The organism is Undibacterium sp. TC9W (assembly GCF_049339865.1).
Taxonomy (GTDB): domain Bacteria; phylum Pseudomonadota; class Gammaproteobacteria; order Burkholderiales; family Burkholderiaceae_D; genus Undibacterium.
The window spans coordinates 54,119-105,264 of sequence record NZ_JBMPPJ010000020.1 but is presented as its reverse complement, the minus strand read 5'-3'; the positions used below and the strand labels follow the sequence as shown (position 1 = coordinate 105,264).

60 protein-coding genes, 1 pseudogene and 1 riboswitch (1 of these 62 cut by a window edge) are annotated in these 51,146 nt (G+C 51.1%); of the genes and pseudogenes, 21 read left to right on the top strand and 40 right to left on the bottom strand.

What is annotated here, in order from left to right; translation table 11 throughout:
* On the top strand, positions 1 to 225 hold a 225-nt coding region (locus ACO0LN_RS23520; protein WP_422978031.1), incomplete at its 5' end, for a hypothetical protein.
* 249 nt (positions 226 to 474) lie between these two features.
* On the opposite strand, the gene ACO0LN_RS23515 is transcribed toward ACO0LN_RS23520, so the two are convergent.
* From ACO0LN_RS23515 to ACO0LN_RS23485, 7 genes and pseudogenes are all read right to left on the bottom strand, one after another.
* On the bottom strand, positions 475 to 852 hold the full coding sequence (locus tag ACO0LN_RS23515; RefSeq protein WP_162059927.1) for a hypothetical protein: 378 nt from the start codon (positions 850 to 852) through the stop codon (positions 475 to 477).
* Positions 853 to 990: 138 nt separating this feature from the next.
* A complete protein-coding gene (locus ACO0LN_RS23510; RefSeq protein ID WP_422978029.1) occupies positions 991 to 2,298 on the bottom strand; it encodes an amidohydrolase family protein in 1,308 nt (435 codons plus the stop codon).
* Positions 2,299 to 2,554: 256 nt separating this feature from the next.
* Positions 2,555 to 4,306 (bottom strand): annotated as a pseudogene (locus ACO0LN_RS23505) (methyl-accepting chemotaxis protein).
* Between the two features lie 57 nt (positions 4,307 to 4,363).
* On the bottom strand, positions 4,364 to 4,873 hold the full coding sequence (locus tag ACO0LN_RS23500; protein ID WP_422978027.1) for a chemotaxis protein CheW: 510 nt from the start codon (positions 4,871 to 4,873) through the stop codon (positions 4,364 to 4,366).
* Between the two features lie 377 nt (positions 4,874 to 5,250).
* Entirely contained in the window at positions 5,251 to 5,580 is a 330-nt protein-coding gene (locus ACO0LN_RS23495) for a DHCW motif cupin fold protein (RefSeq protein ID WP_422978025.1), read from the bottom strand.
* A gap of 33 nt (positions 5,581 to 5,613) precedes the next feature.
* Positions 5,614 to 6,255: a Vat family streptogramin A O-acetyltransferase gene (locus tag ACO0LN_RS23490; protein ID WP_422978023.1), complete on the bottom strand. Its 642-nt coding sequence runs from the start codon at positions 6,253 to 6,255 to the stop codon at positions 5,614 to 5,616.
* Between the two features lie 27 nt (positions 6,256 to 6,282).
* Entirely contained in the window at positions 6,283 to 6,876 is a 594-nt protein-coding gene (locus ACO0LN_RS23485; RefSeq protein ID WP_422978021.1) for a hypothetical protein, read from the bottom strand.
* Between the two features lie 343 nt (positions 6,877 to 7,219).
* Here ACO0LN_RS23485 and ACO0LN_RS23480 point away from each other — a divergent pair, with 343 nt between their 5' ends.
* A complete protein-coding gene (locus ACO0LN_RS23480; protein ID WP_422978019.1) occupies positions 7,220 to 8,968 on the top strand; it encodes a DUF4214 domain-containing protein in 1,749 nt (582 codons plus the stop codon).
* 70 nt (positions 8,969 to 9,038) lie between these two features.
* Here ACO0LN_RS23480 and ACO0LN_RS23475 read toward each other — a convergent pair whose 3' ends face one another.
* Complete coding sequence (locus ACO0LN_RS23475; RefSeq protein ID WP_422978017.1) at positions 9,039 to 9,620, bottom strand: RDD family protein; 582 nt, start codon at positions 9,618 to 9,620, stop codon at positions 9,039 to 9,041.
* 570 nt (positions 9,621 to 10,190) lie between these two features.
* Between ACO0LN_RS23475 and ACO0LN_RS23470 the strand changes: the two genes are divergently transcribed.
* Positions 10,191 to 12,152, top strand: a complete 1,962-nt coding sequence (locus tag ACO0LN_RS23470; protein ID WP_422978015.1) for a methyl-accepting chemotaxis protein — start codon at positions 10,191 to 10,193, stop codon at positions 12,150 to 12,152.
* Between the two features lie 105 nt (positions 12,153 to 12,257).
* Here the strand turns inward: ACO0LN_RS23470 and ACO0LN_RS23465 are convergent, their stop codons facing one another.
* The 4 genes from ACO0LN_RS23465 to ACO0LN_RS23450 all read right to left on the bottom strand — a co-directional run bounded on the left by ACO0LN_RS23465 (position 12,258) and on the right by ACO0LN_RS23450 (position 15,068).
* Positions 12,258 to 13,064, bottom strand: a complete 807-nt coding sequence (locus ACO0LN_RS23465; protein ID WP_422978013.1) for an alpha/beta fold hydrolase — start codon at positions 13,062 to 13,064, stop codon at positions 12,258 to 12,260.
* 509 nt (positions 13,065 to 13,573) lie between these two features.
* Entirely contained in the window at positions 13,574 to 13,966 is a 393-nt protein-coding gene (locus tag ACO0LN_RS23460; protein ID WP_422978011.1) for a hypothetical protein, read from the bottom strand.
* A gap of 140 nt (positions 13,967 to 14,106) precedes the next feature.
* Positions 14,107 to 14,529 carry a lysozyme inhibitor LprI family protein gene (locus ACO0LN_RS23455; protein ID WP_422978009.1) on the bottom strand — a complete coding sequence of 141 codons (423 nt, stop codon included), beginning with the start codon at positions 14,527 to 14,529 and terminating at the stop codon, positions 14,107 to 14,109.
* The gene (locus tag ACO0LN_RS23450) at positions 14,526 to 15,068 is read right to left on the bottom strand and encodes an O-acetyl-ADP-ribose deacetylase (protein WP_422978037.1); all 543 of its coding nucleotides are present in this window, start codon (positions 15,066 to 15,068) and stop codon (positions 14,526 to 14,528) included. The genes ACO0LN_RS23455 and ACO0LN_RS23450 overlap by 4 nt, the downstream gene beginning before the upstream one ends.
* 294 nt (positions 15,069 to 15,362) lie before the next feature.
* Here ACO0LN_RS23450 and ACO0LN_RS23445 point away from each other — a divergent pair, with 294 nt between their 5' ends.
* A complete protein-coding gene (locus tag ACO0LN_RS23445; RefSeq protein ID WP_422978007.1) occupies positions 15,363 to 16,991 on the top strand; it encodes a methyl-accepting chemotaxis protein in 1,629 nt (542 codons plus the stop codon).
* Positions 16,988 to 17,788 carry a substrate-binding periplasmic protein gene (locus tag ACO0LN_RS23440; protein ID WP_422978005.1) on the top strand — a complete coding sequence of 267 codons (801 nt, stop codon included), beginning with the start codon at positions 16,988 to 16,990 and terminating at the stop codon, positions 17,786 to 17,788. The genes ACO0LN_RS23445 and ACO0LN_RS23440 overlap by 4 nt, the downstream gene beginning before the upstream one ends.
* Before the next feature lie 35 nt (positions 17,789 to 17,823).
* Here ACO0LN_RS23440 and ACO0LN_RS23435 read toward each other — a convergent pair whose 3' ends face one another.
* The 3 genes from ACO0LN_RS23435 to ACO0LN_RS23425 form a co-directional block, all read right to left on the bottom strand.
* Positions 17,824 to 18,333, bottom strand: a complete 510-nt coding sequence (locus ACO0LN_RS23435) for an HAD family hydrolase (RefSeq protein WP_422978003.1) — start codon at positions 18,331 to 18,333, stop codon at positions 17,824 to 17,826.
* Positions 18,334 to 18,561: 228 nt separating this feature from the next.
* Positions 18,562 to 19,704 (bottom strand): NADH:flavin oxidoreductase, encoded by a 1,143-nt coding sequence (locus ACO0LN_RS23430; RefSeq protein ID WP_422978001.1) that lies wholly within the window; start codon positions 19,702 to 19,704, stop codon positions 18,562 to 18,564.
* 1 nt (position 19,705) lies between these two features.
* Positions 19,706 to 20,101, bottom strand: coding sequence for a RidA family protein (locus ACO0LN_RS23425; RefSeq protein WP_422977999.1), 396 nt, complete (start codon positions 20,099 to 20,101; stop codon positions 19,706 to 19,708).
* A 149-nt stretch (positions 20,102 to 20,250) separates the two neighbouring features.
* Between ACO0LN_RS23425 and ACO0LN_RS23420 the strand changes: the two genes are divergently transcribed.
* The 6 genes from ACO0LN_RS23420 to ACO0LN_RS23395 all read left to right on the top strand — a co-directional run bounded on the left by ACO0LN_RS23420 (position 20,251) and on the right by ACO0LN_RS23395 (position 24,931).
* A complete protein-coding gene (locus ACO0LN_RS23420) occupies positions 20,251 to 21,183 on the top strand; it encodes a LysR substrate-binding domain-containing protein (RefSeq protein ID WP_422977997.1) in 933 nt (310 codons plus the stop codon).
* Positions 21,184 to 21,352: 169 nt separating this feature from the next.
* A complete protein-coding gene (locus ACO0LN_RS23415; RefSeq protein ID WP_422977995.1) occupies positions 21,353 to 22,339 on the top strand; it encodes a chromate resistance protein ChrB domain-containing protein in 987 nt (328 codons plus the stop codon).
* Between the two features lie 12 nt (positions 22,340 to 22,351).
* Entirely contained in the window at positions 22,352 to 23,560 is a 1,209-nt protein-coding gene (locus tag ACO0LN_RS23410; RefSeq protein ID WP_422977993.1) for a chromate transporter, read from the top strand.
* Between the two features lie 11 nt (positions 23,561 to 23,571).
* A complete protein-coding gene (locus ACO0LN_RS23405) occupies positions 23,572 to 23,928 on the top strand; it encodes a rhodanese-like domain-containing protein (RefSeq protein ID WP_422977991.1) in 357 nt (118 codons plus the stop codon).
* Between the two features lie 28 nt (positions 23,929 to 23,956).
* The gene (locus tag ACO0LN_RS23400) at positions 23,957 to 24,412 is read left to right on the top strand and encodes a chromate resistance protein ChrB domain-containing protein (RefSeq protein WP_422977989.1); all 456 of its coding nucleotides are present in this window, start codon (positions 23,957 to 23,959) and stop codon (positions 24,410 to 24,412) included.
* A 183-nt stretch (positions 24,413 to 24,595) separates the two neighbouring features.
* Complete coding sequence (locus tag ACO0LN_RS23395; protein WP_422977987.1) at positions 24,596 to 24,931, top strand: hypothetical protein; 336 nt, start codon at positions 24,596 to 24,598, stop codon at positions 24,929 to 24,931.
* Between the two features lie 230 nt (positions 24,932 to 25,161).
* Here ACO0LN_RS23395 and ACO0LN_RS23390 read toward each other — a convergent pair whose 3' ends face one another.
* On the bottom strand, positions 25,162 to 25,470 hold the full coding sequence (locus ACO0LN_RS23390) for a hypothetical protein (protein ID WP_422977985.1): 309 nt from the start codon (positions 25,468 to 25,470) through the stop codon (positions 25,162 to 25,164).
* Between the two features lie 368 nt (positions 25,471 to 25,838).
* Here ACO0LN_RS23390 and ACO0LN_RS23385 point away from each other — a divergent pair, with 368 nt between their 5' ends.
* On the top strand, positions 25,839 to 27,338 hold the full coding sequence (locus ACO0LN_RS23385) for a DUF4214 domain-containing protein (RefSeq protein WP_422977984.1): 1,500 nt from the start codon (positions 25,839 to 25,841) through the stop codon (positions 27,336 to 27,338).
* An 86-nt stretch (positions 27,339 to 27,424) separates the two neighbouring features.
* Here the strand turns inward: ACO0LN_RS23385 and ACO0LN_RS23380 are convergent, their stop codons facing one another.
* The 3 genes from ACO0LN_RS23380 to ACO0LN_RS23370 are packed head-to-tail and all read right to left on the bottom strand — an operon-like array spanning position 27,425 to position 28,763.
* Positions 27,425 to 27,649, bottom strand: coding sequence for a DUF6434 domain-containing protein (locus ACO0LN_RS23380; protein ID WP_422977982.1), 225 nt, complete (start codon positions 27,647 to 27,649; stop codon positions 27,425 to 27,427).
* Positions 27,650 to 27,682: 33 nt separating this feature from the next.
* Positions 27,683 to 27,970, bottom strand: a complete 288-nt coding sequence (locus ACO0LN_RS23375; protein WP_422977980.1) for a hypothetical protein — start codon at positions 27,968 to 27,970, stop codon at positions 27,683 to 27,685.
* 13 nt (positions 27,971 to 27,983) lie between these two features.
* Positions 27,984 to 28,763 carry a metallophosphoesterase gene (locus ACO0LN_RS23370; RefSeq protein WP_422977978.1) on the bottom strand — a complete coding sequence of 260 codons (780 nt, stop codon included), beginning with the start codon at positions 28,761 to 28,763 and terminating at the stop codon, positions 27,984 to 27,986.
* 82 nt (positions 28,764 to 28,845) lie between these two features.
* On the opposite strand from ACO0LN_RS23370, the gene ACO0LN_RS23365 reads away from it, so the two are divergent.
* The 3 genes from ACO0LN_RS23365 (at position 28,846) to ACO0LN_RS23355 (ending at position 33,677) form a co-directional block, all read left to right on the top strand.
* Complete coding sequence (locus ACO0LN_RS23365; RefSeq protein WP_422977976.1) at positions 28,846 to 29,811, top strand: hypothetical protein; 966 nt, start codon at positions 28,846 to 28,848, stop codon at positions 29,809 to 29,811.
* Positions 29,804 to 30,727, top strand: coding sequence for a hypothetical protein (locus ACO0LN_RS23360; RefSeq protein ID WP_422977974.1), 924 nt, complete (start codon positions 29,804 to 29,806; stop codon positions 30,725 to 30,727). The genes ACO0LN_RS23365 and ACO0LN_RS23360 overlap by 8 nt, the downstream gene beginning before the upstream one ends.
* Before the next feature lie 211 nt (positions 30,728 to 30,938).
* Complete coding sequence (locus tag ACO0LN_RS23355; protein ID WP_422977972.1) at positions 30,939 to 33,677, top strand: PAS domain-containing protein; 2,739 nt, start codon at positions 30,939 to 30,941, stop codon at positions 33,675 to 33,677.
* 59 nt (positions 33,678 to 33,736) lie between these two features.
* On the opposite strand, the gene ACO0LN_RS23350 is transcribed toward ACO0LN_RS23355, so the two are convergent.
* The 21 genes from ACO0LN_RS23350 to ACO0LN_RS23250 form a co-directional block, all read right to left on the bottom strand.
* A complete protein-coding gene (locus tag ACO0LN_RS23350) occupies positions 33,737 to 34,279 on the bottom strand; it encodes a hypothetical protein (RefSeq protein ID WP_422977970.1) in 543 nt (180 codons plus the stop codon).
* 913 nt (positions 34,280 to 35,192) lie between these two features.
* Positions 35,193 to 36,092 carry a 3-hydroxyisobutyrate dehydrogenase gene (mmsB, locus tag ACO0LN_RS23345; protein WP_422977968.1) on the bottom strand — a complete coding sequence of 300 codons (900 nt, stop codon included), beginning with the start codon at positions 36,090 to 36,092 and terminating at the stop codon, positions 35,193 to 35,195.
* 183 nt (positions 36,093 to 36,275) lie between these two features.
* A complete protein-coding gene (locus ACO0LN_RS23340) occupies positions 36,276 to 37,463 on the bottom strand; it encodes an enoyl-CoA hydratase/isomerase family protein (protein ID WP_422977966.1) in 1,188 nt (395 codons plus the stop codon).
* Complete coding sequence (locus tag ACO0LN_RS23335; protein WP_422977964.1) at positions 37,460 to 38,251, bottom strand: enoyl-CoA hydratase; 792 nt, start codon at positions 38,249 to 38,251, stop codon at positions 37,460 to 37,462. The genes ACO0LN_RS23340 and ACO0LN_RS23335 overlap by 4 nt, the downstream gene beginning before the upstream one ends.
* Positions 38,248 to 39,408 (bottom strand): acyl-CoA dehydrogenase family protein, encoded by a 1,161-nt coding sequence (locus ACO0LN_RS23330; RefSeq protein ID WP_422977962.1) that lies wholly within the window; start codon positions 39,406 to 39,408, stop codon positions 38,248 to 38,250. The genes ACO0LN_RS23335 and ACO0LN_RS23330 overlap by 4 nt, the downstream gene beginning before the upstream one ends.
* A gap of 10 nt (positions 39,409 to 39,418) precedes the next feature.
* On the bottom strand, positions 39,419 to 40,930 hold the full coding sequence (locus ACO0LN_RS23325) for a CoA-acylating methylmalonate-semialdehyde dehydrogenase (RefSeq protein ID WP_422977960.1): 1,512 nt from the start codon (positions 40,928 to 40,930) through the stop codon (positions 39,419 to 39,421).
* 280 nt (positions 40,931 to 41,210) lie between these two features.
* A riboswitch (cobalamin riboswitch) is annotated at positions 41,211 to 41,443 on the bottom strand.
* A gap of 274 nt (positions 41,444 to 41,717) precedes the next feature.
* Positions 41,718 to 42,740 (bottom strand): tyrosine-type recombinase/integrase, encoded by a 1,023-nt coding sequence (locus ACO0LN_RS23320; RefSeq protein WP_422977958.1) that lies wholly within the window; start codon positions 42,738 to 42,740, stop codon positions 41,718 to 41,720.
* The gene (locus tag ACO0LN_RS23315) at positions 42,676 to 42,933 is read right to left on the bottom strand and encodes a DUF4224 domain-containing protein (protein ID WP_422977956.1); all 258 of its coding nucleotides are present in this window, start codon (positions 42,931 to 42,933) and stop codon (positions 42,676 to 42,678) included. Before ACO0LN_RS23315 ends, ACO0LN_RS23320 begins: the two co-directional genes overlap by 65 nt.
* 8 nt (positions 42,934 to 42,941) lie before the next feature.
* Complete coding sequence (locus ACO0LN_RS23310; protein WP_422977954.1) at positions 42,942 to 43,139, bottom strand: hypothetical protein; 198 nt, start codon at positions 43,137 to 43,139, stop codon at positions 42,942 to 42,944.
* A complete protein-coding gene (locus tag ACO0LN_RS23305; RefSeq protein ID WP_422977952.1) occupies positions 43,136 to 43,291 on the bottom strand; it encodes a hypothetical protein in 156 nt (51 codons plus the stop codon). Before ACO0LN_RS23305 ends, ACO0LN_RS23310 begins: the two co-directional genes overlap by 4 nt.
* Positions 43,288 to 43,434, bottom strand: a complete 147-nt coding sequence (locus ACO0LN_RS23300) for a hypothetical protein (RefSeq protein WP_422977950.1) — start codon at positions 43,432 to 43,434, stop codon at positions 43,288 to 43,290. Before ACO0LN_RS23300 ends, ACO0LN_RS23305 begins: the two co-directional genes overlap by 4 nt.
* Positions 43,435 to 43,452: 18 nt before the next feature.
* Positions 43,453 to 46,137 (bottom strand): toprim domain-containing protein, encoded by a 2,685-nt coding sequence (locus ACO0LN_RS23295; RefSeq protein ID WP_422977948.1) that lies wholly within the window; start codon positions 46,135 to 46,137, stop codon positions 43,453 to 43,455.
* Entirely contained in the window at positions 46,137 to 46,385 is a 249-nt protein-coding gene (locus tag ACO0LN_RS23290) for a hypothetical protein (protein ID WP_422977946.1), read from the bottom strand. The genes ACO0LN_RS23295 and ACO0LN_RS23290 overlap by 1 nt, the downstream gene beginning before the upstream one ends.
* Before the next feature lie 6 nt (positions 46,386 to 46,391).
* Positions 46,392 to 46,676 carry a hypothetical protein gene (locus tag ACO0LN_RS23285; RefSeq protein ID WP_422977945.1) on the bottom strand — a complete coding sequence of 95 codons (285 nt, stop codon included), beginning with the start codon at positions 46,674 to 46,676 and terminating at the stop codon, positions 46,392 to 46,394.
* Positions 46,673 to 46,882, bottom strand: a complete 210-nt coding sequence (locus ACO0LN_RS23280) for a hypothetical protein (RefSeq protein ID WP_422977943.1) — start codon at positions 46,880 to 46,882, stop codon at positions 46,673 to 46,675. Before ACO0LN_RS23280 ends, ACO0LN_RS23285 begins: the two co-directional genes overlap by 4 nt.
* Positions 46,869 to 47,039, bottom strand: a complete 171-nt coding sequence (locus ACO0LN_RS23275; RefSeq protein ID WP_422977941.1) for a hypothetical protein — start codon at positions 47,037 to 47,039, stop codon at positions 46,869 to 46,871. The genes ACO0LN_RS23280 and ACO0LN_RS23275 overlap by 14 nt, the downstream gene beginning before the upstream one ends.
* 2 nt (positions 47,040 to 47,041) lie before the next feature.
* Entirely contained in the window at positions 47,042 to 47,197 is a 156-nt protein-coding gene (locus ACO0LN_RS23270; RefSeq protein ID WP_422977940.1) for a hypothetical protein, read from the bottom strand.
* 100 nt (positions 47,198 to 47,297) lie between these two features.
* On the bottom strand, positions 47,298 to 47,543 hold the full coding sequence (locus tag ACO0LN_RS23265) for an ogr/Delta-like zinc finger family protein (RefSeq protein ID WP_422977938.1): 246 nt from the start codon (positions 47,541 to 47,543) through the stop codon (positions 47,298 to 47,300).
* A gap of 5 nt (positions 47,544 to 47,548) precedes the next feature.
* Complete coding sequence (locus tag ACO0LN_RS23260) at positions 47,549 to 47,758, bottom strand: hypothetical protein (protein ID WP_422977936.1); 210 nt, start codon at positions 47,756 to 47,758, stop codon at positions 47,549 to 47,551.
* A gap of 45 nt (positions 47,759 to 47,803) precedes the next feature.
* On the bottom strand, positions 47,804 to 47,992 hold the full coding sequence (locus tag ACO0LN_RS23255; RefSeq protein ID WP_422977934.1) for a hypothetical protein: 189 nt from the start codon (positions 47,990 to 47,992) through the stop codon (positions 47,804 to 47,806).
* A gap of 8 nt (positions 47,993 to 48,000) precedes the next feature.
* A complete protein-coding gene (locus ACO0LN_RS23250) occupies positions 48,001 to 48,213 on the bottom strand; it encodes a hypothetical protein (RefSeq protein WP_422977932.1) in 213 nt (70 codons plus the stop codon).
* A gap of 56 nt (positions 48,214 to 48,269) precedes the next feature.
* On the opposite strand from ACO0LN_RS23250, the gene ACO0LN_RS23245 reads away from it, so the two are divergent.
* The 6 genes from ACO0LN_RS23245 to ACO0LN_RS23220 form a co-directional block, all read left to right on the top strand.
* Entirely contained in the window at positions 48,270 to 48,701 is a 432-nt protein-coding gene (locus ACO0LN_RS23245; protein ID WP_422977930.1) for a helix-turn-helix domain-containing protein, read from the top strand.
* 67 nt (positions 48,702 to 48,768) lie between these two features.
* Positions 48,769 to 49,197, top strand: a complete 429-nt coding sequence (locus tag ACO0LN_RS23240; protein ID WP_422977928.1) for a hypothetical protein — start codon at positions 48,769 to 48,771, stop codon at positions 49,195 to 49,197.
* Between the two features lie 2 nt (positions 49,198 to 49,199).
* A complete protein-coding gene (locus ACO0LN_RS23235) occupies positions 49,200 to 49,340 on the top strand; it encodes a hypothetical protein (RefSeq protein WP_422977926.1) in 141 nt (46 codons plus the stop codon).
* Between the two features lie 168 nt (positions 49,341 to 49,508).
* Positions 49,509 to 50,336 (top strand): hypothetical protein, encoded by an 828-nt coding sequence (locus ACO0LN_RS23230; protein ID WP_422977924.1) that lies wholly within the window; start codon positions 49,509 to 49,511, stop codon positions 50,334 to 50,336.
* A gap of 33 nt (positions 50,337 to 50,369) precedes the next feature.
* Positions 50,370 to 50,882, top strand: a complete 513-nt coding sequence (locus tag ACO0LN_RS23225) for a hypothetical protein (protein WP_422977922.1) — start codon at positions 50,370 to 50,372, stop codon at positions 50,880 to 50,882.
* A gap of 98 nt (positions 50,883 to 50,980) precedes the next feature.
* A protein-coding gene (locus ACO0LN_RS23220; RefSeq protein ID WP_422977921.1) for a hypothetical protein crosses the window boundary here: on the top strand, positions 50,981 to 51,146 show its start. It continues 272 nt past the right edge of the window; 166 of the gene's 438 nt are visible here — the first part of the coding sequence; its start codon is at positions 50,981 to 50,983; its stop codon lies beyond the right edge, outside the window.

Genomic DNA, 51,146 nt, shown 5'->3' with positions numbered 1-51,146 from the left:
TTCGCCAGCTCTTTGGCCAGCGCCTGCAGTTTGCTTCTTTCCATTGCGTTTGTCGTCATTTTGGCAATTCCTCATTATAGGAGCTTCATCTGCCAGAATTACTTACACACTTTTATTTACAGGCTCGCATCACGTGGCCAATGGATTGTTTTTCTTCCTGAAAAACCACAATTGAGACAAGAAATATCGGCTTCAAAGATACCAGGCTCCCCGATGGCCTCATAACTAATGCTTGCTCCAACCTGAGTTGCTTTGGTGATCGGGGCGTTTGAACAAATTGCATGTCCTTTGCACTTCGCGCATTCAACCGAGAACTCTTGGGGAAACGAGAACCATTGATATATATGCGTCATGATGATACCTAAGTCTTATTTGAAAGTTGGTAACCAGTTCAGGTACGATTAGCGCGAGCGTAATCGTACGCATGTGTATCTGCCTAAAATACGTTGCAAAGCCTGACGTTCATTTCGCCGCTTACTTATTCCCCTGCACCATCTGCGCATCAATATCCGCCAGGCATTCAATACCACGCTGGGTGATGGTCATTTTGCCGGTTTCGGCATTGACTTCCACATGCGCTTTCTTGCCGAGGAAGGTCGCTACCGGGCCGGGGAGGGTGGTGTCCGGGTCATTGGCAATGGCGCGCAGGCCGTCTATGCATTGTTTGATGAACAGGGTTTGCCTGCCTGCATCGGTCAGTTCCAGCGTGCCGTCTTTGCGGTAAGTCATGAACTTGATGCCGCACAGGCGCTTGGCGTTGCGGCTGATGCAGGCATTTGGTTTGGTGTTGCGCGGCAGCTTGCTTAATTGCTCCAGTGCGTCGTATTCATCTATGCTGAGTTTTTGATTCATTGCTGCTTTCTACATTGCTATTGATGAAAACTAAACCTGGCTACGGATAGCCATGTTTGGTTTTTTTAGATTTTCTTCAGTCTTTCTCTATGACTCTGTGACTCTGTGGTGAGAGGTTTTTCTTCGTAATAACTAATTCTATTTATAAACCTTGCCACCCTTCATGACGAAATTCACTTTCGTCAGGCTCGTTACATCTGCCAGCGGGTCTGTATCAACGGCGATGATGTCGGCAAACTTGCCAACCTTGATGCTGCCGATTTTTTCTTTCAGGCCCAGCAAATCTGCGGCACTGATGGTGGCTGCCTGTATGGCCTGCATGGGTGTCATGCCATACTTGACCATGTAATAAAATTGCTTGCCATTGTCACCATGCGGATAGACACCAGCGTCTGAGCCAAATGCCATGCGGGCACCACCTTGCAGGGCTGCGCGGAAGTTATCACGCTGTTTTTGGCCTATCTCTTTTTCCTTGGCGAGGGATTCTGGCAAAAAGCCTGCTTTTTCGCCTTCACCAAGAATATAGTCGTCATTATAAATGTCCATGACCAGCCATGTGCCATGTTCTTTGGCGAGTTTGATGCCTTCTTCATCAATCAGGCTGCTGTGCTCGACAGAATCGACCCCTGCGCGTATGGCGTCAGCAATGCCGCTGGCACCGTGGGCATGGGCGGCGACCTTGCGGCCCAGCTTGTGAGCTTCCTGCACGATGGCCTGCATTTCTTCGAGTGTATATTGCTGGGCTCCAGGGGAGTCACCTTTGGATAGTACGCCGCCGGTGGCGCAGATTTTGATGACATCGGCACCATACTTGGCCATTTCACGCACCTTGGTGCGTGCTGCCCAGGGGCCGTCTGCCACGCCCTTGCCGGTGTCATTGTAGTCGGGCGGCAACAGGTTATTGTCGCAATGGCCACCCTTGATGCCTATCGCATAACCAGCCGCCATGATGCGCGGGCCGGGAAAGTCGCCATCATTGATGGCGTCGCGCAGGGCCACGTCAGAAAAACCTTCAGAGCCAACGTCGCGCACGGTGGTGAAGCCGGCGCGCAGGGTATCGCGTGCTGCCCGTACGCCATACAGGGCGGAGCGTATTGTCGATGTCCCCAAAGAGCTGTAGCCATGCAGGTGCGGGTTGCTGGTCAGGTGGGTATGGGCATCGATGAGGCCAGGTAAGACGGTAGATTTGGACAGGTCGATGAGTTTCGCAGAAGCGGGGACGGGGGTGCCGGCAATGGGGGTGATGGCGATGATGCGTTCGCCCTGAACGACGATGAGCTGGTCGCGCAAGACTTTGCCGGTTTCTACATCCAGCAGACGGCCAGCCTTGATGGCGATGGTGTCCAGCGTTGTTCCTTTGTCGTCAGCATGCACGAAGTTGCTGCCCAGGCAAAGGCTTGTAAACAGTATGGTGTGAACGAGACTGCGCGTTTTGTTTTTATACATGCCATGTTCCCGGATGGTGGATAGAGTGCGAAAAGATCAGCGAAATAGTGCAAAATGGTAGCCAAGTTGTACCTGAATGGCACCTGAATAGTCGCTGTGAATATAGCATAGCCTCACTCTCGTTGGTGCAATCCGGCCTGCTGCGCTTGGCATGGCGGTGCTGCCAATTGCCTGTAGCTGGCGTTTGTGCAACAAAAAAGCCAGGCGCTGCCTGGCTGGTTTTATGCAAAATAGAGTGCTTATTAGTGTGCTTAAATTAGAACTCTACCCATTCTCCGGTACTTGCGCTGGCACTGGCGAATTGTCTTTTGGGCTGTACCTTCACCGCACTTGCCAGTTTTTTGATGTTCATGGCGTTTGGAGCGTTGTGTCTAACGGTTTTTATTTGTGGCTGCACGGTTGCTGGTTTGATAGCCTGCCGTGCTGTTTCCGTTGCAGTGCTCAGATTGGCCTGCACTGATTCTGCGCCTAGTTTGAAACCAGCGACCAGTTGCGACAGATTGGTGGCCTGGTGTTGCATGGATTCAGCCGCTGCTGCAGATTCTTCCACCAGCGAGGCATTTTGCTGGGTGATTTCGTCCATCTGGTTTATGGCTTGATTGATCTGCTCTATCCCGTTGCTTTGCTCACTGCTGGCGGCGCTGATTTCGGCGATTACGTCCGTCACACGGCGCACGCTTTGTACCACTTCGTCCATGGTGACACCCGCCTGATCAACAAGTCTTGTACCTGCCCCTACTTTTTCTACCGAGTCGTTGATCAGATTCTTGATCTCTTTGGCTGCTGTTGCTGAGCGCTGCGCCAGGTTACGCACTTCACTGGCGACCACAGCAAATCCGCGACCCTGTTCACCGGCACGGGCGGCTTCGACAGCAGCATTAAGTGCCAGAATATTGGTCTGGAAGGCGATGCCATCAATGACGCCGATGATATCGACTATCCTTTTGGATGAATCATTGATGGACACCATGGTTTGCACAACTTGTGTCACAACATCACCACCTTTTTGCGCAACTTCAGAGGCAGACGCGGCCAACTGGTTGGCCTGCCTTGCATTGTCGGCATTTTGCCTGACGGTAGAAGTCAGTTCTTCCATGGAGGATGCTGTCTCTTCCAGTGAGCCTGCCTGTTCTTCTGTACGGGAGGATAAGTCCAAATTGCCCGTAGCGATCTGGCTCGATGCGGTGGCAATCGTGTCAGTACCAGCGCGTACTTCACCGACGATACGGGCAAGGCTGTCATTCATGCCTTTGAGTGCTGTCAATAGCTGACCAGTTTCATCAGTGGTTGTGACCTGAATCTCACCAGTTAAATCACCACCTGCCACTCTATTTGCCAGTGACACTGCCTAGTCCATAGGGCGGGTGATCGAACGTGTGGCCATGACGGCGAGAGTTGCACTAAAAAGAATGGCGAACAGGGCCATTGCCAGGATGATTTTTTCTGTTTCGAGTACTGTGGCCTCGGCTTCTTTTGTTGCAGCATCCATCAAGCTGGCTTGATAGAGGATCAGGTCATCCAGTACCTGAAAGTACTTTAACTGGGCTGGCCGCACTTCCTTGAGCAGCATGTCCAACGCTTCTTCCTTGTTACCATCGCGGGCAATCTTTGTGAACTTTGCCCTGGCTGCCAGAAATTGCTTGCGTGCCGCTTGCACTGCTTCCAGGTCCTCACGCCCACGTTTTGAGGTAATGGTCTTGTCCAGAGAGCTTATGGCGCTACTAATTATCGTCGAGGACTTTTCCATGTTGGCATATTCACTCTTTAATGCCTCGGCATCTGTCATCAACAATATATTGCGCATATTGCGTGCAGTCTCGTTCAATTCATCCTTGATGCTATGGGCCAGCACCGTCTTGGGGTAACGGTCCTTGCTCATCAGATCCAGCTCTTTTTTGACATCATCGACGCGATTGTAGGCGAATACGGCCAGGAGCAATAATAAAGCAACGATAAGGCCAAAGCTGAGGCCGAGTCTTTGGCCAATTTTTAAATTCTTGATATTCATTTTGTTTACTCCAGGCGAGCAGGTAAAGATGAGTGAAGCAGTCAATCCAAGCCCGCTCTATGCCGCGGCTTCTTCAAGCAGATAGATGTCGTTAGTGGCGACCAGGCGGCTGATGTCTGTCAGCAAGATCATCCTGTCATCGATCGTAGCGACACCAGCGAACCGGCAGGAGTCATTGATGCTGACCAACTGCGGTGCTGTCTGAATTTGATTTGCTTGGGGCGCAATGACGTCAGAAACGCCATCGACGACGATACCTATCTGCCTGCCGCCGATATTGACGACAACGACTACGGTGAACTGGTCATAATTGCGCACTTGCAAACCCAGCCTGAGGCGAAGATCGATGATGGGAATGATGTTGCCGCGCAGGTTGATGACACCCTTGATATAGTCAGGCGCATTGGCAATACTGGTCACTGCTTCGTAGCTACGCAATTCCTGCACTATCTGTATGTCTATGCCGTATTCTTCCTGACCCAGGGTGAATACCAGATATTCCTGCGCGCCATGCTCTGCACTTTGCAGCATGGTGGTGGATTGTTCATTGTGTGTTGTTGTGGACATGATGCTTCCTTTCGTTTGAACCACGTGCTGTATGCCTGCAGAGACCTGGTCTCAGACTATGGGCAAACAGAATAAAAAATACGGGATTTACAACGCGGCGGATTTGGGCCGTTAGTGGGTGCTTCTTTCGTTGCGGGGGGATGGGCAACGGAGGTTAACAAAAAACGCAGGACAAAAAACTGCAGAATTTTAGGTGTTGAAGCACGAATAGAAGGATAAGCTAAAATTTTCCATGTGGAAATGTCTTTGCGTCAGATTTAACAATCTCATACAGATATGCAGTAAATGCAACAATCCTGCGCGTTTGCAAGTAATGTGCCTGAAATGGCCAGGGCGAAACCACAAGCTGACCAGCACTGTAGTTCCAGATCGCAAGCCTAATCGACGATAAACAACTTTGCCCCTGTTGCTGTCGATGAACGGTGTGCCTCAGCGCCATCAGCTACCTGATAACTCATGCCTGCCTTCAGGGTCAGCACGCGGCCATCGTCGAGTTCGGTTTGCATTTCACCTTCGAGGCAGAGCAGGATATGTCCCTTGCTGCACCAGTGGTCAGCGAGGTAGCCGGCCGTGTATTCGACCATGCGCACACGGATATCGCCAAACTTGCAGGTACGCCAATAAGCCTTGCCGGTGATGCCGGGATGCTCGGTTTTTTCTATGGCAGACCAGTCTGTCGTGCCAAAAGGGATGTCAGTAATTTTCATGTATGGATAAGAAGTAAATTGAAATGGATGCGGCTATTCAGCCAGGGCGCTGGCTTTGAGTGCGCCTATATCGCCCGCAATAATCACGCTGATGTAGCGGCTGATTTTTTCTACCGGCCAGTCCCACCAGGCGATCTGCTCCAGGGTATCGATGACATCATCGCTAAAGCGCTGGCGTATAGGTTTGGCTGGGTTGCCGCCGACGATGGTGTAGGCAGGTACATCGGCAACCACCACGGAGCGCGAAGAAATGATGGCGCCATTACCTATCTTTACACCCGGCATGATGAGGGCTTCATACCCTATCCAGACATCATTGCCGATGATGGTGTCGCCCTTGTAGGGCAGGGACTCAAGATCCATCGGTGTTTTTTCCCAGCCATTGCCAAAAATCTGGAAAGGGTAGGTGGAGATGCCTGCCATATTGTGGTTGGCCCCGTTCATGATGAACTTGACACCCCGTGCCAGCGCACAGAATTTGCCGATGATGAGCTTGTCGCCGATGAAGGGGAAATGGTAGAGCACATTGCGCTCGAAGTTTTCAGCATCTTCCGGGTCATCATAATAGGTGTAGTCACCGATGCTGATATTGGGATTGCTGACGGTATTCTGGATATAGCAAACCTGGGGGAAGCCCTGCATTGGGTGAGGGTTTTTGGGATCGGGTCCGTGCATAAAATTCAGTGCTGATTTAGTGTTGGTTCAGTGTTGGATATCATCCAGCAAGCGATGCAGTGCCACAGTCATTGCCTTGATCGAGCCCTGCATGTCCCATTCATCATTATCAACATTGACGAAGTTGGATATCGCCCGCAACTCCAGGAAGGGCTGTTCTTCCTGCAAACAGGTATAGAAGAAGGCTGCACCTTCCATGTTTTCAAGATCGACAAATTCTGTATCGACATAGTGGGCCATGGCGGCATTGAGGGACATGCTGCGTGCCCTGGCGAACTCTGTGCCTGCCGGGATGAAGGGGCAGCTCAGTGTATGGCGGCGCTCAAATTCCATGTCTATCGGCAGGTGGGCGAGATGGGTAAAACCATCGGGTGTGAAAAAGCCGAGGTCGCCTTCGACTTCGCTTTCCACCAGCGCCACGTCACCGACCTTAAAGCTGGAATGGGGATAAGCCCCGGCGATGCCTGCCATGATGAGCATGTCGGGTTCGTATTCATAGATTGCACGCAGGGTTGCGTGGGCAGTCGCAGTGAGTCCTACGCCAGAGACGATGGTGATGATTCCTTCGCGCTGGAACAGGCTGGCTTCTGTCTGGGTGGGGAAGAGGACGGCGATTTTCATGATGTCTGGCTTTCTGCTCTTTTGCTACCGGGCCTGGGCTGACTAGTGAATGACTTGCAGGATGTTTTGTATTTTATCAATTAAAGACACCGAAAATGGGAACTGGCGGGTTTTTTAATGCCTGTTGCATGAATTGCGGCGAAATTTTTTGGCATATACTGCATAAATAGGGATTTTTCCGCCTGGCAAGAACCCTGGGTTTATCTTATCCGTGAACCCGGACATGGAATAGACACTGAAACTTTGCGAAAGTTTGCCGTAAAGTAGTGAACTGCTACAGTCCACCAGGACATGCTTGCCGTTTCCTCCATGATTATTTGCTGCAATAAATGCAGGTGCAACGATGGCCAAAACAAATAAAGAATTCGTCACAGGCTTGTTCCAGATCCTTTGGGACAAACAACCAGATCAACAGACTGTGGATTTGTATGCGTCCCGTCTTGATTCTGGTTTGCTCACCCGTGCCGGGGTGGAATACAGTTTTTTGATTGCGCCTGAGTATAGCCCGGTTGCCGAGCAGATCGTGCGGCTTTACCTCGCTGCCTTCAACCGCATACCGGATACCGATGGTTTTACCTTCTGGATGGGTGTGCACAGGAATGGCGGCAGCAATAGCCAGATTGCCCAGGTGTTTGCGCAGTCAGAAGAGTTTGTCAGCAAATACGGCGCAAACTTGTCAAACAGCCAGTTTCTCGACCTGATTTACCAGAACGTGCTTGGCCGCAGCGCTGATGCCGCAGGCCGCGATTACTGGGTTGGGCAAATGAACAATGGCATGGCACGTGGTGAAATCGTTAACCAGTTTGCCCAGTCGCAAGAATTCAAGATAGCCGCCTCGACCAAGGTGTATGCCAGCGTGGTGTATACCACCCTGATAGGGCGCATGCCAACGGCGGCTGAGGCTGCAGCTGCCCCGACTAATGTCGAGCAACTGGTCTTGAAAGTGGCGCAGGCGTCTGAAGTGACGCCCACCATAGGCAGTATCAGTTATTCGGCCCCGGCATTTGTCGAGCAGCAGCTCAATGATGGCAGCATCACCAGCAGTATTATCCTCACCCTGACTGGCGACACCTTCAAGGGTAATGTCGGCACATCCCTTGGCAAGATCACCAATGTACCCACAGGCCTGACCGGCACCCTGGTCAAGACCACCGACACCACTGCCACCCTGACCCTGAGCGGCAAGGCCACGGCCAATGCCAGTATCAACAATATCGCGAATCTGACGGTGACGCTGGACAATACCTCTTTCACCGGTGGCAAGGTTGTCAATATCATCAATGCAGTCAAGACTGACTTGCAGATCAATTACATCGATATCCCGCTCAATGAAACCAATCACCTGCTCAGTGGCAAGGGCGCGCTGACCACGCCACTGGTGGTGGATCTGGGACAGGATCTGCTGACGCTGGACGGCAAACCGCTGGCCTTGCTCAGTGGTGATATCAAGAAGGTTGATTATGTCGATCTGAGCCTGATTGCAGCGCCTGCCAGCAGCACTGGCACCACTACTGGCTCATCCGCTGGCAAGGTGACGGTGACCACTACCATCAAGGGCGATGAAGCGAATAATTTGCTGATAGGCTCGAATTACGCGAATTTCTTCACTGGCGGTGGCGGTATCGACACCATGCAGGGTGGCATCGGGGTTGATACCTATGCTTTTGGCATTACCCCGGTTGCCAATAGTGTGGATACCATCACCAATTTCACCATAGGCAAGGGCGGTGATGTATTGAATTTCTCCGCCTTTCTGAACAAGACCGGCACCACCAAGATTGCCGCCGTCAATGCAGCAGCCACCACCCCAAAAGCCTGGGCCAATGGCGACGTGCTGGCGGTACAGGGCAATGCACTCGATACGACAAAGATTGCCGCCCTGTTTGGTACCGGCAAGGCCTTTACCGGCCCCACTGTTGCCAGCAAGATGGTAATCATTACCGCCGACATCATAGGCGACGCCAGCATCTGGTATGTGATCAACCAGCTCGATGTCAACAACATCACGCCGGATGAAGTTGTGCTGGTAGGTATATTGAAGAATGTCAATAATCTGAGCCTGGTTGGCTTTGATGTGACGAATTTTTTGTGATGCGCAGACGGATGTACAGGGAGATGTGACGGCGGGATGTAATAGAGAGGGCGGCTGGTCAGGCAGTCGCTTATTCCCTGACTACCCTGGTGCCAGCCAGCATATCGCCCAGACGCGAGCGCTTGCTGCCCAGGGCGAACAACCAGTCAACCACCGTCAGTGCAAGAATATTGCGCACAAAGGATTGCGTGAGGTTGCAGGGCTCCTCAGTGTCACGCTGCAGTACACGTATGCCCATGATGCGCTTGCCCAGGCTCTGGCCGTCAAAGCCATCCTTGAACAAGAGGTAAAGCGTCCACAATATCAGGATGGCGCGGTTGGTCTGCTTGAACAGATTGGGCATGGCGACGGTGATCAGCAAACCCAGTAGCGCCAGCAGCAGGGCGATGCCTATCACATCAATAAGCTGGGCGGCCAGGCGATGTGACATATAGGCCAGCTTGTCATCAGCAGGTTTTTGCTGCCCGGCACTTTTCAGGTATTGCTGGCGGTGTTCCCTGAAGGCATTGATATCCACACCGCGTACCGAGAGTATCGATTCCACCGCAGCATATTCATGCTCAGCCAGATCAGGCTTGATACCCAGGGCGAGCAAGTCCCCCGTCTCTCTTGACGCATAGCTGTCATGTAATGGTGTGAGTAGCGCATTCATTCTTGCAATTCAAAACCCAGAATAGAGGATGCCATGCTGAAGCATAGCGTATTAATCAGGCAAGATTTGCCAAAAATTGTTGCAACATATTACGGCGCGAGATGAAACTGCATTTGCCCGCAAACAAGTACACAGACAAGGCATGTGCAAATGCAGCGAATCTGCAAGAAGCTGAAGATACCAGTCACCCGGCCAGAAATCAAAACCTTGCAGAAGGCCTGTCATCTGCAAAACGATAGCAATGTTGCTATGCGGCAGGGATGTGCCCTACAAGAAAGCGCATGCGCCCATAGGTAAAACAACATGGGTGTAAATATTTAACAATTTCAGGTGACGTGTTTATATTAATGATATTAATTGTCGGCAACGTCGTCAATTTGCAACTAAATGGTGAGACTTGTGGGCTGATATGGTCGTTGCAATAAAAAAACGATTCCTGAAAAAATGATTTCCAGCCTGGCTACAACAGAAGGCCAGGTTTGTCAGATGACTGCATGACAAAATCAATGCTATGCTGCAAAAGCTGTTGCTACAGAATATTCCGCCTTTTGTCATCACTGGAGAACCGGTATGTTTTTTTCGTCGCTGCGCAGAAAACTCATCAGCATTTGTGTATCCATCGTAGTTATTGCCATGCTGGCCATGGTGGTGGCAAATTTCTTTACCACGCGCTCGCGCACCATGGATGCACTCAACAGCCAGTTGCTGCAACTGTCTGAAAGCCATGCAACAGCCATTACTGAATGGGTCAAATCCAAGCAGGCAGCAGTCGCCTCGCTGAAGCTGGCGGCAGAATTGCCCGAACCCCTGGGGGCACTCAAGGCGGGTGAGCAGGCCGGTGTGTTTGACATGGCCTATATCGGTTTTGCAGACAAGCACGCGGTATTCTCGCAAGACCGCAAACGCGCTGCCGACTATGACCCCACCGTACGCCCCTGGTATATCAAGGCCAGCGAAGCAGGCGGCCCCATCATTACCGCGCCCTATATCGGCGCCAGCACCGGCAAACTGGTGGTGACCTTTGCCGACCCCATAGGCGCTAAGGGCAGTATCAGCGCTGTGGCCGCCGCCGATGTCATGCTAGACGTAGTGACCAGCAATGTAGGCTCGATCAAACCTACGCCTGCCAGTTTTGCGTTTTTGCTGGATGGCAGCGGCAAGATCATTGCCCACCCGAATGAGAAACTGACGCTGAAACCGCTCAGCGATCTCGATGCCAGTCTGACCACCCAGGTACTGAGTGCGACTGAAGCGTCCAAAACCAGTAGCACCGTGCACCTGAACGGGCGCGAGGGCATGCTGTTCGTCACCAAAATCGCTGGTACCGACTGGCTGCTGGCAACTGTGCTGGACAGGGCAGAGGCTACCCAGGCACTGAGCGCCATGCTGACTACCTCGGCAGTCACCGCCATCATCGTGGTTGCCCTCGCCGCTCTGGTATTGACAGCACTGGTAGCCCAGGCCCTGAAGAAACTTGAACTGGTGCGCGATGCCATGGCAGACATTGCGACTGGCGAAGGTGACCTGACCCGTCGTCTGGCCGCCGATGGCAATGACGAGCTGGCACAGATCAGCGAGGCCTTCAACCGCTTTGTCGATAAGATCGCGGCAGTGCTGATAGACATACGTGCCACCAGCGGCTCGGTCAGGCTGGCCTCCGGCGAGATTGCCGCAGGCAATGCTGACCTGTCTGCCCGCACTGAAAGCCAGGCCAGCTCACTCGAAGAAACTGCTTCTTCTATGGAAGAATTGACCTCTACCGTCAGGCAAAATGCCGACAATGCGCGCCAGGCCAATCAACTTGCTGCGTCTGCTGCCAATGTGGCAGGCAAGGGCGGTGAAGTGGTCTCGCAAGTCGTATCTACCATGGTGTCGATCAAGGGCAGCTCCAGCAAGATAGTTGATATCATCAGCGTCATTGATGGCATCGCCTTCCAGACCAATATCCTGGCTTTGAATGCAGCGGTAGAAGCAGCGCGTGCTGGCGAGCAGGGGCGTGGTTTTGCGGTGGTTGCATCCGAGGTGCGCAACCTGGCACAACGCTCAGCCACTGCCGCGAAGGAAATCAAATCCCTTATCGATGACTCAGTAGGCAAGGTTGATTCCGGTGCACGCCTGGTCGATGAAGCAGGCCAGACCATGGGCGAGATTGTCACCTCGGTCAAGCAGGTGGCCGACATCATGAGTGAGATCACCGCCGCCAGCCAGGAACAAAGCTCAGGCATAGAAGAGGTCAACCGCGCCGTGACCCAAATGGATGAAATGACGCAGCAAAACGCTGCCCTCGTCGAAGAAGCCGCCGCTGCAGCCGAAAGCCTGCAGGAACAGGCCGAACACCTGTCGAAAATCATCAGCATGTTCAAGCTCGACGATGCCCAGGCAGCCACCAGCAAACCACAGGCCAGTTCATCAAGGGGCGCAACTGGACCAAAACCCGCCAACAGGTCTGTCACTGCTGTTACTAAGCCAGCACCAAGGGTGGGTGCACCCAAGACAGCGAGTAAGCCAGATGAGGAGTGGGATGAATTTTAGTCGATGGTGTTGAGTAGTAGTTGCAGCAGGTACTCATGCATGAATATTTGCTGAGTACCTGCATGAGAATCTGCATTGCTGAGTGCTGCGGCCACGCTGCTGCATTTACCTTAAGTTGGCAAGGAACTGGCAGACTCTTTTTATCACCCAGTCTTCCTGTTCCCTGTGCGGCACATGGTGCGCGCCAGCGATGATCTCCAGTTGTGCAGGGCCTGCTATCAGTGAGGCTATCTGTTCAGGGTGCAGGTTTGAACCATATTCGTCATGCTCACCATGCAGTACCAGGGCAGGGCATCTTACCTGTGGCAGCACATCGCGCAGTGACCAGTTGGCGAAGGCGGGCGACAGCCAGGTATTGATCCAGGCATTGAGCACCCATGCGGCCTTGTCGCCGTGGTAGCGGCGCAGGCGATCTAATGCGCCTGGCTGCTGGAACTGCTGTTGCGCTTCGATAAGGCCAGCCCGTGTTTTGTCTTCGACCAGGGCCTGTGCAGATTCGGTGATCAGGGCATCGCAGATGTCGGCGTAAAGAGCTGCAAAATGCACCGCCATGCCACCGCCTACGCTATGTCCCATGACCACAAAGCGCTCAAAGCCAAAGTGAGTTTGCAGCAGTGGCAAAGAAGTCGCCGCTTCCTGCGCAATAAAATCTAGGCTCAGCACATCGTCACGCGCATCAGATTGTCCAAAGCCCAGCCTGTCGTAAGCGATAACTTGTCTGCTGCTGTGCTCAGCCAGCAGGGCGGGAAAGCTACGCCATAAAGCGACGCAGCCGAGGGAATCATGCAGTAGCAAAACCGGCGGCTTGTTATCATGGTCCTCAGTGTTTGTCGGTTGCCAGCTACAGGCATACAGGCTGCCTGCTTCGGTTTTTATTCTGTGCTCAGTTGATCTTATTTTTTCATCTCTCATTATTGCTGATCTTTCATGTCCCAGGTGTTGACGCAGAATTGACCGGGTTAGTGATCGAATTGCTCAGCCTGTTTTCTGGATGATAGCAGCAAGGGGGCGTTGCTGTTGCTATACACGAGCAGGAAGGTAAAGTGGGAATGTATAATTGTTGGAGCGTAGGTAAACTGAGACTGCCAAACCCAAAATACATGGTACGCGCCATGCAGCCAATTCAAATATGCTCAATCGCCATCTTTGCCCACAATGTCGCGCTGACTTGCAGTTGACCCCTCCCGTGTTAACCAGACATAGCTGGTATAAACTGGTCCGGCGGGTGAGCTATGACTGCCCATCCTGTCAAGCAGTGCTTGAGCGTCGCTTCAGTGAGATTGATATGGGCTTTGCTTCGGCATTGTCCCTGGGCATGGCTGGTGCTTTGTGGGGGCCTGGCAAACCTTTATTGCTGGTGGTCGTCTTGGCTTTTGGCCTCAGGTTGATTGCAGGGCGTCTTTGCTCTGTGTACGTACTCGCTAAAAAGCAGGGATAGCATATTCTGTTGTGCTGCTATCGGCCTGTGGCGACCCGGCAGGCGCGCATAGCTGCCTGCGTATCTTCAGGGCCATTGCACCAGCACCCCTGCCTGTGCCGCGATTGTGTTCGCTAATATTGGTTTGTGCAGTCACGTCAAGCCAGGCTTCTATGGAACTGATTAGCTGGTGTTGCTGGCTGGTTTCAATTTCAAACTCGATGAATTTTTCTTCCTGGCTCAATATTGTGCCCATCACTGTGCCTCGCATCCACGGCAAATCAGCGACAAGATCAATGATGATGCTATTGCCCCAGTCTATGCCGTGGGCAAGCCCGGCATCATGCAAGGCCTTGGGAAGTGCATGTGCGCGCCAATAGCGGGCTGTGGTTCTCAAGCCATATTCGCTTAATCTGTTTTGTTCCTGGACATTGCGCTGTCTCTTTTTGCTTAAGCGAACAATATCAGTGGGCGTGTCAATCTTGTTCATCACCGAATCATCACAGAGTTGCAGGGCGACACTGACGCGCAGAGGTTTTAATTCTTTTCATACTCTTCCAGATCCTTGATGCGCCGCTCGGTATGGGTTTGCATGCAGCCTATGTGCATGACATTACGTATGGTGCCTGCAATGTGGTACTGATAGACGGCACTGCAGTCTGCTTCACGGAACTTGAGCCAGGCGCGCTGGGCTTCTATGAGCGTGGTCTTGGATGCCTTGTCGAGATCGCCGTCAGCAATCTGTTTGTCGAGGAACTTCATCACGCGCTGATAAACGGCGTTGAGTTTTGCTTCCACTTTCTTTTGCTCTATGGATGCGCACTCATTGATCTCAAGCGTATTGGATGCCTTGCTGCAATCCAGTGCCAGGGCCAACTGGCTGGCACAGGCCAGGGTAATCAAGCAGATGAGGTAGCGCATGGGTTCAGCCTTGTTGGTTGTGGTCAGTATTATTTTCATGGTGCCGTGTTTGCTGTTTCAGCCGATTCGGCCGATTCAGCTAATACGGCCTCATATATCTTGAGGTCACTATCCGAGAAGCAGCAGAAAATCACTTCCTGTAGCAAGGGGTAGTCTGTCAGCGCTGAGCGCACATAGCTTACCGCAATAGGGGCAGCCTGTTCTATGGGGTAGCCGTAAATACCGGTACTGATGCTGGGGAAAGCGACACTGGTGAGCTGTTTTTCTGCTGCAATGCGCATGGCGTTGTAATAACAAGAGGCCAGCAGGCCAGCTTCATCGTTGGTGCCGTTGCGCCACACCGGGCCTACGGTGTGTATGATGAAACTGGCGGGCAAACGATAGCCCTTGGTGAGTTTTGCTTCTCCGGTCTTGCAACCACCGAGCAGGCGGCATTCATGTACCAGTTCAGGCCCGGCAGCTCTATGTATTGCCCCATCAACGCCACCACCGCCCAGCAGGGAAGAATTGGCGGCATTGACGATGGCATCGACTTGCAGCTTGGTGATGTCTGCACGAATGGCGCGGATGTGTGGCATGGAAGTAATGATGAAATCAAAGATAAGTATCAAGATAGCATGAAAGTGCTTTGTCGGTCTCAAGCTGTTTCCCTATGAGAGAGAGTGGGCTATATCGTTTTCATGGTATTTTGCAATCGTTGACTTGCAAAATAGCAATAGCCTTATATGATTGAAAGCAGCAAAACACTAAATTCTTGCTTCGCCAGATATAGTTTTAAAAGGTGAAAAGCAAGACGGGGTTTGTGCCGGGCCATATCCGGTGCCAACTCCAGCTCTGCAGTGCCCTATAAAAAAATATCCAGGAGACAGGCAATGAAAATTCAGAATCTGAATATAGGGATACGTCTCGCCATCGGCTTTGGCTTGGTTATGTTGCTGGCGACAGTTTCTTCCGGGATAGGTTTGTGGCGTTTGCATGAGGTTGCTGACAGCACCCGTTCCATGATGCAGGAACCGCTGAAAAAAGAGCGCATGACCGAAGAATGGTACCGGATTACCGTGGCCGGGCTCAAGCGCACACTGGCGATAGTGAAGAGCAGTGATGAGTCGCTGGCAGAGTATTTTGCCATTGACGCCAAGGCATCTACTGCACGGAATAACGAAATTCAAAAATACATGGAAGAGCATATCGCCTTCCCTGAAGAGAAAAAGCTGCTCGACAATATCATCGCCGTGCGCAAGCAATATATTGCGCTGCGCGACGAGATCACCAAGCTGAAAAAAGACGGCAAGGCAGATGAAGCGGCAAAGTTGTTTGAAAAATTCATGCCTGTGTCGGATGCTTATCAAAAGAGTGAACTCGATTTTCTCGAGTTCCAGAAGCGGGATGTTGATGACCTGAGCCAGGAAGTCGATGCGATCGCCAAGAGCAGCTCCATGCTGATCAGCGCATTGATCATCCTCTTCATTATTCTTGGCAGCGTCTGTGCGTGGTTCCTGACCGTAGGCATCACCCGCCCCATGCAGCATGCACTGAATTTTGCACGCAGCGTGGCTGACGGTGACCTGACCACCAATATCGATGTCAAATCGGAGGATGAAACCGGGCGGCTCATGCAAGCTTTGAAAGACATGAACAATGGCCTGGTAAATATCGTCAGCGAAGTACGCACCAGCACCGATACCATCGTCGGTGCATCGACTGATATCGCCAATGGCAATATGGATTTGTCAGCCCGTACCGAAAGCCAGGCAGGTTCACTGGAAGAAACCGCGTCTTCCATGGAAGAACTGACCAGTACCATGAAGCAGAACTCACAAAATGCGCGTGACGCGAACCAACTGGCGCATGCGGCATCTGACGCTGCCGTCAAGGGGGGCACCGTGGTGTCGCAAGTCGTGGCCACGATGGGAGCCATCAGTGATTCTTCGAATAAAATCGTCGATATCATTGCCGTCATTGATGGCATTGCATTTCAGACCAATATCCTGGCCCTGAATGCGGCAGTGGAAGCAGCCCGTGCAGGCGAGCAGGGCAGGGGCTTTGCGGTGGTTGCGTCAGAGGTACGCAACCTGGCACAAAGATCGGCCAGTGCAGCGAAAGAAATCAAGGCCCTGATTTCTGATTCTGTTGATAAAGTGGGCGAAGGTGCGCGTCTCGTCGATCAGGCTGGTGCGACTATGGCCGAGATCGTCGATAGTGTCGCAAAAGTGACGAGCATCATGAATGAAATCAATGATGCCAGCAAAGAACAGTCTGCTGGCATAGACCAGATCAACAATGCCATCATACAAATGGATGGCGTGACTCAGCAAAATGCAGCTCTGGTCGAAGAAGCTGCCGCTGCCGCAAAAAGCTTGCAGGACCAGGCGGGCAATTTGTCGAATGTGGTCAGTATCTTCAAGTTGCAGCAACAGTTCACGCATGCAAGTTCTGGCATTTATGCAGCTACATCTGGCGGCGCTGTTAAATCAGACAAGAGGCTGGCATATAGGCAATGAGCAAGTCCGAGCAATTTCGTCCTCTATGGGCATTGCAAGGCGTACTGACACTGCTGTTCCTGATGCTCATGCTGCCCGCTTGTGCTGTTACAGAGATTCGTACTGCTGCCCAGGAAGCATCCGAGCCCAAGTATATTGCACTCCTTAATCCGCAAAGCAAGATCGCGATAGGTGGCATGTGTGTGGATATCTTGCGCGCCATCGAGAAGGTTGACCCTGAGTTGCGCTTTATTGGTGACCAGGTCTGGCAACCGCGTGCCCGCATTGATGCTGCTTTGAAGACGGGCAATATTGATGTCATTTGCGGCGTGCAGCGCATAGCGCGTAATACCTCGCAATACCAGTTTGCCGCGACGCCACTGTTTTCTGTCAATTATCTGCTGGCCGTGAGGGCGGATGATACCGTCGCTGTTGGGGATTGGGACGACATACGCAAGCTGGGCAATGATGGCATCATCCTGACACTGCGCGGCTTTGGCATAGTCGATATCCTCACGCAAATGGGCGGTTTGAAGATAGATGACACCGCAACTTCTTCCGTCTCCAACCTGAAAAAACTGCTGGCTGGACGCGGGCGGTTTTATTGTCACCGTTCACCCGGCATAGGCCTGGCAATCAGGCAGGCGGGTCTGGAAGACAAGATACGGCTTTTGAGCAAACCCCAACTGACAGAAAAATTCTACATGGGCATGGCAAAAACCATGTCTCCTGAGCTGGTCAGGAAGATAGGTGCAAGCCTGGTTTTGCTGGAGAGAAATGGGGAGTTGAAGCGCATATTTGAGCGCTATCAGGAGTAGCGTTCACCGGCTCATCAAGCAGAAAAATAAGTCAATTAGTCGCAAATTGCGCTTCTCAATTTGAATGTCCCAACGATGTCCAGCAGGGCCCTGTCTTTCGGGTCACCAAGATAAGGTGCAATCAGAATATGGTTTCTCGGCTGTCTGGCGATTTTTTCTGGCGAATCATCCACGATTGTAATCTGGTCCAGCGTATATCCCTGACCCTGGATTTTTCTCAAATCCTTGATGTACACATAGCTGTTGCTTTTGATGTCCACCCGCTGCACGCAGCGCTCAACCGACCAGGCAAACTTGACTGGGTAGCGAGTTCCAAAGATTTGCGCGACCACAGCATCTACATATTCCCTTGATGACGATGACCATACTGCCAGGTCGTAATGTGGCGTCAGTTCTTCCAGCATTTCTGCCAAAAAGGGCCGCTGATAAACAAAGTAGGGTGGAAATGCAAAAGCCATAGGCTGACCTAAATCAGTCATGCTTGCATGGACTAAGGTTTCATCAAGATCGAAGATAATAAGCTGGCGTTGTTTATTCGAATTCATAATTTCTTATGTCGCCTTTTGCCGACGCTGCGACCATCCGTTTTCTATGGTCAGTGCCACACCATGATAGTTGGTGGCTTTGCTTTTTGTATTTCTACCTGCACAGAAAAGTGGATCAGAGTTAAAGAGAGCTTGCTGACCCACTGTGCTTTTAAATGTAATAAATCTCAAACTTAACTGGTGTTGCAGGTATTGTAGGCTCGTTTGAGTAATGGGGTATTGTGCAAATTAAAGTAAGGGGCGCGCGCGTTCCTTACGATGGCGGTGTTCATTGGCCAGGTTGGCAATCGGCGACAATATCCCGGGGTCGAATTCATCGAATGATGCGCCGTTATGCACACGCGTTGGCCAGTCAGCATGGGCCAATGCGCCACGTCCAAGCGACACTGCATCAGCCTGGCCGCTTACAATCAAATCGGTCGCGCGCGTGGGATCATGCAGTGATCCATTGGCGATCACTGGTAAGCCTGCATATTGTCTGGCAAGTGCGGCCAGGCAGGGGCCGTTCCCGAAGGCACTTTGCCATGCTTCAAATTCAGTCGTGTGGACATAATCAATAGGTAGATTGGCCAGCGCACTGAAGATGAGTGCAGCGTCGGTTTCTGCATTGCGCCACTTGTGTGTGAAATCGTTGACCTTGCCCTGGGATATGCGCAGGCCGAGCGTGAACTCAGAGCCAACCGCAGTGCGTACCGCCTGCACGACCTCTATGATGAGGCGCAGGCGGCGCTCTATGTCACCACCATAGCGGTCGTTGCGCAGGTTTATGCCTTCGCTAAGGAATTGGTCAAGCAGGTATCCGTTTGCCCCGTGGATTTCTACACCGTCGAAGCCAGCTTGTTTTGCGCACACCGCCGCAGCGGCGAAACCATTGATCGCTTCCGTGATTTCGTCGTCAAGCATTGCACGTGGTATTGAGTACTCACCCTTGCCCCGGTAGAACGTCATCTGCTGTCCTTTGGGCCTCACCGCAGACGGGCCCAAGGTATCGCTGCGGTAAGGGTTTCCCTGTGAGAGCGCGCCCGCATGCATCAACTGGGCAACCATGCGTCCCCCATCTTGATGGACAGCTTCAACTACTTTGGCCCAGGCATCGCGCTGCTGATGGTCAGACAGCCCTGGCTGATTCCAGTAGCCTTGCGAGTAAGCCTTGTCCGTATAAATACCCTCAGTGATGAGCAGCCCAAAACCTCCCTTGGCGAAGGCGCTGTAATAGCGCGCCATCTGCTCAGTCGCGCAGCCGTTATCGCTTGCGCTGATGCGCGTCATGGGTGCTACTGCCAGGCGATTTTTAAGTGTCATGCGGCCTATGGAAAACGGCTGGAAAAGACAGTCGTGCTGATGAGTATCAGGTGTCGTGGTGGCATTCATGTTAGCTCCCGGCACGAGGACGTATCGCGGCAATGGCCTCAATCTCTATCATGGCCGCGGGATCGTACAGGGCCTTGATTTCAGCGATGGTATCCGCGGGATAGGGTGCTGTGAAAAATTGACGACGCAGTTCCACGACATCTTTGAAGTTAGCCATATCAGTCACGAAGATAGTGACCTTGATGACGTCTGCAAGGCCAGAACCACCAGCTTCCAGTGCGCGCCTGAGGTTGGCGAAGGCTTGCTCGCCCTGGGCACGAAAGCCACCGGCGACGATCTTGCCATCGTCACCTGCACCGGCCTGGCCAGAGACGAAGAGCAGGTTGCCAAATTTGATTGCCTGAGAAAGCAGGTAGGGTTCGTAGTTGTCTGGTTGGGTCATGACGCGTTCGAGCATGATGTGCTCCTTTCATGGAGTTAGTGAAAAAATTTCCGGCTTGTCAGGGCCGCAGCGAGAAGATAGACCTGCGCCTTTGCATTGACAAACGCTATGTTGTCAGTCATAACATGAGTTATTCTCATCTGCTATTTATTTCTATAGTTACAATGCGGCGACTCCCATCACTCTCAGCACTTCGGGCGTTTGAAGCGGCAGCCCGCCACGGCAGCTTCAAGCAGGCTGCCAATGAATTGGCTGTTACAGCGACTGCAATCAGCCATCAGATTCGACTTCTTGAGGAGTACACTGGTCTGTGCCTGTTCGACCGGCAGGTACGCAAAGTGGTCTTGACGGATGCCGGCTTGGAGTTGTATCCAGTGCTGCGTGATGGTTTCAATGCTTTCGAGATGACTCTGCAGCACCTGGGGAAACCACAGACGCGCCGCCGCGTCATCATTTCTACGACTAATGCATTCATGGCGCACTGGTTAGCGCCGCGGGTGACGGGTTTCCAAAAGCTGTATCCGGAAATAGACCTTGAGCTGCACGCGTCCGACCAGGCAATCGACCTTGGAACGGAGCTTGCCGATATAGCGATACGCTATGGGCGGGGGCCATATCCAGGCATGGTCGCTGAGCCGCTGTTGACCGATAGTTTCGCTCCGGTTTGCAGCCCCTTGCTTGGGCCAATAAGGCAGGTAGACCTGAACCAGCTACCGTTTATTGATTTCAAATGGACCCATGATCATCCACTCAACCCTACCTGGAAGAACTGGTTTGCGGCAGCAGGCCTGCCCTGGAAGGCGCGTCGTGGCCAGCTTGTTTTTTCGGACGAGGGCCATGCAATCCAGGCTGCACTGGCTGGTCAGGGTATCGCCTTATTGAGCCTTGATCTGTTGACTGACGACATCGCGGCCGGGCGTCTGGTGCAGCCATTTGGTCCAGGCATACCAGGGCATACCTATCATTTAATCCGGAGTGCTGGTCATGTACCCGGGCCGCATGTCGAATCTGCATTAGCATGGCTACGCAGCCAGTTACACGTATCGAAAACGGCTTCCAGGCTACCCGACGAAGACGATAATTCTGCCCATTCATGAGGTGAGTTACGTCTTTGGAGTCACAAAGCAGCGGTGGAAAACCTGGCCTATTGTTTTTTTATACTATGAGTTCTTCTAACATTATGCTTTGATCATCCAGGAATAATTTAATAAGTAGTTATCTCTACAAAATTTGTAATAACTCTTATTATTGTGTAGTATGTGTTTCATGAAAACGCAAACTATCAATGCTGATCCGTCTGCCCGCTGGCTATTGCTGGTGCTGAGCCTGCCCACGAACAGTGCAACCGGGCGCATGCGTATCTGGCGCAATCTCAAGGCCCTGGGTTGCGGCTCCCTTCGCGATGGGGCTTATCTTTTACCTTTTGGTGAGTTGGAGCAACAGGCACTGCAGGATTTGTCTGAAGAAACCTTGCGTGAAGGTGGCAGTGCCTGGCTATTGCATGTCTGGGCCCAGACTGAGGATGAAAACCTGGCCTTCCAGGCCTTGTTTGACCGTAGTGGTGAATATGCTACCTGGCTGCAGACTCTGGCGGATGCACGTCCCGGCCTGGGCAATTTGAAACCACAGGAAATTACCAAGCTTTTGCGCAAGATGCGGCGTGAATATGAAGCTTTCAAAAGCATAGATTACTTCCCTGGTGATGGCAGCAATACGGTCGAAGCTGCCTGGATGGATTTCATGCAGGCGGCAGAGGGCCTGCTATCGGTCGGTGAACCCCAGGCAGTGCAAACGGCAATCAAGGCGCTGGCCATTGATGATTATCAGGGGCGCAGCTGGGCTACCCGCCAGCATCTGTGGGTGGACAGGGTGGCTTGCGCCTGGCTGATACGCCGCTTCATCGACAGACAGGCGCGCTTTGTCTGGCTGGAGTCGGTCAAGGATTGCCCACCAGATGCGCTGGGTTTTGACTTTGATGGTGCAGCGTTTACCCATGTCGGTGACCGTGTCAGCTTTGAGGTCTTGCTGGCCAGTTTTGGTCTGGAAGCTGACCGTGGCTTGCAAAGATTGGGGGCCATGGTGCATGTACTCGATATTGGCAATGGCTATGTGCCTGAGGCCAGTGGTTTTGAAGCCATGCTGGCCGGTACACGGCAAAACGCCAGTGACGATGATGACTTGCTGGACAAAATAAGCGTGGTACTGGATGGGCTTTACCAGCATTTTTCTGTAGTGCAGCCAAGTACAACATAAGAGGTCATTGCGATGAGCCAGAGCCTGCCTGATTCAAATCAAACTGTGCCAGATGTACCAGATACCGCCCCCGCTTATACGCTGTGGCAAATGGTGCTCTACATGCTGCGTCTGGGCGCACTGGGCTTTGGTGGCCCGGTGGCGCTGGTCGGCTATATGCAACGTGACCTGGTTGAGCGGCGCGGCTGGATTTCGCCAGCAGACTACAAGGAAGGCCTGGCACTGGCGCAACTGGCCCCGGGCCCGCTGGCTGCTCAGCTAGGCATCTATATGGGCTATGTGCATTACCGCATCTGGGGCGCGACGCTGGCTGGCATTGCCTTTGTGCTGCCTTCCTTCATGATGGTGGTGTTGCTGGGCTGGGCTTATGTCAGTTATGGCGGCCTGGCCTGGATGCAGGCTGTGTTTTATGGTGTCGGTGCTGCGGTGGTTGGCATCATCGTCATGAGCACCAAGAAGCTCACGCAAAAAAGCATAGGCAAGGACAAGCTGCTATGGGCCATCTATCTCTTGCTGGCAGCACTGACCTTTATCACCGAGACAGAAATTGCCTGGCTGTTTATCGCTGCTGGCGTACTGGTCTGGCTGTTGCGTGCACCACCAGCATGGCTGGGTGGCAGCAAATTGCCAGGCCTGACGCTGCTGCAATTGCCCGTCATAGGCATCATGCTGGCTACGCAGGACGCCTCGCTGTTAACACAGATTGCCATCTTCTTTGCCAAGGCCGGTGCCTTTGTATTTGGTTCTGGCCTGGCGATTGTTCCTTTCCTGTATGGCGGTGTCGTTACTGAGCATCACTGGCTGACGGACAAGCAGTTTGTCGATGCCGTTGCAGTTGCCATGATCACGCCTGGGCCGGTAGTCATCACGGTGGGTTTTATCGGCTATCTGGTGGCGGGTTTGCCGGGGGCAACAGTGGCGGCGCTGGCTACCTTTTTGCCCTGCTATCTGTTCACTGTCATCCCGGCACCTTACTTTAAAAAATATGGCAAGTTGCCAGGTGTGATTGCTTTTGTCGATGGCATCACGGCGGCAGCGATAGGCGCGATTGCAGGTTCTGTGCTGGTCATTGCCAGGCGCTCAATACTGGATGTACCGACGGCAGTGATTGCCCTGGTCAGTATCTTCCTGTTGTGGAAGTTCAAGAAGTTACAGGAACCCGTCATCGTTGCGGCTGCAGCGGTTCTGGGCCTGCTCATTTACCCCTTGCTTCACCCTTAGAGGAGTTGGAAATGAAACAAACTGAACAAACAGAACTAACAACGCAAATTGTCAGTGTTGCAGAATTCATGCGTGAATTAAGCAGTGCCAATCCGCCCGCAGTCATTGATGTACGCAGGCGTCCGGCCTTTGAAGCTGACAGCTTGCAAGTTGTCGGGGCAGTCTGGCTGGACCCTGAGCAGGTGACTAACTGGGCACCAGCGCTGACGCAACAACAGAATGTCGTCGTGTATTGCATCAAGGGACATGAAGTCGGCATTAACTGCGCCAGCGCTCTTAATGAAGCGGGTATCGCAGCACGATACCTCGAAGGTGGGCTGGAAGCCTATAAACAGGCTGGCGGCATGCTGGCCAGACGGGCAGGCTAAGTCTTGTCATCATCGTGGGAGAACAATCATGCAATGGATCACCCGTGAACGACCCAAGATAGACCGCATTGCCTGCCCCTGGCTGATCGTGAATTTCATCGACAGTGAAGCAGAATTCTTATATGTGCCTGATACCGATGTCTTGCGCATCGCCAGAGAAACCGCTGCCATACCGTACGATATTCCCGGCGTGGAATTAAGTCACGTCGGTGACTTGTGCAGTTTTGATGCTTTCCTGAAGAAATATGCACTGGCCGATCCTGCCTTGCAAACCCTGGCGACCATCGTCCGTGGCGCAGACACCGGCAAGCTGGATTTGACGGCGCAATCGGCAGGCCTGTATGCCTTGTCGCTGGGCTTGTCAAAAACCTTTGCAGATGACCACATCATGCTAAGACATGGCATGGTCATGTATGACGCGCTGTATGCGTGGTGCCGGCACTGCCAGGCAGAAGCACATCAATGGCCACCGGTAATGGAGTGATAATTTCATTGGTTAGCGCATTGGGAGAACTTAACGCCATAATGTGCTCTCTAAGTCAGGCGCAGCTTAGTTGCAGGTCTTGCAGCAAACTATGAAGTGATGTTGCGAATTAGTTCGCACGCTGACATCTGCCTTGGGCCACAGTGCGACAAAGTTGAGTAAGGTCCCCCATAGAAAGCATACATGGAACATAAAAAGTTGGCCCATTGGCCGTTTCAACTTGTAGCGGCAATTATTCTGCAGGCAATGGTTATATTGACTCAAATCTCACCTTTGAGAACAGTGGACGGCGCAAGTTTTTTGTACGTTTTGACCTTATTTTTATGGCCGGTGCTTGCAATTTCCTGTGCATTGATCGTCGTCGGTGTGAACCGCTTGAAAGAACCAAATACAAGCGAGCAAAAGAAATTCATTGGATTCTGTATTTTACTGTCAGGGATAATCGGGGCAGCTTTGGTCTTGCTTCCAACATGCATAAGCATGTTTGAAGCATGTAGCGCAATGCTGCGTAAGTCCTGATTATTGACGGGCATAGTCCTTGATTTGTCCCCCTAGTGGACTGTAACAGTGAAAATCGGAGTGCCTGCCATGTGCGCAACGATCATGGCTGCGTTGCAAATACTCGCGATAGCCCCGCTATCGCTGTGTTCATTTGTTCCACGCTTGCCTTGCCCTGATGCGCCGGGCACATGTCCTTCACTCTCGATTACACTGTTACAGTCCACTAGTGATACAGCAATAACAGGCCTTCACTTTACCTGGCTGGACGCCGGGCTTTTTTCAAATTGCCCATTTCCCAGATACTTCAGGTATTTGCTGTTGCCATCGGCATCTCCCATTTGGTAATACTCACCCACATGCAGAGTGGGCAGGCCATCATTGAGGGCCTGCATTTTCTCGGCCGTGACATAGTGAACGGTGCCGGATTGCGAGTCGATTCTATAGACCTTGCCGTCGGATGCCGCCACCAGCTCATAGCGCTGGCCAGACCAGCCTCTGTCGCAGGCAGCCAGGTTGAACATCACCAGTAAGATCGACAGTACGCGCAGTTGTTTCATGCCTACTCCAGGAAATTGTCATTCAGGGCTTCAAGACCAAATGAAGATTGAAAATATATTTTCTAAATTGTTATTCTGAAAATATAAATGATCATTATTTAAATTGCAATTAATTTTGCTATGAAAATCAGTGTGACAGTCATAAGAAAAATATATGCCCTGCTTGGCATAGGGGTATTATCCGTGAGCAAAATTGAGGAAATAGCATTGTCATATTCAAATTGAGACAAAATGTTACAATCACCGTGAAATTCTTTGCATGTCATACATGCATTCAAGCAAGACATCCGTTTCATCTGCCTGGCAGCCATGTGCATGCTGCAGCCTGAGGTAGTGAACCAGTTCCCACATTCAGATAAATTTCATTTATGGCAAACATTAATATCAAACTGTCTCAAAACATGGTTAACGCTAATTACCAGCAATTGATCAAGTCACCTCCTACCAATGGCAGCCTGGGGACTTTGTTTGATGTTTTCCCTAAACTGGGTGCGCAGTGGGCCAGGGATCATGCGTATTATTCTGCACTCGATTTTGGCGGCGATCAGGCGAGGTTTTCCTTCCCTGACGGTGCCAGCATGACTTACACAGGATTGGTACTTGAAGACCCTTATGCCGCAGCGGGCAAAGCATCAGCGACAAAGTTGAGCTTGTATTACAGCGGGGTAATGTCGATTGTTGAAGGTGGTCAGTTCAATTTCAACTACGCCAATACCACGATCAATGGTGCCAATTCTGTCTCCATTACACCGACTAGTGTTCTGCTGAATGATTTGTCGTTTTCTACCTTATTGCCTGCGTATAGTCCCAGCTATGATCCGGTGACAGGGAATGTCTATATCACTGTCAAGGGCGCTATCCGTGGCGACATCAATGGTAATAATGTAGGTAGCATCAGCAAGGTGACGGCAACTGCCGACAAGTACATTGCATCGACTATTGTGGAAGGCAATTTCAATCTTTCATCCAACAGCAACACCGTGGCACAGGGCTTGAGCAAGTCCAGCGTCAGCGGTGTGATGAGTTCTTCAGTCACTGAATACTATGACGGCAGCTACAACCGCATCACTGGCGTTTCCGTGTCACTTTCAGCCAATCAACAGATCGATGAAAAACTGCTGGCTGATGAGTCTTTGTTTGCCGGTGCAGATGTCATCAGTGTTGATTTGCCTGGCGTCATGTATTCTGATTACCTGATCGCCTCAGGCGCAGGTGCCGACCTGATCACCGTCAATGGTGGCGGTGGCCGTTTGCACGTCAATGCCGGCAGCGGCAATGATGCCATCAATGTTGGCACGGGCAACCATAATATCGATGGCGGCACTGGCATGGATACCGTCATCATGGCTGGCAATGCCAGCAATTTTGCAATTACCCCGGTTGGCTCGGCTTTTCAGTTGCGCGTCAAATCGAATGGTGACATCGACAGTCTGTTCAATGTCGAACGCCTGCAGTTTTCTGACAAGAGCATCGCGCTCGACATCAATGGAACGGCAGGCCAGGCTTATCGACTGTACCAGGCAGCATTTGGCCGCAAGCCCGACCTTGAAGGCCTGGGTTACTGGATCAAGGACATGGACAAGGGTTCTAGCCTGACGACGGTGGCGGCAGGTTTTTTCCAGTCGGCTGAATTCCAGAAGCTGTATGGTGCCAACCCATCGACCACGACACTGATCACGAATTTCTACCAGAATGTCTTGCACCGCGCACCAGACCAGGCTGGTTTTGATTACTGGAATAATCAGTTAAGCAAAGGCCAGATCACGGCCGCCGGTGCACTGGCAAGCTTCTGTGAAAGTACCGAGAACCAGGCGCAGGTCATAGGCACGATACAAAATGGCATAGAGTTCAAGCTGTGGCTGGGTTGAGTTGTTTGCTCTGAGATGATTGATTTTCGGCCTGTTTTGTACTCCTGTTTTGTACTCCTGGCGCGGCAAGACAGGCTGGAAAATGATCAAGCTGGCTTTACACTGTCAGCGTAAAGTCTTTGCCACTCATCTGCCACATCCCCCATGGTCTTGGGCTCACCATTGATGATCCAGGCCATGAAGTTGCGGTCTAGCTTGCATTCTGCACCGCATTCCGCACTTAAAAAACGCCTGACGTTTTGCGTGTTCTTGTAGTCTTTATCGACGACAGTGGTGCGTGAGATGTCGAGGCTATGCCAGTCTGTTTTCATGGTTTAGTCCTTTCCGTAGTATTCAAATTCTCATCAATCCTGTTGATTCCACTCATTGCCTTCTCCCAGCCGATGGGGAACCGTATTCTTTTCTACACCTTCAAGTAATTGTGTGTGAGCTGCGGCATTACGTGACTTGACCCAGGAGTGAAAGATGAAACCGGCAAGTAAAAAAATGATGCCGCAAATGCAGTATAGAACTAGCATGTATCCAAAGCCGCCATCAATCTGCAAAGCAGGAAAAACCACAGGCAGTATGAAACAGCACAGGCCTGACACATAAAGCAATAGGGCGACCAGGGGGATGCCGGTTTTTTTCATTTGCGCAGACATGTCATAAGCTCACAACCAGATGCGGATCAAAATGCGCATTCTCCATCCTGCCATTGTGCAGGGGATAGCCGCAAGGGTTACAGATGACGCGGCATTTCCCCAGGTGATAATCAAAGCTATCATGCATGTGGCCATGTATCCAAAGATCAGCTTTTTGCGCCAGCATGTCGAGTTCAGAAGCAAAGGCGGCGGACAGTAAATCATCCGCATAGCGCGGCGCTACCGACTGTATCGATGGTGCCATGTGGCTGACGACGACAGTGCGGCCTTCAAAGCTGGTATTGAGACGTTGATTAAGCCAGGATTTTTGTCTCGCATGGATGAGTGCGGTGTCCGCTGCTTCCAGTTTGCGGTAGCCTTGTTCGGCCAGGGTGATGCGCTGATAATCGGGCATCAGGTCGGCCGCCTCGGTCATCGCATAGGGTCGCTGTTCTTCGCCAAACAGGCAAAAATCTGTCCATAGCGTTGCACCGAGAAAGCGTATGTCGCCTATGTGGTATTCACGGGCATTAAGGAAATGTACATTGTCACTAGCCTCGCAGGCGCGGGCAACGTCGGCCTGCATGTCTTCGAGATTTTTGCCATAGGCTTCATGATTGCCATGTACATACAGCACAGGGATGCCGGCAAACTGTTGTGCTGCCCAGTTCACTGCCTTGCTGCCGCTGTGGATATCGCCAGCCAGCACCACCACATCAGGCTGGCTGATGGCAGGGGCAATAAGAGGTGCGGTATCACCCCAGGCTTCAAGGTGCAGGTCAGACAGGATTTGTATGCGCATGAGTGCCTAGCGTATAGTATTGATTTTGCATTATAACAAGTGAGCCGTCATTGCATTTGCCAGGCCCATTTATTATCACATCATGTCTGAACTAGTCATCCTCACCACTTACTTCAATCCCTGCCGCTATACCTCGCGCAGGCAGAATTATGATGTCTTCATGCAGGGCATGAGGGCGGCTGGAGTGACTTGTATTACTGTCGAATGTGCATTTGGCGATGCGCCCTTTGAATTGCCTGCGGCGCTGGATGTCTTGCAACTGCGTTCAGCTACCTTGCTGTGGCAAAAGGAAAGGCTGCTGAATCTGGCGGCATCCTGGTTGCCTGCCACTTGCCGCTATGTGGCCTGGCTGGATTGCGATATCGTGTTTGAAAATAAAAACTGGGCAAGCGAGTTGGTGTCGGTGTTGCAGCAATTCCCGGTCGCGCAAGTGTGGGAAAGCTGCCTGCGCCTGGAGCAGGATGGTGGTGAGGGGGCTGTGCCTGACCGCGTCCGCTCTTTTGCTGCCGTCATGCAGGCGCAACCTGCTACCCTGCATGCAGGGCGTTATGATATCCATGGACACACTGGCTATGGCTGGGCCATGCGACGCAGTCTTTTTGACAGCGTGGGTCTGTATGAGGCGGCGATTTCTGGCAGTGCAGATCATTTCATGGCGCATGCGATTTATGGCGACTATAACTTTTGCATACAGAATGCCTTGAAGCATGACCGTGCACAGATACAGCATCTGCAAGCCTGGGGCCAGCGCTTTTATGAACAGGTGCAGGGCAGGCTGGGTGTGGTGGCTGGTGAAATCCGCCACCTGTGGCATGGCGAGGCACAGCACCGTCGCTATTTCCTGCGCATGCATGAGATCACCGACCTGGGGTTTAATCCCTGGACGGATTTGCAGCAACAGCCAGGACGGCCGCTGGAGTGGCATGCCGATATGCGCAAGCCGCGCCTGCGCCAGTATTTCATTGATTATTTCCAGTCCCGCCGTGAAGATGGCGAACAATCCCAGCTACAAAGCCAGTCCCTTACCGTGAAAGAAAATTATGTCTAATGACGACCTCAGCTATGATTATGCAGCCTTGCTGGATACTGCCCTGTCAGATATTGATGTCGCCATCGCGGGTCTGAAGCTATCCACCCAGGCCACCAAAGAGCAGATCGCGGCGCAAAGCGCTTTGCTGGAGCAGCAACGGGCCGCGCGCAAGCAGGCGCTGGAAGGGCAGGTGGAGCGCGTGTTGCCGGATTTTTCATCGGCAGCACTGTTGGCGCTGGAACAGCATTTCCCTGGCTTTGTCGATGATCTGGTGCGCGAGACCTTCCGGGAAAACCGCAAGATATTGGGCCTGTTCAGCCGTTCTGGCAGCGACAATGCCATGATCATTTTAAAGACCCGCCTGGCTTTTTTCCTCAACCACCAACAAGGCAGCTACTTTGATGCGCTTGATGAGCAGGTGATGGCCGTCAAGGGGCTGATACAAAACCTGGAACAGTTGTACTACGGCGACCTGGACCTGTTGCAGGCGCTGGAAGAATTGCGCGGCCTCAGTGGTGATATCCCACCAGCCATGCAGCGCCAGATACACCAACTGGCCATGCAGACCCGTGAACTGGCCGCGCGTCGCGTCAGAGGGGGGGCACCAGGGCCAGCGGCTGAAAATGATTACCCTGCCAGTGATATGACCAGTAACTATAGTTATGACGATAACCGTGCCTGGATTTACCTGGGTACGGTCAGCTATACCGACAATGCTTACTATGGTCACGTCGATACCAGCACTGGTACCCACAGTGATACCAACAATGATACTGCCACTGACAGACCACTGGCACCTGACTGTGACGATCAGCCGGGTGCCAATGATGTGCCGATTTGCGTGTCAGACCGCCAGCTGGACCAATCTGCCCTGATTATGGACATGGGCAACGCAGTTATCTTGACGGATGACAGTCTGGGCCGGTTTTCCTGATGTAGCATTTTTCTGGTGGACGGCCACTTCCGGGCAGTGATTGTCGCGTTTTTACATCGCTGTCCCCTGGCTGAACTGAGCTTGCCACTGGGGCAAGACTGGCATGGCACATAGATTTGCAATCTGCCAGCCAGTGTAAGCCTGAAAATATGTTGCCCTTGTACAGGCGGGTGCTAAGATCATCGTGATTGCTCTTTGATTGCCGAATAATATGTCATCAGCCCCGCTATTTCGTATATTCCGTATCCGCGATATCACCTTGAAAACCCGCCTGACCGTGGCGGTGGCGATTTTCTTTGTCCTCTCCCTGAGTTTGCTGTACGCGCTGGCTTCGTCCGTATTTGAAAGCGCACTGGAAAAGCTCATCGTCGCCAGGCAATCCAGCTTGATCGCCAATCTGGGCAATGAAATTGACCACAAGATAGAACTCAGAAAAAATGCCCTGATCCGTCTGGCCAGTGACCTGGGATCAGGTGACATCAGTGAGCAGAACGTCCAGAGCTTTATCGAGCGTTATCACAGTCTTGATGGCTTGTTTGATAATCTGGCCGTGTTTGATTTGCACGGTGACATCCTGGCCAACATGGACAACCCCGGCACCAAAGGGCAGCTCAATATCAGCAGCCGCGACTATTTTCAAAGGGCGATCAAACAAAAAAAGATCACCATATCGAACCCTTTGAAAAGTGGCCTGTCCGGACGGCCTTTGGTCGTGGTGTGCGTGCCTGTCTTTGACCCCAGTGGCAAGATGCTGCTGGTACTGGTGGGCACCATAGAGCTAACGCAGGACAGCTTTCTGGCTGACCTGGCGACAGCAAAAATTGGCGAACAAGGCTATTTTTACGTGCAGACCACCGAGGGTGTCTTTGTCACTCACCCTGACCACAGGAAGATATTAAAAAACAGCCGTGAATCACCAGACAAAAACCAGCTACCTGAAACAGCCTTCAATGCACTGGAAGGTAGCCTGACCACCAATGACAACACCAAAGATGAAGCCATACTGAGTTATCGACGCATGAAATCGGTAGGCTGGCTGGTCGCAGGCGTCTATCCCACCAATGAGGCCTTCAGTATCGTCGCCAAAGTGAGGCGTGAAGCTGTCTTGCTTAGTCTGGCCTTGCTGCTGAGTTTGCTGCTGCTGGTCTGGTGGTTCATGTACTGGCAACTCGCACCTTTGCAAAAATTGCGCGAGAAGGTCAATAATGCCGAGACCAATTTACTGGTGACGCAGGCCAGTCATGAATACCCCAGAGACGAGATAGGCGACCTGGCCAAGGCTTTTGATGATGCCATGATCAAACGCAGGGATGCCGAGGCAGCCCTCAGTGCCAGTGAAAAGAAATTGCGTCTGATTGCAGACAATATGTCAGCCTTTATCGCTTATGTCGATTACCGCGAGCAATATACCTTCGTCAATAAGCGCATAGAGCACTTGTTTGGTCTGACTGCGCAACAGGCGATAGGCAAGACCATCAAGCAGATTTCTACGCCGGAATTTTATCGTCATACCAAACCTTATGTCACCCAGGTCTTGAATGGGGAATGGACTTGCTTTGAACGCCGCGTCGAGCGTTATGGTTATTGGGAGTGGGACAGGGTGACCTATGTGCCAGACTTTAACAAGTCCGGCCAGGTCGATGGTTTTTTTGTACTGGTAGAAGACGTCACCGAATTCAAGCGTGTGCAGGATGATCTGACCCGCAGTGAAAAACGTGTACGCACCATCACCGACAACGTGCCGGCGATGATAGCCTATGTCGATGCCAGCGAACGCTACCAGTTCTGCAACCGCAATTATGGCCAGATACCCGGCCTGGAACCCGCACATCTGTTAGGGAAAACCGTGCGTGAAGTGTTTGGCGAACAATCGTATCTTGATTTGAAAGACAGGATACAGCGCGCCTTGCATGGTGAGAGAGTTTCGTTTGAACGCTATGCGTCCGAGCGCGATATCAAACGATTTTTGCAGTATGAATACGTGCCCGATACCAATGCCGAGGGAGCAACCCTGGGATATTATTCCATGGTCATCGATATCACGGCACGCAAGGAGGCAGAACTCAGACTCGCTGCCAGCGAAGGCTTATTGCGCACCATTGCCGACAATATACCGGCCTTTGTCAGCCTCATCGATAGTGAAAACCGCTATCAGTTCGTGAACCGCCCGTATGAAACCTGGTTCAATCTGCCCTTGTCCGAGATACGCTGCCAGCCGGTGTTATCGCTGTTGTCGGGCACCATGCAGCAAGAGCATCATGTGCATTACAAACTCGCCATGGCAGGTGAAAAAACCGAATTTGAAACCGAGATCAGCGTCGCAGGCAAGACCGGCCATTACCATGCCACCTATGTTCCACAATATGATGACAGTGGCAAAGTGGTCGGTGTCAATAGTCTCATCAACGATATCAGCGACGCCAAGGCTGTGGAGCGGCAATTGCTCGCCCTGGCCAGGTTTGACACCCTGACCGGCCTGCCGAATCGCAACCAGATCAATGAGAGAATGGAGCAAGCCAGCGCCCGCTCACAACGCACAGGCCGTTTGATGGCGATGATGTTCCTGGATGTCGATAAATTCAAGAGCATCAACGACAGCCTGGGCCACCATGCAGGTGACCTGGTCTTGCAGGAATTTGCCAGCCGTCTCAAGCACTGCATACGCCAGACTGATCTTGCAGGCCGTCTGGCAGGCGATGAATTCGTCATCGTACTTGAAGGCCTGAACATGCACAGCGAAGCCGACATGGTCGCCAGCAAAATCGTGCAAGCCATGACCACCCCTTTTGACATAGAAGGCAAACCCCTGATGGTAACCACCAGCATAGGTGTGGCGATTTCATCAGAACATCATTCCAGCGCCAGTGAGATGCTGAAGAAGGCGGATGAGGCTTTGTACCTGGCCAAGAAGGCGGGAAGGAATAATTTCAAGGTGTTGCAGCTGGAATAGAGTGCGGCGTCATTTATTGTTTTTACTAAAAATAGTTTTCTCTGCCGCCTGACATACTTTTAGGGAGCATCCTCGCCATACTGAATACCAAGCTGATCCAGAGTGTAATGCCCTACAGGTGCAAAATCATCATTCGGATCACCTGTCCAAAAATGGACATTGGAAAGCCCGGGTTTGACTTTTCTGGCAATGTAAAGGCCGCCGTATTTATTTTTAGCCTGGTACATCGTGTCCAAAAGAGCTTTGGAAATCTTACCGTCGCTGCGTTCCGTAATTTTTTCATTCACCATGTTCGTTAATCGTGACATGAGTTCATCATTGGTATTGTCTCTCGCAGCGTGCAACCCCAACGTTGTCGGATCATTGGCGGTACCGGGTAAGAGAGTACGTTCATAACCCATCAAGAATACGACCGCACAAGAAGAAAAACACCTGCCGCGTGCGAAAGTCTTGATTTTTAATCGATCAATTGCCCGGATAAAGCCAAAAACAATCGGGCCAGCGTTATCAGCGCTACCTTTGGAATTGATCAATTCCAGTTCCTTGATATCAGGGTTCTCTTTTAATGCATCCTGAAACTTTTGTAACCCTTCTGTCGTCAACCGTCCCTCAAGAACGTACCGATTTTCTGATACGGTCCCTGCCCCTAAGGTAGAAGAGTGTGCGGCAACAACAAGACAAATACATGCTGCCTTTATTTAATTTTTTTGCAAAATTTTGATTTTAAAAAAAGATGGCATTTTTTTAGGTAGCTAAGTGTAACTAGGAGGCGACTCGAAATAAGGTCACATAAGAGTCTGATTTTCGTTGATTGTGAAAATTAAAAATCACGCTCGGGAAAATCAAATACGAAAGAAATCAGGTAGTTAAATTTTATTACCAACAGCACCTTGGTTTTTTCCATATTAAGTTAGCATGGTGCGGTGGACATCAACAAAAGTGACTACTACGGTAGTCTTGAGCAGGGAAAGAATCGTCTTTAAGGCATGAAACGTGGCGGCACCAGTACGGCTGAAGCCATCGATAGCCACGATGATGCTGTAACTTCAGGTCGGAGCAGTGGGCCGTATTTATTCATGGATCACCTTATTTACGGCTTGCTGCAATTCAACCGGTATCTTCATTTATATGTGGCAATTTCTCATAAAGCACTTAGTTTCCGTGCACTGATAATTAGCATAAATGAAAATCATGATAAGTGTCAAAAAATGTTAAAAATATATTTCAGACATGTATAAATAATAATTAATATTTTCTGATAATGTCGTGCGCGATTTTATGTTATGGATGTGCTCAGCTTGCTGTCTGCATAAGACTGCTGGTGTACCAATGTTGTCGGACGTTTTGAATTTGTGTGTGGATGACGGGAGTGTGTCGTCACTGTTAATCTGGCCGATCTGACTTCATTTGTCAGCGCCCGGGTCTGCCAGTCAATTGGGGACATGAGTGGTCATGTGAAAGAAGGCATGCCCATCACTCTGACTGGTGATAGGCATTGCGTGCGTACCAGTATGTCTATACTTTCTTTTGAAGCAGCTCAAGTATGCTGGAAAAATCCTTGCCACCAGCCCCTGCCTTGCTATGAATGCCATACAGGTTGCGCACAGCTTCACCCAGCGGAATGCTGGAATTTGTACCCAGTGCTGCCTCGGTTGCCAGGCCCAGGTCCTTGAGCATCAGATCTACCCCAAAGCCGCCGGTGTAGCCGCGTGATGCGGGTGCATTTTCCATGACGCCGGGGTAGGGGTTGTACAGTTCCAGCGCCCAGTTGCGGCCTGAACTTTTGCTCATGATGTCGGACAGGACTTTGGGATCAAGGCCGTTCGCCACGCCCAGTGCCAGTGCTTCTGCCGTGCCTGCCATGAGTATACCCAGCAGCATGTTGTTGCAGATTTTGGCAGTTTGCCCGGCACCGTGTTCACCTGCGTGAAAGATATTCTTGCCCATGGCGTTCAGCACTGGACGGGCGCGTTCGAGGTCGTCTGTGCTGCCGCCGACGATAAAGGTCAGCGTGCCTGCGGCTGCGCCTGCTGTGCCGCCTGAGACCGGGGCATCGACCAATGCCAGCCCGCGTGCGGCTGCGGCTTGCGCGACTTTTTTGGCAGATTGCGGGGCGATGGTGCTGCAGTCTATGATCAGTGCGCCATTGGCGATGTGGGCGAGTATACCTTCGTCGCCGAGATAGAGGCTTTCTACATGGTGGCTGGCGGGCAGCATGCTGATGACGATGTCTGCACCTTCTATGGCTTGTCTGGCGTTGCCTGCGGCAAGAGCGCCCGCGTCACTCAGTGTTTTGAGTGCAGTGGGGGAGAGGTCGAAGACGGTGAGTGGGTAGCCTGCTTTGAGCAGATTAAGGGCCATGGGTGCGCCCATGTTGCCGAGGCCGATGAAGGCGATTTTGGATTGGTTTGACATGGTTTATCTCCTTTTTTTAATTCCGCAAATGATAGGTGGCGGATTTTTGGTCAATATTTGTTCCCTCCCCTTCAAGGGGAGGGGTAGGGTGGGGATGGGTTTCTTATGCAAATTGAATGCACTCATTATCAACCGAACCCCATCCCCATCCCGACCTTCCCCTTGAAGGGGAAGGAGTAAAAATCAAGCCGCGCGCTTTTGCAATGATTCAATCGCACTCAAATCCCGCAAAGGATGCTGCTCTACCGCCCAAAGACGCGCAAAATATCGCTCGCCATCCTGCGGCTGCAATGCATCCAAACTACCCGGCAACCATTGCGGTTTCTGGTCCTTATCGACAATCAAGGCACGTATCCCTTCCGCAAAATCATGGCCTTGCGTGCAGGCGAGTGCTGCGACTAACTCTATGCGGAAAATTTCTGCCAGCGACAGATGCTTGCCGCGTTCCTGCAAGGCATGCGCCAGCCAGGCAGAGGTCGGGCAGCCTTTTTGCAGGCTGGCGATGGCTTTTTGCAGCCAAATATCTTCGTTGACTACGCTTGCATCAAGCTGGCAGATATTGCTGATGATGGTGCTCAGGTCAGCAGCACTGCACAGTTGATTGATGAGGTCAAAACGCTGGCGCAAAGGCCCTGCGGTGCTGACCACGTTGGCACTGTGTTGCTGCTCATGCAGGATATGGTTCAGACGCAGGTGATTATTTTCTAGCTGCTTGCTCCATTCGCAGGCTTGCAAGCGGGCCAGCAGTTCTGCCTTGCTCTCATGCGGCAATTGCAGGTCGGCCAGCTTTACAAACACGGCGTCGCTGGCATTGATGTTCGCACCCGTCAACGCCAGGAACAAACCCAGCTTGCCCGGCATGCGGTTTAGAAACCAGGTGCCGCCTACGTCGGGGAACAGGCCAATCGCAATCTCAGGCATGGCGAGGCGGGATTTTTCTGTGACAACGCGGTGGCTGGCACCGGCCATCAAGCCTATGCCGCCACCCATGACGATGCCGTGGCCCCAGCATAATATGGGTTTGCGGTAAGTGTGAATTTGATAGTCGAGGCGGTATTCCTGCTCAAAAAAATCCAGCGCATAGGCATTGCCGAGCAAGTCGTCTTTTTTGTCGGAGGCATGATGTTCGCGCATGCTGGCGTACAGGTTTTGCAAATCACCACCTGCGCAAAATGCTTTCTCGCCAGCGGCCTGCAAGACCACCATGGCGATGCTCTCATCTTCATCCCAGACTTGCAATTGCCTGCCCAGTAAATGCACCATCTCTTTGGACAAGGCATTCAGGGTTTTTTCTGAATTGAGGGTGGCCACACCTAGTTGCATGCCATTGGCGGCAGGCAGGGTGTGGAACAGGACAGGGGAGTCGCTCATGCATTCCTCCACACCGGTGGGCGTTTTTCCAAAAAGGCAGTGACGCCTTCTTTTTGATCGGCGGTATCAAACAGGGCCAGGAATGCTTCGCGTTCTTGCGGCAGCACGGTGTTCATCGGTTGCTGGCGTGCGCCCTGTATCAGTTGCTTGCATGCCTTGACGCTGCTGGGGCTTTGCTTGCCAACCTGTTTGGCCAGGGCCAGTGCATGCTCCAGTGCGCCGCCAGTGGCGACGACTTCTTCGACCAGGCCTATGCGCAGGGCAGTGGCAGCATCGACACGTTCACCACACAAGATCAGGCGCTTGGCCCAGCCTTCACCGACCAGCCAGGCAAGATTTTGCGTGCCGCCAGCGCAGGGCAGCAAGCCGACCGAGGCTTCTGGCAAGGCCATCTGCGCCTGGGTTTCGGCTATGCGCAAATCGCAAGCCAGCGCGCACTCCAGGCCACCGCCCATGGCGTAGCCATTGATGGCAGCGATGGAAACACCACGAAAGCGGCTCAGGGTTTCAAAGGCTTCGCCAAAGCGGCGTGCCATGTCCAGTGCCACGGCCTTGTCGCCATCGGCAAACAGCTTCAAATCTGCGCCTGCTGAAAAGAATTTCTGGCCTGAGCCGGTGATGACGAGGCTATAGATATCTGCATCTGCGTTGAGGTCATTGACGAGTTGCGTCAACGCCTGCAAACCCGCTACCGTCCAGGTATTGGCGGGCGGATTGGCCAGGGTCACCAGGGCAGTGTGGCCTATGATTGCGCATTGCAGATTGGTGTAGTTAGCGTATTTGCTCATAAAAATTCCTCGCTTGCGGGTTGATTTAGCATGTGGCGGGCGACGATGACGCGCATGATTTCATTCGTGCCTTCGAGTATCTGGTGCACCCTGACATCGCGCAGGAAACGCTCCAGCGGGTATTCGCGTATATAGCCGTAACCGCCGTGGATTTGCAGGGCTTCATTGCAGACGGCAAAGCCGGTGTCGGTCGCCAGGCGCTTGGCCATGGCGCAATACACTGAGGCATTGTCAGACTTGCTGTCTAGCTTGCTGGCAGCCAGACGCACCATCTGGCGGGCCGCGACCAGCTCGGTTTGCATGTCGGCCAGCTTGAATTGCAGCACCTGAAAGTCAGACAGTTTTTTCTGAAACTGCATGCGCTCATTCATGTAGTTTTGCGCACTATTCAGAGCCGATTGCGCCGCACCGATAGAGCAGGTGGCGATATTGATGCGGCCACCATCCAGGCCGCGCATGGCGATACGAAAGCCTTCGCCTTCTTCACCCAGCAAGTGGCTGCGTGGTATGCGCACCTGATCAAAATTGACGGTGCGGGTGGGCTGGCTGTTCCAGCCCATCTTGTCTTCTTTCTTGCCATAGCTGATGCCCGCCAAATCTGCCGGTACCGCAAAGGCAGAGATGCCGCCCGCACCACCGCCACCCGTGCGCGCCATGACGACCAGCATATTGGTGGCACCTGCGCCTGAGATAAAGGCTTTGCTGCCATCGAGGATATAGCTGTCGCCATCGAGGTGGGCACTGGTGCGCAGTGATGCCGCGTCAGAGCCTGAGCCAGCTTCGGTCAGGCAATATGATGCCAGTTTTTTTCCTGCGGCCAGCCTGGGTACCCATTCTTGCTGTACTTCTGGCGTGCCCCAAGTGGCGATCATCCAGCTTGCCATATTGTGGATGGTGATGTAAGCCGTGGTTGAAGGGCAGGCGCGTGCCAGCTCTTCAAAAATGATGGCTGCATCCAGCCGCGTCAGGCCCAGCCCGCCCAGATCTTCTGGCACATACAGCCCGCAAAATCCCAGCTCCCCGGCATGGGCGATGACGTCCAGCGGGAAGTGGGAAGTGGCATCCCAATGCGCGGCTTGCGCCGTCATTTCATGGGCGGCGAAGCTGCGGGCAGATTGCTGGTAGGCGCGCTGGTCTTCGTTCAATTCGAAGTCCATGGCCATCCCCCTATTTTAAAGAGATGGTGGTATTCACCTTGCCAGCGCTGACGCTGTCATCAAACCAGCGCGCCGTGATGGTCTTGGTCTGGGTGTAGAACTGTATTACCTGCTTGCCATAAGGCCCCAGGTCACCGAGTTTGGATGCACGTGAGCCAGTAAATGAAAACAGCGGCACAGGCACAGGGATAGGCACGTTGATGCCGATCTGGCCTACATCGATATCTTCTTCAAAAGTGCGAGCCGCAGCGCCAGACTGGGTGAATAATGCCGTGCCATTGCCGTTAGGGTTGGCATTGATGATGGCGATGGCGTCAGCCAGGGTATCTGCCTGCATGATGCACAATACCGGGCCAAAGATTTCTTCTTCATACACACGCATGCCAGGCTTGACGCCGGTGAACACAGTAGGGCCAACGAAGTTGCCGTGCTCATAGCCTGGCACTTGCGGTGCGCGGCCATCCAGCACCAGTGTCGCACCTTCAGCAATGCCTTGCGCGATCAGGCTTTCTACGCGTTCCTTGGCAGTACATGAAATGACCGGGCCTATGTCTGTATTTGCTTCTGCACCGGCATTGATTTTGAGGCTGCGGGCACGGTCCAGCAAGTCTGGCACCCATTGATTGGCCTCACCAACCAGGATGACCACGGACAATGCCATGCAACGCTGGCCAGCAGCACCAAAGGCAGCACCTGCGAGGTTGTTCAGGGTTTGTTCTTTATTGGCATCTGGCAGGACGATGGCGTGGTTCTTGGCACCCATCATGCACTGTGCACGTTTGCCCGCCAGTGTCGCACGGTTATACACATGTGTGCCTACGCGGGTGGAGCCGACGAAGGACACTGCCTTGATATCAGGGTGGTCGCAAATCGCATTGACGATGTCTTCACCACCATGCACCACGTTAAGCACGCCAGGTGGCACACCAGCCTGCATGGCCAGCTCTGCCAGACGCATGGTGACCATGGGGTCTTGCTCGGATGGTTTCAGGATAAAGGTATTGCCGCAGGCAATCGCCATAGGGAACATCCACAGCGGTATCATGGCCGGGAAGTTGAACGGGGTAATGCCAGCGCACACGCCTAGAGGCTGGTTCAGGGTATAGGTATCAACGCCGCTGGCAACGTTGTTGGCGATCTCGCCCATTTGCAGGTTGCCGATATTGGCGGCGTGCTCAACCACTTCCAAACCACGGAAGATATCGCCTTCAGCATCGGCCAGGGTCTTGCCCTGTTCGGCTGTCAGCAGTGCGGCCAGCTCGGCCATGTTTTCACGTATCAGTTGCTGGTATTTCAAAAAGATGCGGGCGCGTGTGCCTATCGCTGTCTTGCGCCAGGTCTTGAGAGCGGCCTTGGCAGCATCTACTGCGGCCTGCATTTCATCTGGCGTGGCAAACGGCACATGGGCCAGCACCTGTTGCGTGGCCGGGTTGATCACATTGCGCCATTGCGTGGATTTGGAGTCTATCAGTTCGCCGTTGATGAGCAGTTTGACGTTGGGAACCTGGGTAAGAGTTGCCATGATGATTTCCTGTACCTTCCTGATTGCGCACGGACGGACGGCGGGCCGCGCCCGCAACAACCACCGCACTGATGCCTGAAAACAGAATGGTCGCTACATACAGTTAACCTGCCGCAGCAACCATTCTGACCATGGGCATACGCCGTCTGGACGCACACCCGCCACGCACCTTCCGTACGTGACCAGACCTTGGGAAAAACAGCGAAACATGTCAGAAAACCTGCCAGCATTCATACCAACAAATGCAGGCAAGTCTTGCAAACACAGCCTTCCGCAGTGTTTTCTCAGCGATCAACAGGCCGGTATCCGGGCTTGCAAGTCTTGTTACATCGCCTTCCCAGTCATGCATGACCAGTGGCGTGGATGATGTAACCGCACTTGCCTACCGTTGCGGAGGCAGCAGGGGCTTGGGTCTTGATACCTACCGTCACTTGTGAGTGACAGCGATCAGGACGACCACTTTCCCGTTTAACACAGACCAAGAGATTGGGCCGTGCACCTGTTATTTTTAGAATAGCACAAGAATTGACGTTAACGTAAACGTTAATTGGTGAAAAAAATTCAAGGTGAAGTTAAAATGGGTTTTGTTATTTTGATATTGATCACATGGAGAGCTGAATGCGGTTACTTTTTGCTTGTGTCTTGTTGTCATGGGCCCTGGTGTCTGAAGCTTGGGAAGCTGCCGTTCTACCATTAAACTACACCCGCGAGAGCTTTATTCTACAAGGCTTTTCCCCTGTTTTGCAATAATCTTAAATTTCCGCAATTCGTGATTTTTTCCGCAAAATCACTTTGTTGGCAGTGTTGTCTTGCCTCTTCGCAAGTAATGCTTGCTCGTCGTTCTGGTGTCATCGTGACCAAGCAAATCTGCTGCGGCTTGGTGTCCGCGCTGGTCCGCTGTGTCGTCGGCGGCCTTTGCTCTAAGATCGTAAAATCTAAAATTCTCGATGGCATTCGCCTGTTTCGGGTTGTCTTCTTTCGCCAGTCGCCTGGCCTCATCAAAGTAGTTCCTCATGACAATTTGCGTCATTTTCCTGCCTTGCAGGTTAACAAGCAGTGCGCCGGTGGCGACTTTGTATGTGTCTTTTCGGGCGTGGATTCGGTCGATTGTTTCCTTTAGTCTGCCAGCAATCACAATTCGCAAGGGCTGCTTTGTCTTTTCCTGAGTAATAATCAAATGCCCTTCAATGATGTCATATTCTGTCATCGCTGCTAGGTCTGCCGGTCTTTGCCCGGTTAAATAGGCAAGGTCCATAGCATCTTTCAGAGGTATAGACGCATACTTGTACACCAGGCTGTAAAGATCGTCAGAAATGTAAGTGGTTCTTTTTCCTATCCTATGTCCCATAATGCCGGCACACGGGTTTTCAGCATCTGTATAACCCCAAGCCCTGGCATGATTGAATAAATTGGAAAACAGGCGCTTACAGCGATTTGCCGTTGTTGGCGTATCTCTCATACTGTCTAAGAATTTCCGAACGTGCACAGGCTTGATTTGGTCAAGTGGCGCGGTGCCGAAAAAGTTAGAGACATGCTTGATATCGTACTTGAATATCTTTTGTGTGTTTTTCGACAGCTTCAGCAACTCACTGCCCACATATTTGGCTATCACATCATCAAACTTCGCGGCTGGTACATTACTTACACTCAGTTCTGCATATTTTGCCAGGGCAAGAAAATAATCTGTACCGAGTGGTATTTCTTTGCGTGGTTTTCCACCAGTATCAAGCATGTAATAGACCTTGTCACCGCGTACGCGGCGGCGCATGCCTTGTGGCAAATTTAGATTTTTTGTTGGTTTGCGGCCCATCTGGCGGACTCCATTGCTTTGTGGTTGGTGCTTCTTCCTTCTTGCCTTCAACTGCCGTTTTCGTGACGATAGGATAACCTAATGCATTTACAAAGAAGGCGATTCTCATTTTCTTCAGTGCTTCAATCTGCTTTGATTTCCAGCTCTTGCCGGTCAGTATTCTGACCTCATCTGCGGGTAGAAATGTGCTCATGTCCTATCCTACATTCTACATTTAGGTAAAAAACCATTGTCGGCCAATGCACTGGCAAGCTGTTTGCCAGCATTCAAGGCAAGTTCTGCATCAGTGGCATTAGGCAAAGTTAAGCAATAATTTGTCAAGCAATCGGACCGCACAAAAACAGCCAAGGCCCGCGCCTCGGCTTCGCTCATGTAAGATATCAGCTTAATAATTTTCATAAGTCCCCCATCGATTCAGCCACAATTGTGGCTACTGTTTCAGCATCGATACCCAGCATTACTGCGACTTCGCTATAGCGGCTTGCAGCGTCCTTGCCTGGGGCGTAAGTAATGGCGAATAACTGCAAAATGCGGTGTTTTGGCACAATCATTTGTCACCTCGCCACGGTTTGACGGTGACACCACACGCGCCGAAAAAGTCATAGGCCGCGCCAAATACTGCGCAGGCGTCCTGGGCGATGGCAATGTACTGATACTTGCCGGTGACTGTTCTTACATTGACTTGAAAGCTCATATTTCGTCCTTTCCTAGTTTATTTTTCTGTCTGGAAAATCCAGCATTTAACGGATGTTGACGGCGTTGCCAGGGGTGATTGCGTGCCACGGATGACGCTGTTTACTACTCTGTTTGTTTCTATAAATTTGCGGCGGCTGCTGGTCTTCAGCACTTTTTTAAGGTCGCGCAATTGCGGTACTTGCTGGCGGCGCTCGGCTGCTACCTGCATGAAGTGATTCAAGTTGACAGCGATAAAGTTAGGATCGCGGGAATGGTTCAGGATGGACATATCGCCGTTATCCAGGTAGTCGAAGGCTTCCCAGAATTCCTGCACTAAAACATGGTCGTTATTGATGACTTGCTGACGCTCGGCGGCCATTTCCCTGATTTGGCTTTTAAGGGCATCAAGCTGCCTATCAGTCAGTTTGATCACCAGGGCCAGGGCATCAGCAATTGCCAGCATTTGTGCATGTGTCTCTGCCAGGCGTGGCATCTTTACCGCTGGGTTCTGGCGCAATTCTTTCAAGTACACCGGTGTCTGCTTCTTAATCATTTCCATGATGGATTTTTCGCGCTTGGTGGCGGCCAGCACGAAACCAGACACGTTTTCAACTTCCATGTATTTGAGCGCATCGGCGGCTTCGCCTGACTCCGCTGTCTGTGTTGAACGGTCAAAATACAGGTGGACAATGCGCGAAAGGATGGCTTCAGACGCGTTTACCGGGTTGTTTTGCGAAATCACGATGGCACCCCTAAAAGGTGGCTCGTAAGTCTCGTTACCGCCTGTTGCCATGCCCCTGGCGCGTGTGCTGCGCCCGTTGTAGGCCGTCTTGAGTTCATCCCAATCAAATGACTTAACGTGGCTCTTGTCGTCGCCCATGCGTTCGCGGTCTGACTCAATCAGCACCACCGGCAAGCAGGAAACCTGACTGAAATTACGCGCACGGGCTGCCAGGCTTGATTTGCTGGGGTCAAAGCCTTCATAGCCATTGCGGCCAAACAGTTTCCAAAGGAATTCAATCAGCGTCGATTTACCGGCTCCGGCTTCGCCTACCACTTCTAAGAATGGGTATGAACTCTGGGACGCCCTAATCTGTTCTGCAAACAGGGAACCAAACCAGAAAGTAAGCGCGGCCAGGCCTTTGGCACCAAATGCCGTCCACAGCATATTTATCCAGTCTGTGCGGTAGTCGTCCCTGTCGCGGTTGATTGTCAGATGCACAGATTTATTCAACGACTTAATCGACAATTTGCCAATATCAAAGAAATCTTCGCTGTTGACTTCATTCAACATGCCGTCTTTCATTGCCACGTCACCCAGCACATAGCATTCATGCTCGATGCTGTAACCAATGTAATCAATGGTGTCCACGCGCTTGATGTTGTAAAGCTGGTCAGCAAGAATGCGGTCAAGCTGCATGCTGCTACCGCTATACATAGCGCCACCGGCCATACCCAGCAAACGCTTTTTGAACTCTGCTGCACTGGCAATCTGGGCCGCTGTGAAAGTGTTTTTCACCGGCGCACCGTCATGCGGGAATGACACCCGGAAGTAGTACCAGCTTTCGTTTGTAATCAGGTTTTCTTGAAAGTACAAAGCCCTGGGCATGCAATTGGCAATTTGACGAATCGTGCTCGATGTCACTAAGGCTTGATCACGCAATGCATATTCAGACATCGTTTTACTGTCCTCTGAATCGTCCTGAATCTGCCTGGCTTTGTTGTACTGTTCCAAGTCAAGCCGGAACCAATACAGCCGGTTACTGAAATCAAAATAGAATTCAGTCTGGTCACCATCGTGGCGATAGATCAGCAATGCCTTTTCCTGTGCTGTCTTGGCGATCAGCAAAGCACCGTGATACTTGTATTCCTCTATGTCTTTTTCTGTCAGGCCATCGCGCTGGTGCAAATCGTTCCAGTCGATTTTGCCCCTACCTTTTTGCGGTATTTGTGCAGCAACACAATTCCAGCCTGCCGCCTGGGCATGTTCGACGTGTTTCTTTGTGTAGGAACGGCCCGCGTTATCAGCGTCTAAAGCCCAGACCAGCGTACAGTCTTGATTGCCGCGTGATATCACCAGATTGCGTAAAGCCTCCTCTGGGTAGTTATTGCAACTGCCCAGGGCTACCGCCGGTATGTCATGGTGCATCAGCGCTATGGCGTCAAATATGCCTTCTACAAGCCATATCTCTTTTACCGACTGAATGACCACATTGTCAGGCTTCCACCAATGGCCGTAATACTTCATGCCATATTGGAAATTGGCTTTCTTTTTACCAAATCGGTACGGCTGATCTATCAGCCTTTCCCACCATCCATTAGCAAATGGAAAGCGGACCGTGGCACTGCCCAGCTTCAGCTTGCTATCAAAATAGGATTCTTGGGTGTACATGCCTTGGACGTTTGCCAGGTCAAAGCCACGGCTCATCCTCAGATAAGCATCTGCTGCAGCGTTGGGGTTATTATTATTTTCAGGCAGTGGCTTATAACGGTCTGACCAGTTATCAAACAATTCTGGATACAGGTCTTTGACATGCCATGTTTCACCGCAATTATTCAAGCGGCCGCAACGAACTACCCAGGGATTGCCAGCATGTACAAACAATTCTTTTTTCTTGCAGGTCGGGCATTCACCACCGCGCAAATAGCCCTTCATTTCTTTTTTAAACCTGAATTCCTTCAGAAGACGGTCAAGAATTTCTTGCTGTAACGACGCATCCATTACGCACCCGCCTTGCCGTTGTCTGCTACTTCCAGATCATTGATTGCGCGTTTGATGCTTGCAACGATCATGCACAGGCCTTCAAATACTTCTCGCTCTGATGGATCAATATGATCAACCTGCGCCAGCACATTGACCAGCTTGTCTTTTAAAGCATGCAATTCGCTTGGATACAGCATAGTCATCATCTTGATGATGGGCTGGCGGTCGCGTTCAGGTAAGTCTAAATTAATGGGTTTGGTAGTCATATTCATTCAGTCAAAATCACCACTTGCGCGGCGTTTAAAATCGGTTGTTGCTGCTTGCTTGTCATCTGGGGGGCCACCAAAGCCAGCAAAGCGCCCCTGTGGCTGTTTCCTTGCGCTTGCCGGGCTATCAGACCTTCCCCACAAATGCGCCGGTATACGGCCTCTCCAGCAATGTGCAATCGTTGTTAGGGTCGCCAGAATCAAGGGCGATGCCTGGTCAAAAGGCACTTCAAGGTGCAAAGCGGTATGCACCATGCGCAGCTCGTCTTGTGTGGGCGGTGGCAGAGTCATGTTTTTGATGACGCGTCACGAAAATTAAAACGCTCCAGACTCAGCAAACGCCGGGCTTCTTCAAGCAGGTTGATGTTTCTTGAGTAGTCCCGCTCTGCTTCCAGATCTTCCAGACGTATGGCAATCGCCAGCAGGCGGGAATTTTCAGCAATGCCGGTGCTTATAGCGCCTAGTAAGGCCACATAAACGTCATCAGGCGGTCTCATTGCGGCCACCTCGTAAGAAATTGAATTTGCGCGCTCTCTGGCGGTCGCGGTATTCTTTGGCGCGCTGGGCTGCACTCTTGGCCGTGGCCTTGCGTGGACGTCCACGGCCAGGCTGGGTAAAAAAGTCGATAGTGAATTCATCGCTAGGCTGTTTCATGATCACCACTCCCCGGCAAGGCCGCCCAGATCGTGGATGACTTCGCCTATCAGGCTACGGCTATATAGGCGGTTAATTTCTGGCCCGCGACGCGATGACGCCAGCAGCTTGTGAATTTCCCGCGCCAGGACAAAGCGGGTTGCAAATGTCAAACGCATAGTTACCCCTCTAAAGTTTTAGATAAAAAAAGTCCCTCACGCCTGGGGACAGGCATGCTGGCAACTACTGGTTAATTATTTTTTTGCGGCTAGATCAACGTCAGGCAGCGGTTAAATTCAATGACAACTGATTCAAGGCTGACGCCCTGACGTGCCTAGAGATAGGTATCTTCACGTCATAGTTAGGTACAGCAGACAGCGACACTGTGCGCAGCACTTCCAGGCCTGCGATAAAAACATGGCCGCAATCTACGTTATTACAGCGGAAAGTTATTTCCTTAAACATTGGTGACAATGGACGGCTTTTGATAGCGCGTACAGGGTTTGAGCAGTGGGGGCATGGCATACCAATTACTCGCATTCCGTTGTCCTTTCAAAATCTTCTGGTGAAACTAAAATCATTGCCCGGCCTCGACCGGTAATACTCTTCATACTCTCGCGTAAAACACGTTTAGCCAGGAATTCAGCCGTTTCATCAAGATCACGCAATCCCCATTGAACCCGCACCGCTTCCATTCTGGCTAATTCGTCGTCGTTCAATTCCAAATTCAATGAAGGCATCTTTTTGTCGGCTCTAAAGTGTCTCGTTAGCGACTGTCAATAAATTTACTTTTTCGCTACAATCAGGTTGCCATTTTGATCAAGTTTGGCAGCTTCTTTCAGCACCAATTCACGCAGCAATGCTGCTGGCTGTTCGCCTTGAAACTGGGCTATGGCAATGATTAATGCAAACTCGTAGTCGTCAAAACGAACGGTGAGTCTGTTATTTTTAAGGCGTTTAGGGTCTGGATACATGGCGCGTCCTATCCTGGTAGTTTGTTGTTGGCTAATTCGCTCTCGTATTCCTTGAGACCGCGCAAATACATCATGCGCAAGAAGAAGGCAAAGGAACGCTGTTCAGCAATGGCATAGGTATTCGCCTGTGCCACTTCAGCCGAGGAAAGAGATATAGGGGTGCGCGTAGCACCATTAATTTTTGGTGCGCGTCTAAATGATGTGCGTGTGTCAACTGACATAATGTATCATTGTGTTACGTTATCGAGTAACGCAATCATAGTAAAGAATAATTTAGATGTCAACAGATAAAACTAAAGAATTGTTTGGTTTTGGGGCCAGGCTTGCGGAAGAGCGTCAACGATTAGGGCTTACGCAGAAAGCAGTAGCTGCTTTTCTTGATAAAACGTCAATGACGCAGATTAAATATGAGTCAGAAGATACCAAACCAGATTTACTTTATCTCGAAGGCTTGGATAAGCTGGGCGCGGATATCTATTACATCATTACAGGCAAGAGAAGTGATAACACGTTGAGTAATGATGAACGCGATGTCATTACTGGTCTGCGATCACTAGACCTACGGGGCAAAGCAGGTGTCCTTGCTTTGATCAGCGGAATGGCCCCACATGAACCAAAACCAAAAAATGTATTCCATGGCGGCGTTGGTCAAAACGTCGAAGGCAATATTACTGCGCCTCAGACATTCAATATCGGCAAGGATAAATAAATGCGCGAGTTTATATCCCATAGCCTTCTTAATTGCTTTCCTCTCAGTGATAGCGGTGATTATTGGCATGATTTCCCCGAAAAAATTCGCTGAGAATGATCAGCCCGTTCCTACAAGGAAAAGCATATTTTTCACTTTTATTTTCGTAGCGTTGATCTTGTCTGGCGTTGGATATGCAGTTTCAGCTGTTGAGGCCACATCAACGGTTTCTCAGCAAGATTCGGATGTAGTCAAATTGCAGAGACTCCATGCTGACATTGGTGCTATTGAAAACAAATTTGCTCAGCAGATGAATGATTTTTCCGTTGTATTGCAACGTATCTATTTAAAGAAGGAAGTCTCTGATGTAGAGCGGACTAAGCCCGTTGATATGACATTCGGAGAAATACTAGAAACCTTAGAAAAATCGAATGGCATCAAAGTGCATGATATTACTCAACCTGATGCAAAACGCTATATGACTGACGCAGTGGAAGCACATAAAAATGGGCGCTGACCATGCAAGCAAAGTTAGCCGCGTTATCAAAAGGGAACATCGAACAGGTTAAAAAGATAAACGCCTCAGCAGAGAGTTTTGCTGTGGACGAAGCGATGGCTTTGGGTCTTGCATACAAGGCCCTTGGCCTACCGATTCAATGAACGGTTTTCAGTTCGACTACCGGCCAATTGAGTTGAAGTTCATTTTTGATAGACGCGGCAATATAGTCGCCACAAACAGCATGGCGTTTTCTACTCATGTTCTGGACAGCAAAATTTTTTTAGATAAACACGGTTTAAAGTGTTGGAACGAATGAGCGTAATTTTCAAATGACAGCAAATAATGAATTTAGAGGTAATGTCGGTCAGGTAGCAAATGGTGACGCTAGTAGCGTGACATCGAATGGAAATGTAGTAACAGTTAATTTTAATACTCCAGACGAACCTAGGGAGATTGAAACAGTCAACGGTATTCAGCGGAAAAATATGTTTGCACGCGCAGAAGAATTAGCTTCCTTAACAAACCGCCAAACAGTTGACATCTACAATGATTTTCTACGTGGATATGGAATAAAGAAAATTAAGTTTTTGCCAGTCTCAAAATATAAAGAAGTATGTGAATTTCTCGATATCGAGATAGAAAAATTCAGTAAAAAGCAAAAATCGGACAGCAAAAAAACTGATGAAGATATGGATGTTTCTAACTCCAAACCGTCAGTATCAACAACAAAAAAATCAATACCTGAAACAAAAAAAATACCTGATTCTGTACTTGTTTCTTCTCAAGCTGTAGTTCACCAGATTAAAGCAGTTCCGCAGCCATGTATAAAATGTGAACAGTCGCAGGCTAGTTTAAAAAAAATAAAGGTAACAAATAGAATTCTTGCTTTGTTGTTGGCAGTTTTTGTATCTAGTTTTGCCTGGGCATTTTTTAGTGATCGTACTGCGACCGAAGCCAAGACAGTGCAAAACAACACTCAAGTCTGTGAGCACTCCGGCGATAGATTTAGTATTGGCAGTAAAGTAAAAAATCCAGACGGTTCATTAATGCAGTGTGTTTTAGCTGATGGAAGTTCAATTTGGAAAGAAGTAGAGCAACCTAAGAAGGCTGTTTCTAGATCACCAATAAAAAAGCCTCCGCAATCTGAATATGAATGAATTTCTTGAAACTCTATATCTCGAGGGCTAAGTATGAAAAATCTATTTACAGCAGTGATTGCTTCAATAGTATTTATTTCTGGTAGCGCCGGTGCAGCAAATTATATTTACCCAGCCGTTTGCGATAAATCATATTCAAAGCAAGGTGAACAAAGTGATGATTTAACCAAGATAAATGGACGTCCAGTCAAATGTGATTCTGTCTTACTTTCCATTCAAAAAAATGGAAATATCATGATTCAGATTTTGGAAAGAAATAGCAAATTGACGCCTTTAGGTTTTGCTGGGCCAGGGTTTGACTTCGAGATGAACCCTAATTTTGCAACTCTACCACTTGAACGAATTTACCTTCCACATGCCAGTAATCCGGGTACATCCCAAGTCGTGAATGGTATTGAGGGCTTCTGCTTTATTGATGGCAGGCTTAATGTTAAAGTTTTAAGTGGAATGAACTGCACTTCAAAAATGGAAATTGGTACTCAAAAATTGATATATAACATTTCTGTTCGTATAACAGGAGTAGGGAAATTAGTGCCAGGGTCATGAGCAGCAAGGGGCCAAGTTTAACATTCATGTATTTTCATCGGTTGTTTTTATTGAAAAAATATTCGCTTTTAAAGCTTAATTTAAATAAAGGAATAGTAATGCAATCAGGAATACGTATTGAAAAAATAGAACTCGAAGTTAGTACTTTGCAGCTGAAATTATCTGTTGGTGACGGCGAATCACAATTTTGTAATAGTGTTTATGTTGACGTAAGCCAGTTAGATAGTTTTCTAAATAAATTGAATCTTTTTAAAACACAAATAT

Excerpts from the sequence above, each read along its gene's own strand:
- ACO0LN_RS23285 (WP_422977945.1), bottom strand. The coding sequence starts at position 46,676 with ATGACTCTGCCACCGCCCACACAAGACGAGCTGCGCATGGTGCATACC.
- mmsB (WP_422977968.1), bottom strand. The coding sequence starts at position 36,092 with ATGTCAAACCAATCCAAAATCGCCTTCATCGGCCTCGGCAACATGGGC.
- ACO0LN_RS23280 (WP_422977943.1), bottom strand. The coding sequence starts at position 46,882 with ATGAGACCGCCTGATGACGTTTATGTGGCCTTACTAGGCGCTATAAGC.
- ACO0LN_RS23290 (WP_422977946.1), bottom strand. The coding sequence starts at position 46,385 with ATGACTACCAAACCCATTAATTTAGACTTACCTGAACGCGACCGCCAG.
- ACO0LN_RS23410 (WP_422977993.1), top strand. The coding sequence starts at position 22,352 with ATGAGCCAGAGCCTGCCTGATTCAAATCAAACTGTGCCAGATGTACCA.
- ACO0LN_RS23265 (WP_422977938.1), bottom strand. The coding sequence starts at position 47,543 with ATGCCATGCCCCCACTGCTCAAACCCTGTACGCGCTATCAAAAGCCGT.
- ACO0LN_RS23305 (WP_422977952.1), bottom strand. The coding sequence starts at position 43,291 with ATGATTGTGCCAAAACACCGCATTTTGCAGTTATTCGCCATTACTTAC.
- ACO0LN_RS23250 (WP_422977932.1), bottom strand. The coding sequence starts at position 48,213 with ATGTCAGTTGACACACGCACATCATTTAGACGCGCACCAAAAATTAAT.
- ACO0LN_RS23275 (WP_422977941.1), bottom strand. The coding sequence starts at position 47,039 with ATGAAACAGCCTAGCGATGAATTCACTATCGACTTTTTTACCCAGCCT.
- ACO0LN_RS23325 (WP_422977960.1), bottom strand. The coding sequence starts at position 40,930 with ATGGCAACTCTTACCCAGGTTCCCAACGTCAAACTGCTCATCAACGGC.
- ACO0LN_RS23295 (WP_422977948.1), bottom strand. The coding sequence starts at position 46,137 with ATGGATGCGTCGTTACAGCAAGAAATTCTTGACCGTCTTCTGAAGGAA.
- ACO0LN_RS23465 (WP_422978013.1), bottom strand. The coding sequence starts at position 13,064 with ATGAGAGATGAAAAAATAAGATCAACTGAGCACAGAATAAAAACCGAA.
- ACO0LN_RS23395 (WP_422977987.1), top strand. The coding sequence starts at position 24,596 with ATGGAACATAAAAAGTTGGCCCATTGGCCGTTTCAACTTGTAGCGGCA.
- ACO0LN_RS23335 (WP_422977964.1), bottom strand. The coding sequence starts at position 38,251 with ATGAGCAAATACGCTAACTACACCAATCTGCAATGCGCAATCATAGGC.
- ACO0LN_RS23320 (WP_422977958.1), bottom strand. The coding sequence starts at position 42,740 with ATGGGCCGCAAACCAACAAAAAATCTAAATTTGCCACAAGGCATGCGC.
- ACO0LN_RS23490 (WP_422978023.1), bottom strand. The coding sequence starts at position 6,255 with ATGCACGGACCCGATCCCAAAAACCCTCACCCAATGCAGGGCTTCCCC.
- ACO0LN_RS23385 (WP_422977984.1), top strand. The coding sequence starts at position 25,839 with ATGGCAAACATTAATATCAAACTGTCTCAAAACATGGTTAACGCTAAT.
- ACO0LN_RS23420 (WP_422977997.1), top strand. The coding sequence starts at position 20,251 with ATGCGGCGACTCCCATCACTCTCAGCACTTCGGGCGTTTGAAGCGGCA.
- ACO0LN_RS23485 (WP_422978021.1), bottom strand. The coding sequence starts at position 6,876 with ATGAAAATCGCCGTCCTCTTCCCCACCCAGACAGAAGCCAGCCTGTTC.
- ACO0LN_RS23270 (WP_422977940.1), bottom strand. The coding sequence starts at position 47,197 with ATGCGTTTGACATTTGCAACCCGCTTTGTCCTGGCGCGGGAAATTCAC.
- ACO0LN_RS23235 (WP_422977926.1), top strand. The coding sequence starts at position 49,200 with ATGCAAGCAAAGTTAGCCGCGTTATCAAAAGGGAACATCGAACAGGTT.
- ACO0LN_RS23225 (WP_422977922.1), top strand. The coding sequence starts at position 50,370 with ATGAAAAATCTATTTACAGCAGTGATTGCTTCAATAGTATTTATTTCT.
- ACO0LN_RS23230 (WP_422977924.1), top strand. The coding sequence starts at position 49,509 with ATGACAGCAAATAATGAATTTAGAGGTAATGTCGGTCAGGTAGCAAAT.
- ACO0LN_RS23340 (WP_422977966.1), bottom strand. The coding sequence starts at position 37,463 with ATGAGCGACTCCCCTGTCCTGTTCCACACCCTGCCTGCCGCCAATGGC.
- ACO0LN_RS23255 (WP_422977934.1), bottom strand. The coding sequence starts at position 47,992 with ATGTATCCAGACCCTAAACGCCTTAAAAATAACAGACTCACCGTTCGT.
- ACO0LN_RS23390 (WP_422977985.1), bottom strand. The coding sequence starts at position 25,470 with ATGAAACAACTGCGCGTACTGTCGATCTTACTGGTGATGTTCAACCTG.
- ACO0LN_RS23470 (WP_422978015.1), top strand. The coding sequence starts at position 10,191 with ATGTTTTTTTCGTCGCTGCGCAGAAAACTCATCAGCATTTGTGTATCC.
- ACO0LN_RS23380 (WP_422977982.1), bottom strand. The coding sequence starts at position 27,649 with ATGAAAACAGACTGGCATAGCCTCGACATCTCACGCACCACTGTCGTC.
- ACO0LN_RS23415 (WP_422977995.1), top strand. The coding sequence starts at position 21,353 with ATGAAAACGCAAACTATCAATGCTGATCCGTCTGCCCGCTGGCTATTG.
- ACO0LN_RS23455 (WP_422978009.1), bottom strand. The coding sequence starts at position 14,529 with ATGAAAATAATACTGACCACAACCAACAAGGCTGAACCCATGCGCTAC.
- ACO0LN_RS23440 (WP_422978005.1), top strand. The coding sequence starts at position 16,988 with ATGAGCAAGTCCGAGCAATTTCGTCCTCTATGGGCATTGCAAGGCGTA.
- ACO0LN_RS23510 (WP_422978029.1), bottom strand. The coding sequence starts at position 2,298 with ATGTATAAAAACAAAACGCGCAGTCTCGTTCACACCATACTGTTTACA.
- ACO0LN_RS23475 (WP_422978017.1), bottom strand. The coding sequence starts at position 9,620 with ATGAATGCGCTACTCACACCATTACATGACAGCTATGCGTCAAGAGAG.
- ACO0LN_RS23445 (WP_422978007.1), top strand. The coding sequence starts at position 15,363 with ATGAAAATTCAGAATCTGAATATAGGGATACGTCTCGCCATCGGCTTT.
- ACO0LN_RS23375 (WP_422977980.1), bottom strand. The coding sequence starts at position 27,970 with ATGAAAAAAACCGGCATCCCCCTGGTCGCCCTATTGCTTTATGTGTCA.
- ACO0LN_RS23240 (WP_422977928.1), top strand. The coding sequence starts at position 48,769 with ATGATTTCCCCGAAAAAATTCGCTGAGAATGATCAGCCCGTTCCTACA.
- ACO0LN_RS23330 (WP_422977962.1), bottom strand. The coding sequence starts at position 39,408 with ATGGACTTCGAATTGAACGAAGACCAGCGCGCCTACCAGCAATCTGCC.
- ACO0LN_RS23500 (WP_422978027.1), bottom strand. The coding sequence starts at position 4,873 with ATGTCCACAACAACACACAATGAACAATCCACCACCATGCTGCAAAGT.
- ACO0LN_RS23310 (WP_422977954.1), bottom strand. The coding sequence starts at position 43,139 with ATGAAAATTATTAAGCTGATATCTTACATGAGCGAAGCCGAGGCGCGG.
- ACO0LN_RS23365 (WP_422977976.1), top strand. The coding sequence starts at position 28,846 with ATGTCTGAACTAGTCATCCTCACCACTTACTTCAATCCCTGCCGCTAT.
- ACO0LN_RS23515 (WP_162059927.1), bottom strand. The coding sequence starts at position 852 with ATGAATCAAAAACTCAGCATAGATGAATACGACGCACTGGAGCAATTA.
- ACO0LN_RS23495 (WP_422978025.1), bottom strand. The coding sequence starts at position 5,580 with ATGAAAATTACTGACATCCCTTTTGGCACGACAGACTGGTCTGCCATA.
- ACO0LN_RS23400 (WP_422977989.1), top strand. The coding sequence starts at position 23,957 with ATGCAATGGATCACCCGTGAACGACCCAAGATAGACCGCATTGCCTGC.
- ACO0LN_RS23450 (WP_422978037.1), bottom strand. The coding sequence starts at position 15,068 with ATGCCACACATCCGCGCCATTCGTGCAGACATCACCAAGCTGCAAGTC.
- ACO0LN_RS23435 (WP_422978003.1), bottom strand. The coding sequence starts at position 18,333 with ATGAATTCGAATAAACAACGCCAGCTTATTATCTTCGATCTTGATGAA.
- ACO0LN_RS23425 (WP_422977999.1), bottom strand. The coding sequence starts at position 20,101 with ATGCTCGAACGCGTCATGACCCAACCAGACAACTACGAACCCTACCTG.
- ACO0LN_RS23430 (WP_422978001.1), bottom strand. The coding sequence starts at position 19,704 with ATGAATGCCACCACGACACCTGATACTCATCAGCACGACTGTCTTTTC.
- ACO0LN_RS23315 (WP_422977956.1), bottom strand. The coding sequence starts at position 42,933 with ATGAGCACATTTCTACCCGCAGATGAGGTCAGAATACTGACCGGCAAG.
- ACO0LN_RS23260 (WP_422977936.1), bottom strand. The coding sequence starts at position 47,758 with ATGCCTTCATTGAATTTGGAATTGAACGACGACGAATTAGCCAGAATG.
- ACO0LN_RS23355 (WP_422977972.1), top strand. The coding sequence starts at position 30,939 with ATGTCATCAGCCCCGCTATTTCGTATATTCCGTATCCGCGATATCACC.
- ACO0LN_RS23480 (WP_422978019.1), top strand. The coding sequence starts at position 7,220 with ATGGCCAAAACAAATAAAGAATTCGTCACAGGCTTGTTCCAGATCCTT.
- ACO0LN_RS23370 (WP_422977978.1), bottom strand. The coding sequence starts at position 28,763 with ATGCGCATACAAATCCTGTCTGACCTGCACCTTGAAGCCTGGGGTGAT.
- ACO0LN_RS23405 (WP_422977991.1), top strand. The coding sequence starts at position 23,572 with ATGAAACAAACTGAACAAACAGAACTAACAACGCAAATTGTCAGTGTT.
- ACO0LN_RS23300 (WP_422977950.1), bottom strand. The coding sequence starts at position 43,434 with ATGAGCTTTCAAGTCAATGTAAGAACAGTCACCGGCAAGTATCAGTAC.
- ACO0LN_RS23360 (WP_422977974.1), top strand. The coding sequence starts at position 29,804 with ATGTCTAATGACGACCTCAGCTATGATTATGCAGCCTTGCTGGATACT.
- ACO0LN_RS23245 (WP_422977930.1), top strand. The coding sequence starts at position 48,270 with ATGTCAACAGATAAAACTAAAGAATTGTTTGGTTTTGGGGCCAGGCTT.